Origin of the sequence: Micromonospora terminaliae, assembly GCF_009671205.1 — a bacterium.
Taxonomy (GTDB): Bacteria; Actinomycetota; Actinomycetes; order Mycobacteriales; family Micromonosporaceae; genus Micromonospora; species Micromonospora terminaliae.
Map to the genome: position 1 here is coordinate 568067 of NZ_CP045309.1, position 55636 is coordinate 623702.

At 74.0% G+C, this 55636-nt stretch carries 53 protein-coding genes, 5 tRNA genes and 1 pseudogene (1 of these 59 only partly in view); 30 read left to right on the top strand and 29 right to left on the bottom strand.

Going from position 1 to position 55636, the window contains the following annotated elements:
- Positions 1-18, top strand: the final stretch of a protein-coding gene (locus GCE86_RS02595) for a GNAT family N-acetyltransferase (RefSeq protein WP_154225416.1). Its footprint begins 507 nt before the window's first position; only the last 18 of its 525 coding nucleotides appear in the window; its start codon lies off the left edge, out of view; it ends in the stop codon at positions 16-18.
- Positions 19-37: 19 nt separating this feature from the next.
- Here the strand turns inward: GCE86_RS02595 and GCE86_RS02600 are convergent, their stop codons facing one another.
- The 3 genes from GCE86_RS02600 to bioB are packed head-to-tail and all read right to left on the bottom strand — an operon-like array spanning position 38 to position 1793.
- Positions 38-544: a GNAT family N-acetyltransferase gene (locus tag GCE86_RS02600; protein ID WP_154225417.1), complete on the bottom strand. Its 507-nt coding sequence runs from the start codon at positions 542-544 to the stop codon at positions 38-40.
- Positions 545-547: 3 nt separating this feature from the next.
- Entirely contained in the window at positions 548-790 is a 243-nt protein-coding gene (gene bsaP / locus GCE86_RS02605; protein WP_420846465.1) for a biotin synthase auxiliary protein BsaP, read from the bottom strand.
- Between the two features lie 7 nt (positions 791-797).
- Complete coding sequence (bioB, locus tag GCE86_RS02610) at positions 798-1793, bottom strand: biotin synthase BioB (protein ID WP_091269293.1); 996 nt, start codon at positions 1791-1793, stop codon at positions 798-800.
- A gap of 167 nt (positions 1794-1960) precedes the next feature.
- On the opposite strand from bioB, the gene GCE86_RS02615 reads away from it, so the two are divergent.
- From GCE86_RS02615 to GCE86_RS02630, 4 genes are read left to right on the top strand one after another with little or no spacing between them, the layout of a single operon-like run.
- Positions 1961-3157 (top strand): 8-amino-7-oxononanoate synthase, encoded by a 1197-nt coding sequence (locus GCE86_RS02615; RefSeq protein WP_244317153.1) that lies wholly within the window; start codon positions 1961-1963, stop codon positions 3155-3157.
- On the top strand, positions 3154-3882 hold the full coding sequence (bioD, locus tag GCE86_RS02620) for a dethiobiotin synthase (protein WP_154225418.1): 729 nt from the start codon (positions 3154-3156) through the stop codon (positions 3880-3882). The genes GCE86_RS02615 and bioD overlap by 4 nt, the downstream gene beginning before the upstream one ends.
- 54 nt (positions 3883-3936) lie before the next feature.
- Entirely contained in the window at positions 3937-5532 is a 1596-nt protein-coding gene (locus tag GCE86_RS02625) for a sensor histidine kinase (RefSeq protein ID WP_244317155.1), read from the top strand.
- Between the two features lie 50 nt (positions 5533-5582).
- The gene (locus GCE86_RS02630; RefSeq protein WP_204342291.1) at positions 5583-6206 is read left to right on the top strand and encodes a response regulator; all 624 of its coding nucleotides are present in this window, start codon (positions 5583-5585) and stop codon (positions 6204-6206) included.
- Positions 6207-6226: 20 nt separating this feature from the next.
- On the opposite strand, the gene GCE86_RS02635 is transcribed toward GCE86_RS02630, so the two are convergent.
- From GCE86_RS02635 to GCE86_RS02650, 4 genes are all read right to left on the bottom strand, one after another.
- Positions 6227-7048 carry an ABC transporter permease subunit gene (locus GCE86_RS02635; protein ID WP_154225420.1) on the bottom strand — a complete coding sequence of 274 codons (822 nt, stop codon included), beginning with the start codon at positions 7046-7048 and terminating at the stop codon, positions 6227-6229.
- Positions 7045-7977, bottom strand: coding sequence for an ABC transporter ATP-binding protein (locus GCE86_RS02640; protein WP_154225421.1), 933 nt, complete (start codon positions 7975-7977; stop codon positions 7045-7047). Before GCE86_RS02640 ends, GCE86_RS02635 begins: the two co-directional genes overlap by 4 nt.
- A gap of 69 nt (positions 7978-8046) precedes the next feature.
- Entirely contained in the window at positions 8047-9210 is a 1164-nt protein-coding gene (locus GCE86_RS02645; protein WP_154225422.1) for a cytochrome P450, read from the bottom strand.
- A 9-nt stretch (positions 9211-9219) separates the two neighbouring features.
- The gene (locus GCE86_RS02650; protein WP_154225423.1) at positions 9220-9888 is read right to left on the bottom strand and encodes a class I SAM-dependent methyltransferase; all 669 of its coding nucleotides are present in this window, start codon (positions 9886-9888) and stop codon (positions 9220-9222) included.
- 196 nt (positions 9889-10084) lie between these two features.
- Between GCE86_RS02650 and GCE86_RS02655 the strand changes: the two genes are divergently transcribed.
- On the top strand, positions 10085-10900 hold the full coding sequence (locus GCE86_RS02655; RefSeq protein ID WP_154225424.1) for a hypothetical protein: 816 nt from the start codon (positions 10085-10087) through the stop codon (positions 10898-10900).
- 85 nt (positions 10901-10985) lie between these two features.
- Positions 10986-12227 carry an alkane 1-monooxygenase gene (locus tag GCE86_RS02660; protein ID WP_154225425.1) on the top strand — a complete coding sequence of 414 codons (1242 nt, stop codon included), beginning with the start codon at positions 10986-10988 and terminating at the stop codon, positions 12225-12227.
- On the opposite strand, the gene GCE86_RS02665 is transcribed toward GCE86_RS02660, so the two are convergent.
- Positions 12148-12750 carry a TetR/AcrR family transcriptional regulator gene (locus tag GCE86_RS02665; protein WP_154225426.1) on the bottom strand — a complete coding sequence of 201 codons (603 nt, stop codon included), beginning with the start codon at positions 12748-12750 and terminating at the stop codon, positions 12148-12150. The two genes, GCE86_RS02660 and GCE86_RS02665, sit on opposite strands and share 80 nt — an antisense overlap.
- 274 nt (positions 12751-13024) lie before the next feature.
- Here GCE86_RS02665 and GCE86_RS02670 point away from each other — a divergent pair.
- The 3 genes from GCE86_RS02670 to GCE86_RS02680 all read left to right on the top strand — a co-directional run bounded on the left by GCE86_RS02670 (position 13025) and on the right by GCE86_RS02680 (position 13290).
- Positions 13025-13097: transfer RNA gene (locus GCE86_RS02670), tRNA-Gly, on the top strand.
- A 34-nt stretch (positions 13098-13131) separates the two neighbouring features.
- Positions 13132-13202 (top strand) — tRNA-Cys (locus GCE86_RS02675).
- A gap of 13 nt (positions 13203-13215) precedes the next feature.
- Positions 13216-13290, top strand: a tRNA-Val gene (locus tag GCE86_RS02680).
- A 74-nt stretch (positions 13291-13364) separates the two neighbouring features.
- Here the strand turns inward: GCE86_RS02680 and GCE86_RS02685 are convergent.
- On the bottom strand, positions 13365-14336 hold the full coding sequence (locus GCE86_RS02685; RefSeq protein ID WP_154225427.1) for an ArsR/SmtB family transcription factor: 972 nt from the start codon (positions 14334-14336) through the stop codon (positions 13365-13367).
- Positions 14337-14406: 70 nt separating this feature from the next.
- Between GCE86_RS02685 and GCE86_RS02690 the strand changes: the two genes are divergently transcribed.
- Positions 14407-15225: an isocitrate lyase/PEP mutase family protein gene (locus GCE86_RS02690; protein WP_154225428.1), complete on the top strand. Its 819-nt coding sequence runs from the start codon at positions 14407-14409 to the stop codon at positions 15223-15225.
- Positions 15226-15312: 87 nt separating this feature from the next.
- Here GCE86_RS02690 and GCE86_RS02695 read toward each other — a convergent pair whose 3' ends face one another.
- Positions 15313-15552 (bottom strand): DUF6458 family protein, encoded by a 240-nt coding sequence (locus GCE86_RS02695; RefSeq protein WP_154225429.1) that lies wholly within the window; start codon positions 15550-15552, stop codon positions 15313-15315.
- Positions 15553-15735: 183 nt separating this feature from the next.
- On the opposite strand from GCE86_RS02695, the gene GCE86_RS02700 reads away from it, so the two are divergent.
- The 3 genes from GCE86_RS02700 to GCE86_RS02710 all read left to right on the top strand — a co-directional run bounded on the left by GCE86_RS02700 (position 15736) and on the right by GCE86_RS02710 (position 17806).
- Positions 15736-15808: transfer RNA gene (locus GCE86_RS02700), tRNA-Gly, on the top strand.
- 53 nt (positions 15809-15861) lie between these two features.
- A tRNA-Val gene (locus GCE86_RS02705) sits at positions 15862-15936 on the top strand.
- A gap of 223 nt (positions 15937-16159) precedes the next feature.
- Positions 16160-17806, top strand: coding sequence for a PKD domain-containing protein (locus GCE86_RS02710; RefSeq protein WP_154225430.1), 1647 nt, complete (start codon positions 16160-16162; stop codon positions 17804-17806).
- A gap of 108 nt (positions 17807-17914) precedes the next feature.
- Here the strand turns inward: GCE86_RS02710 and GCE86_RS02715 are convergent, their stop codons facing one another.
- A complete protein-coding gene (locus tag GCE86_RS02715) occupies positions 17915-18493 on the bottom strand; it encodes a hypothetical protein (protein WP_154225431.1) in 579 nt (192 codons plus the stop codon).
- Positions 18494-19707: 1214 nt separating this feature from the next.
- Between GCE86_RS02715 and GCE86_RS02720 the strand changes: the two genes are divergently transcribed.
- Entirely contained in the window at positions 19708-20709 is a 1002-nt protein-coding gene (locus GCE86_RS02720) for an NAD-dependent epimerase/dehydratase family protein (RefSeq protein ID WP_154225432.1), read from the top strand.
- A gap of 241 nt (positions 20710-20950) precedes the next feature.
- Here the strand turns inward: GCE86_RS02720 and GCE86_RS02725 are convergent, their stop codons facing one another.
- Positions 20951-21922, bottom strand: a complete 972-nt coding sequence (locus GCE86_RS02725; RefSeq protein ID WP_154225433.1) for an Acg family FMN-binding oxidoreductase — start codon at positions 21920-21922, stop codon at positions 20951-20953.
- A 184-nt stretch (positions 21923-22106) separates the two neighbouring features.
- On the opposite strand from GCE86_RS02725, the gene GCE86_RS02730 reads away from it, so the two are divergent.
- Positions 22107-22745 (top strand): response regulator, encoded by a 639-nt coding sequence (locus tag GCE86_RS02730; protein WP_154225434.1) that lies wholly within the window; start codon positions 22107-22109, stop codon positions 22743-22745.
- A gap of 19 nt (positions 22746-22764) precedes the next feature.
- Here GCE86_RS02730 and GCE86_RS02735 read toward each other — a convergent pair whose 3' ends face one another.
- Complete coding sequence (locus tag GCE86_RS02735; protein ID WP_204343304.1) at positions 22765-24438, bottom strand: GAF domain-containing sensor histidine kinase; 1674 nt, start codon at positions 24436-24438, stop codon at positions 22765-22767.
- A 92-nt stretch (positions 24439-24530) separates the two neighbouring features.
- Positions 24531-25538, bottom strand: coding sequence for an Acg family FMN-binding oxidoreductase (locus GCE86_RS02740; RefSeq protein WP_154225436.1), 1008 nt, complete (start codon positions 25536-25538; stop codon positions 24531-24533).
- A gap of 191 nt (positions 25539-25729) precedes the next feature.
- On the opposite strand from GCE86_RS02740, the gene GCE86_RS02745 reads away from it, so the two are divergent.
- Positions 25730-28075: a heavy metal translocating P-type ATPase gene (locus GCE86_RS02745; protein WP_154225437.1), complete on the top strand. Its 2346-nt coding sequence runs from the start codon at positions 25730-25732 to the stop codon at positions 28073-28075.
- Positions 28076-28093: 18 nt separating this feature from the next.
- Here the strand turns inward: GCE86_RS02745 and GCE86_RS02750 are convergent, their stop codons facing one another.
- The 4 genes from GCE86_RS02750 to GCE86_RS02765 all read right to left on the bottom strand — a co-directional run bounded on the left by GCE86_RS02750 (position 28094) and on the right by GCE86_RS02765 (position 33220).
- Entirely contained in the window at positions 28094-28960 is an 867-nt protein-coding gene (locus GCE86_RS02750; RefSeq protein ID WP_154225438.1) for a universal stress protein, read from the bottom strand.
- Positions 28957-31359, bottom strand: a complete 2403-nt coding sequence (locus GCE86_RS02755) for a phosphoketolase family protein (RefSeq protein WP_154225439.1) — start codon at positions 31357-31359, stop codon at positions 28957-28959. The genes GCE86_RS02750 and GCE86_RS02755 overlap by 4 nt, the downstream gene beginning before the upstream one ends.
- A gap of 128 nt (positions 31360-31487) precedes the next feature.
- Positions 31488-32324, bottom strand: coding sequence for a universal stress protein (locus tag GCE86_RS02760; RefSeq protein ID WP_154225440.1), 837 nt, complete (start codon positions 32322-32324; stop codon positions 31488-31490).
- A gap of 95 nt (positions 32325-32419) precedes the next feature.
- Entirely contained in the window at positions 32420-33220 is an 801-nt protein-coding gene (locus GCE86_RS02765; RefSeq protein WP_154225441.1) for a PP2C family protein-serine/threonine phosphatase, read from the bottom strand.
- A gap of 106 nt (positions 33221-33326) precedes the next feature.
- On the opposite strand from GCE86_RS02765, the gene GCE86_RS02770 reads away from it, so the two are divergent.
- The 6 genes from GCE86_RS02770 to GCE86_RS02795 all read left to right on the top strand — a co-directional run bounded on the left by GCE86_RS02770 (position 33327) and on the right by GCE86_RS02795 (position 38614).
- A complete protein-coding gene (locus GCE86_RS02770) occupies positions 33327-33563 on the top strand; it encodes an HTH domain-containing protein (protein ID WP_089010418.1) in 237 nt (78 codons plus the stop codon).
- Positions 33563-34138, top strand: coding sequence for a Clp protease N-terminal domain-containing protein (locus tag GCE86_RS02775; RefSeq protein WP_154225442.1), 576 nt, complete (start codon positions 33563-33565; stop codon positions 34136-34138). The genes GCE86_RS02770 and GCE86_RS02775 overlap by 1 nt, the downstream gene beginning before the upstream one ends.
- A gap of 94 nt (positions 34139-34232) precedes the next feature.
- Positions 34233-35237, top strand: coding sequence for a diacylglycerol/lipid kinase family protein (locus tag GCE86_RS02780; RefSeq protein ID WP_154225443.1), 1005 nt, complete (start codon positions 34233-34235; stop codon positions 35235-35237).
- Entirely contained in the window at positions 35230-36231 is a 1002-nt protein-coding gene (locus GCE86_RS02785; RefSeq protein WP_154225444.1) for a YihY/virulence factor BrkB family protein, read from the top strand. The genes GCE86_RS02780 and GCE86_RS02785 overlap by 8 nt, the downstream gene beginning before the upstream one ends.
- Positions 36232-36309: 78 nt before the next feature.
- Positions 36310-37800, top strand: a complete 1491-nt coding sequence (locus tag GCE86_RS02790; protein ID WP_154225445.1) for a phosphatase PAP2 family protein — start codon at positions 36310-36312, stop codon at positions 37798-37800.
- Positions 37801-37810: 10 nt separating this feature from the next.
- Positions 37811-38614, top strand: a complete 804-nt coding sequence (locus tag GCE86_RS02795) for an endonuclease/exonuclease/phosphatase family protein (RefSeq protein WP_154225446.1) — start codon at positions 37811-37813, stop codon at positions 38612-38614.
- Between the two features lie 149 nt (positions 38615-38763).
- Here the strand turns inward: GCE86_RS02795 and GCE86_RS02800 are convergent, their stop codons facing one another.
- The gene (locus tag GCE86_RS02800) at positions 38764-39609 is read right to left on the bottom strand and encodes an alpha/beta fold hydrolase (RefSeq protein ID WP_154225447.1); all 846 of its coding nucleotides are present in this window, start codon (positions 39607-39609) and stop codon (positions 38764-38766) included.
- Positions 39606-40568 (bottom strand): TIGR03557 family F420-dependent LLM class oxidoreductase, encoded by a 963-nt coding sequence (locus tag GCE86_RS02805; protein WP_154225448.1) that lies wholly within the window; start codon positions 40566-40568, stop codon positions 39606-39608. Before GCE86_RS02805 ends, GCE86_RS02800 begins: the two co-directional genes overlap by 4 nt.
- Before the next feature lie 114 nt (positions 40569-40682).
- Here GCE86_RS02805 and GCE86_RS02810 point away from each other — a divergent pair.
- Positions 40683-40808 (top strand): annotated as a pseudogene (locus GCE86_RS02810) (cellulose binding domain-containing protein); the annotation flags it as partial.
- 87 nt (positions 40809-40895) lie between these two features.
- On the top strand, positions 40896-41501 hold the full coding sequence (locus GCE86_RS02815; RefSeq protein ID WP_154225449.1) for a hypothetical protein: 606 nt from the start codon (positions 40896-40898) through the stop codon (positions 41499-41501).
- 126 nt (positions 41502-41627) lie between these two features.
- Here the strand turns inward: GCE86_RS02815 and GCE86_RS02820 are convergent, their stop codons facing one another.
- The 3 genes from GCE86_RS02820 to GCE86_RS02830 form a co-directional block, all read right to left on the bottom strand.
- Positions 41628-42818 carry an RNA polymerase sigma factor gene (locus GCE86_RS02820; protein ID WP_244317157.1) on the bottom strand — a complete coding sequence of 397 codons (1191 nt, stop codon included), beginning with the start codon at positions 42816-42818 and terminating at the stop codon, positions 41628-41630.
- Positions 42819-42884: 66 nt separating this feature from the next.
- Positions 42885-43277: a YciI family protein gene (locus tag GCE86_RS02825; RefSeq protein ID WP_204343299.1), complete on the bottom strand. Its 393-nt coding sequence runs from the start codon at positions 43275-43277 to the stop codon at positions 42885-42887.
- Positions 43278-43417: 140 nt separating this feature from the next.
- Positions 43418-43930 (bottom strand): hypothetical protein, encoded by a 513-nt coding sequence (locus GCE86_RS02830; RefSeq protein ID WP_154225452.1) that lies wholly within the window; start codon positions 43928-43930, stop codon positions 43418-43420.
- 439 nt (positions 43931-44369) lie between these two features.
- Between GCE86_RS02830 and GCE86_RS02835 the strand changes: the two genes are divergently transcribed.
- Complete coding sequence (locus GCE86_RS02835; RefSeq protein WP_154225453.1) at positions 44370-44567, top strand: hypothetical protein; 198 nt, start codon at positions 44370-44372, stop codon at positions 44565-44567.
- A gap of 56 nt (positions 44568-44623) precedes the next feature.
- Here the strand turns inward: GCE86_RS02835 and GCE86_RS02840 are convergent, their stop codons facing one another.
- On the bottom strand, positions 44624-44815 hold the full coding sequence (locus GCE86_RS02840; protein WP_154225454.1) for a hypothetical protein: 192 nt from the start codon (positions 44813-44815) through the stop codon (positions 44624-44626).
- Positions 44816-45131: 316 nt separating this feature from the next.
- Between GCE86_RS02840 and GCE86_RS31535 the strand changes: the two genes are divergently transcribed.
- Positions 45132-45305 (top strand): hypothetical protein, encoded by a 174-nt coding sequence (locus GCE86_RS31535; RefSeq protein WP_167537020.1) that lies wholly within the window; start codon positions 45132-45134, stop codon positions 45303-45305.
- Positions 45306-45340: 35 nt separating this feature from the next.
- Here GCE86_RS31535 and GCE86_RS02845 read toward each other — a convergent pair whose 3' ends face one another.
- From GCE86_RS02845 to GCE86_RS02860, 4 genes are read right to left on the bottom strand one after another with little or no spacing between them, the layout of a single operon-like run.
- Positions 45341-47551 carry an alpha-galactosidase gene (locus tag GCE86_RS02845; RefSeq protein ID WP_154225455.1) on the bottom strand — a complete coding sequence of 737 codons (2211 nt, stop codon included), beginning with the start codon at positions 47549-47551 and terminating at the stop codon, positions 45341-45343.
- Positions 47548-48459, bottom strand: coding sequence for a carbohydrate ABC transporter permease (locus GCE86_RS02850; protein ID WP_154225456.1), 912 nt, complete (start codon positions 48457-48459; stop codon positions 47548-47550). Before GCE86_RS02850 ends, GCE86_RS02845 begins: the two co-directional genes overlap by 4 nt.
- Positions 48456-49412, bottom strand: coding sequence for a carbohydrate ABC transporter permease (locus GCE86_RS02855; protein ID WP_154225457.1), 957 nt, complete (start codon positions 49410-49412; stop codon positions 48456-48458). Before GCE86_RS02855 ends, GCE86_RS02850 begins: the two co-directional genes overlap by 4 nt.
- A 22-nt stretch (positions 49413-49434) precedes the next feature.
- Positions 49435-50763: an ABC transporter substrate-binding protein gene (locus GCE86_RS02860; RefSeq protein WP_154225458.1), complete on the bottom strand. Its 1329-nt coding sequence runs from the start codon at positions 50761-50763 to the stop codon at positions 49435-49437.
- Between the two features lie 279 nt (positions 50764-51042).
- Between GCE86_RS02860 and GCE86_RS02865 the strand changes: the two genes are divergently transcribed.
- The 3 genes from GCE86_RS02865 to GCE86_RS02875 all read left to right on the top strand — a co-directional run bounded on the left by GCE86_RS02865 (position 51043) and on the right by GCE86_RS02875 (position 54976).
- On the top strand, positions 51043-53112 hold the full coding sequence (locus GCE86_RS02865) for a beta-galactosidase (protein ID WP_154225459.1): 2070 nt from the start codon (positions 51043-51045) through the stop codon (positions 53110-53112).
- 27 nt (positions 53113-53139) lie between these two features.
- Entirely contained in the window at positions 53140-53916 is a 777-nt protein-coding gene (locus tag GCE86_RS02870) for a DeoR/GlpR family DNA-binding transcription regulator (RefSeq protein ID WP_154225460.1), read from the top strand.
- A gap of 106 nt (positions 53917-54022) precedes the next feature.
- Positions 54023-54976, top strand: coding sequence for a sporulation protein (locus tag GCE86_RS02875; protein WP_154230304.1), 954 nt, complete (start codon positions 54023-54025; stop codon positions 54974-54976).
- Between the two features lie 62 nt (positions 54977-55038).
- On the opposite strand, the gene GCE86_RS02880 is transcribed toward GCE86_RS02875, so the two are convergent.
- On the bottom strand, positions 55039-55416 hold the full coding sequence (locus GCE86_RS02880) for a hypothetical protein (RefSeq protein WP_154225461.1): 378 nt from the start codon (positions 55414-55416) through the stop codon (positions 55039-55041).
- Between the last annotated feature and the right edge of the window lie 220 nt (positions 55417-55636).

The following is a 55636-nucleotide window of genomic DNA, read 5'->3' on the forward strand; positions in this document are numbered from 1 at the left end:
TGGATCCGGACCCGCTGACGACCGAGGCCCGGCCGAGTCAGTCGGGGAGTTCGTCGGCGAGGAGGTCCATGAGCAGGCCGTCGTGCCAGCGGCCGTCCGCGCCCCGCTCGTAGCGGCGCAGGATGCCGACCGGCCGGAACCCCACCTTCGCGTACGCCCGGATGGCCGCGGTGTTCGCCGCCGCCGGGTCGATGGTGAACCGGTGGTGGCCGTACTCGTCGATGAGGTGCCGGACCAGGGTGCGGATGGCGTCCCCGCCGAGGCCGGCGCCGCGGGCCGCCGGGTCGAGGAAGATGTCCAGGCTGGCGTGGCGGTAGTCGGGGTCGGTCTCCGCGTACCACTGGATCGCCCCGACCAGCCGGCCGTCGTGCTCGATGACGTAGACGGTCAGGTCGCCGTCGGCCAGGTCGGCGCGGACCGCCTCGGCCAGGTCGTCCCCGCCCCGCCACCAGCGGCGTACCTCCGGGGTGGCCCGGATCGCGGCGAGGGCCGGCACGTCGGCGTCGGTCGCCGGTCGCAACGTCACGGCCCGTCCCCGCAGCACGTCTCAGCCCCGGATCTCGCCGTGCTCGACGCAGACCGCCGACCAGCCGGCCGGCACGACCTGCACCTTCATCCGCCGCCGGCAGTGCGCGCACCAGCGGGGCGGCTCCAGCGCCCGGGCCGCCGCGCACGCCTCGTGCGGGCCCGCCGCCACGGACTCGCCACAGCGGTCGCACCAGCCCGGGGCCGCGGCGGGACCGCCGGCCGGGCCCAGCGGGCCGGCGGCGGGCTCGACAAGCTCGGTCACGTCGTCCTCACAGGGTCGCGGAGAGCGCCTTCACCGGCATCTTCAGGTCGTCCAGCAGCTGCAGGTCGGCGGTCGCCGGCCGGCCCAGCGTGGTCAGGTAGTTGCCGACGATGACCGCATTGATGCCCCCGAGCAGGCCGTCCCGGGTGCCCAGGTCACCGAGGGTCAGCTCGCGGCCGCCCGCGTACCGGAGGATGGTGCGCGGCATGGCCAGCCGGAACGCGGCGATGGCGCGCAGCGCGTCCTTGCCCTCCACCACCGGGCGGTCGGCGAGCGGGGTGCCCGGGCGGGGGTTGAGGAAGTTCAGCGGCACCTCGTGCGGGTCCAGCTCGGCGAGCTGCGCGGCGAACTCGGCGCGCTGCTCCACCGTCTCGCCCAAGCCGAGGATGCCGCCGCAGCAGACCTCCATGCCGGACTCGCGGACCATCTTCAACGTCTCCCACCGCTCCTCGAAGGAGTGCGTGGTGACCACGTTCGGGAAGTAGGAGCGGCAGGTCTCCAGGTTGTGGTTGTAGCGGTGCACACCCATCTCGACCAGCTCGTCGACCTGCTCCTGGGTGAGCATGCCGAGCGACGCGGCGACCTGGATGTCGACCTCCGCCCTGATGGCGGCCACGCCCTCGCGCATCTGCTTCATGAGCCGCGCGTCCGGGCCGCGCACGGCGGCCACGATGCAGAACTCGGTGGCCCCGGTCGCCGCGGTCTGCTTCGCGGCCTCGACCAGCGCCGGGATGTCCAGCCAGACCGACCGGACCGGCGAGGTGAACAGGCCGGACTGCGAGCAGAAGTGGCAGTCCTCCGGGCAGCCGCCGGTCTTCAGCGACACGATGCCCTCGACCTCGACCTCCGGGCCGCACCAGCGCATCCGCACCTCGTGGGCGAGCTGGAGGGCGGCGGGCAGGTGCTCGTCGGGCAGGTTCAGCACGGCGAGGACACCGGCCTCGTCGAGGCCGACGCCGTTCTCCAGCACCTGGGTCCGGGCCTGGTCGAGGATCTCTGGCATGGCTCGTACCCTACAAGGCCCCTCCGAGCCCGGGAAACGGCCGCGTCCGGCCCTCGCGAGCAGGGCCGGCGAGCCGGACCGCGCCACGCCGGGGCCCTCCGGCCGGGTGGTAACTTCGCCCCGCGGAAGCGCCCGGAGGGCGACGGGTCAGGGGAAGGAACGGAACGGTGGCGGACTGGCTGGCGGCCCTGGACCGCCGCGCCGAGCTGCGGGCCAAGGCGGGGCTCACCCGCACGCTGCGCCCGCGCGCCGCCGGCGACGCCGTGGTCGACCTGGCCGGCAACGACTACCTCGGCCTGGCCACCCACCCGGAGGTCACGGCCGCCGCCGCCCGGGCGCTGTCGGCGTACGGGCTGGGCGCCACCGGGTCGCGGCTGGTGCGGGGCTCCACCGAGGCGCACCACGCCCTCGAGGACGACCTGGCCGGCTGGCTCGGCGCCGACCGGGCGCTGGTCTTCTCCTCCGGCTACCTGGCCAACCTCGCCGCGGTCCGGGGCCTGGTGCAGCCGCGTACCCTGCTCGTCTCCGACGCCCACAACCACGCCTCGCTGATCGACGGCTGCCGGATCTCCGGCGCCGAGACGATCGTCACGCCGCACGCCGACGTCGACGCGGTAGCCGCGGCGCTGGCCGCCGCCCCGGGACGCCCGGCCGTCGTGGTGACCGAGTCGGTCTTCTCCGTCGACGGCGACCTCGCCCCCCTCGCGGCGCTGCACGCCGTGGCCCGCCGGCACGGCGCGCTGCTGCTGGTCGACGACGCGCACGCGCTGGGCGTCACCGGGCCGGCCGGCGCCGGCGGGGTGGTCGCGGCCGGGCTGGCCGGCGAGCCCGACGTGGTGGTGACGGCCACCCTGTCCAAGGCGCTCGGCGGAGCCGGCGGGGTGGTGGCCGGGCCCGCGGAGTTCGTCCGGCACCTGGTGGAGACCGGCCGTACCTTCATCTTCGACACCGCCCCGCCGCCCGCCGTGGTGGCCGGGGTACGCGCCGCGCTGCGGCTGGCCCGCGCCGGCGACGACCTGCGTGCCGAGCTGGCCGAGCGGGCCGCCCTCGTGGTGCGCCGGCTGGGCGGGGCGGGCCTGGAGGTCTCCGCGCCCGATGCGGCGGTGGTCTCGGTGACCGCCCCCGGCCCGGAGGCGGCGACGGCCTGGGCGGCGGCCTGCCGGGACCGCGGTGTGGCGGTGGGCTGCTTCCGGCCGCCGTCCACCCCGGACAGCCGCTCCCGGCTCCGGCTGACCCTGAACGCCGGGGTGGCGCGGGCCGACTTCGAGCGGGCCCTGGACGTGATCGTGGACTGTGCCGCGGTGAGCGCGAGGAGTGAGCCGGGTTTGCGAGCCCCGCAGTCGCGAACGAAGGAGGGCTCATGACGAACGGCTGGACCGGGCCGGTGCTGGTGACGGGCACGGACACCGAGGTGGGCAAGACCGTGGTGACCGCGGCGATCGCCGCCGCCGCGCAGGCCGCCGGGCTGCGGGTCGCGGTGGTCAAGCCCGGCCAGACGGGTACGGCCACCGGCGAGCCCGGTGACGTCGACTCGGTGACCCGGCTGGCCGCCCCGCTGACCGGGCGGACCCTGGCCAGCTACCCGGATCCGCTCGCCCCGCTCGCCGCGGCCCGGGTCGCCGAGCTGGAGCCGCTGGAGCTCTACACCGCGGTCGACGCCATCCGCGAGGAGACCGACAAGCACGACCTGGTGCTCGTCGAGGGGGCCGGCGGGCTGCTCGTACCCATGGGGTTGCGCCCGTCGGGCGAGCCCTGGACGGTGGCCGACCTGGCGGTGTCGCTGGGCGCCCCGGCGGTGGTGGTGGCCCGCGCCGGGCTGGGCACGCTCAACCACACGGCGCTGACCCTGGAGGCGCTGGAACGCCGGGCCATCCCGGCCGGCGTGGTGATCGGCGCCTGGCCGGGTGAGCCGGAGCTGGTGCACTGGCTCAACCTGTCCGACCTGGTGCCCAACCTGCTGGGCGCGCTGCCCATGGGCGCCGGCGGCATGGACCCGGGGGTGTTCCGCCGGTCCGCGCCGGGCTGGCTCACCCCGGCCCTCTACGGCGTGCTCGACGACTGGCGCGCCTGGGCCGAGGAGATCAGCTGAGCACCTGACTTTCGTCGGTGCCCGGTCCGGCCGCCCGTCGGTAGCCTGGCCGCCGTGGAACCGCCGCGTATCCCGCCGTCCGTCCGGCGCCGGGCCGGTGACCTGCTGCTCTGGGCCGTGGTCGCCGCCCCGGTGGCGTACGCCGGGCTCACCCCGCCCTGGCCGCGGCACGCCGTGGCGCTGCTGGCCGGCTCGCTGGCGTTGCTCGGCCTCGCGGTGGCGCTCGGCCGCCGGTGGCCCCTCGCCGCGCTGCTGGCGGTGGTGTTCGGCTCGCTGGTCGACGGCAACTTCGTCTTCGCCATCCCGGTGTTCAGCTACCTGGCCGGCCGGCGCAGCGCGGGCGCCGGCCGGGTCGCGGCGGTGTTCGCCGCCATCGCGGTCGCCGGCACCGCGGTGAACCTCGGGCTGCTCGGCACCAACCCGGAAACCTGGTTCCTGCTCGCCTCGGTGCTGCTGTTCGCCGGGGTGTTCCCCTGGCTGCTCGGCCGGATGCGGAGGCAGCAGCGGGCGCTCGCCGAGGCCGGGGAGCGGCACGCCGAGGCCGAGGAGCGGGAGCGGCGGGCCGCCGTGGAGCGGGTACGGCTGCGCGAGCGGGCCCGGATCGCCCAGGACATGCACGACTCGCTGGGGCACGACCTCAGCCTCATCGCGCTGCGCGCGGCCGCCCTGGAGCTGGCCGCCGACCTGCCACCCGCCCACCGGAGCGCGGCCGGGGAGCTGCGGGCCAGCGTGGCCGCCGCCACCGAGCGGCTGCACGACATCATCGGCGTGCTCCGTGAGGAGCGGTCCGGGTCGCTGCGGCCGGCCGGCGAGACGGTGGCGGAGCTGGTCGACGGCGCCCGCGACGCCGGGCTGGCGGTCGACCTGCGCGCCGACCCGGACGGCGGGGACCTGCCGCCGCTCGTCGCGCACGCCGTGCACCGGGTGGTCCGGGAGGCGCTGACGAACGCCGCCCGCTACGCACCCGGCGCCCCGGTCACCGTCACGGTCGACCGGGCGGGCGGGGAGGTGGCCGTGTCGGTCGTCAACGGCCCGGCCCCGGACGGGCCGCTGCCGGGGCCGGCGTCGCACGGCTCGGGGTTGCTGGCGTTGCGCGAGCGGGTCCGCCTGGCCGGGGGCGTGCTGGACGCGGGCCCGCGCGGCGGAGGCTTCGCGGTGACCGCGCACCTGCCGCTGACGGCCGCCCCCGCCGTGGTCGACGCCGACCGGCCCGACGCCCCGGGCGCCGGCCGGTCCGGCGGCCTCGCCGGGTCGGCGGGCGACGGTCTCCGGGAGGACGGCGGGTCGGGCCGGGGGCCGCGCGACCGCGCCGGTGACGCGGCACGGCGGCTGCGGGAGGCGCGCCGGCGGGCCCGGCGCAGCCTGCTCGTGGCCTTCGGCGCCCCGGCCGGCCTCGCCCTGGTGCTCGCGCTGGTCTACTACCCCCTCGCCACGGCGGGCGCGGTCCTCGACCGGTCGGGCTACGAGCGGCTGCGCCTCGGTGCGGAGCGGGCCGACCTCGGGCTGCCCCGCCGGCAGGCCGACCCGCCGGCCGGGTCCGCACCGGGCTGCGAGTTCTACACCGACGGCAACTTCCCGTTCGCGGAGCCCACCTGGCGGCTCTGCTTCACCGACGGCCGGCTGGTCAGCAAGGAGCGGATCGCGCAGTGACCGACGACAACGGGCGCCCCCTGCGGGTGGTGCTCGCCGACGACGAGGCGATGGTCCGCGCCGGGGTGCGCGCCATCCTGGCCGCCGACCCGGGCATCGAGGTGGTCGGGGAGGCGGGCGACGGCCATGCGGCCGTCGAGCTGGTCCGGGCGCACCGGCCCCGGGTGGCGCTGCTGGACATCCGGATGCCCCGGCAGGACGGGCTGGCCGCGGCGGCGGAGATCCGGCGGCTGGTGCCGGAGACCGCCAGCGTCATGCTCACCACGTTCGGCGACGACGACCTGATCGCGCGGGCGCTCGGTCACGGCGCGAGCGGCTTCCTGCTCAAGTCCGGCGATCCCCGGGAGCTGCTCGCCGGCCTGCGGGCCGTGGCCGACGGCGGGGCGTACCTGTCGCCGCGGGTGGCCCGCCGCGTCATCGAGCTCAGCGGCGGCCGGCTGGCCCAGGGCCCGTACGCGCGGGACCGGCTGGCCGGGCTGACCGACCGGGAGCGCGAGGTGCTGGCCCTGGTCGGGGCCGGGCTGTCCAACGCCGAGATCGCCCGCCGGCTGCACCTCGTCGAGGGCACCGTGAAGAGCTACCTGACCAGCATCTTCACCCGGCTGGACGTGCGCAACCGGGTGCAGGCGGCGATACTCGCGTACGAGGCGGGGCTGGTCCCGCCCACCGGCTGACCAGCCCCGCCCCGCCCCGCTCAGGCGTCCCGGCGGCGCAGCGCCCAGCGGCCCAGCGCCAGCGCGGCGACGGCCCAGCCCGCGAGCACCAGCAGCCCGACGGCCGCCGGGTAGGGCTCGGTGTCCCCGGCCAGGAAGTGGTTGCCGGCGACCCCGGGGAACGCGTCGGCGATCCGGGTGAGGACGGTGATCCCCGGTTCCTGCAGCGACAGCGGCACGATCATCAGCAGCGCGAAGAGCACGGTCAGGGTGAGCACCGCGCCGCGCAGCGCCGCCGCCAGCCCGAGGGCCAGCACGCCCACCAGCGCGAGGTACGCGGCCGAGGCCACCACGTCACCCACGGTGCCGCCCAGCGGGGCCCGGCCCCACTCGCCGAGCACCGGCCGGGCGACCGCCGCGCCGACCGCGCCGACCAGCAGCCCGGTCAGGAATGTCACGGCGCCGACCACGACCGCCTTGGCCGCCAGCACCCGCCCCCGCGAGGGGGTGCAGCGCAGCGTCGTCCGGATCGTGCCGCTGGCGTACTCGCTGGTGATCGCGAAGAGGCCGATCGCGAGCACGACATACTGGGTGAGCTCCAGCGCGCCGGCGACCACCTCGCCGACCGGCAGGACGCCCGGGTTCACGGTCGGGTCGTCGTCGGTGTTGGCGTTCACCGCGTAGATGGCGAGCTGGCCGGCCGTGGCGGTCATGGTCAGCACGGCGGCCAGCAGCGTCCACCAGGTGGACCGGACGGACCAGAGCTTGGTCCACTCAGCGGCCACGGCACCGGTGAACGGGCCGCGGGCCGGGGCGGGCCGGGACGCCGGCCGGGTCGGGACGGCGGTGGGCAGGGCGGTCATCGGGTCTCGCCTCCGGTCGGGCCGGCCGCGTACTCCACGCTGCCGGCGGTCAGTTCCAGGAACGCCTCCTCCAGGGAGGCGGCCACCGGGGTCAGCTCGTGCAGCCGCACCCCCAGCTCGTACGCGAGGTCACCGACCCGGCCGGCCGGGACGCCGGTGACGGCCAGCCCGCCCTCGTCCGGGCTGACCGCCGCCCCCTCGGCGGCCAGCCGCGCGCCCAGGGCCGCCAGGCCGGCGGGCTCGGGCCCGCGTACCCGGACCGAGCTGGCCGGGCGGGCGGCGATGAGCTCGGCGAGCGGCGCGTCGGCGACCAGCCGGCCCCGGCCGAGCACCACCACCCGGTCGGCGGTCTGCTGCATCTCACTCATGAGGTGGCTGGAGATGAGCACGGTCCGTCCCTCGTCGGCGAGGCCGCGGGTGAACCGGCGGATCCACCGCACCCCGTCCGGGTCGAGCCCGTTGACCGGCTCGTCGAGCAGCAGCACCGGCGGGTCGCCGAGCAGCGCCCCGGCGATGCCGAGCCGCTGGCCCATGCCGAGCGACAGCGCGCGTCCCGGCTTGGCGGCGGCCCGCGCGTCCAGCCCCACCAGGTCGAGCACCTCGTCCACCCGGCGGGCCGGGATGCCGTTGCTGCGGGCCATCGCGCGCAGGTGCGCGTGCCCGGAACGGGCCGGGTGCACGCCGGTGGCGTCGAGCAGCGCGCCGACCTCGTGGAGCGGGTACCGCAGCTCCCGGTAGGGCCGGCCGTTGACCAGGGCCCGGCCGGCGGTCGGCCGGTCCAGCCCGAGCACCATCCGCATGGTGGTGGACTTGCCCGCGCCGTTCGGGCCGAGGAAGCCGGTCACCTGCCCCGGTCCGATCTCGACGGTCAGGTCGTCGACCGCGGTGGCCGCCCCGAACCGTTTCGTCAACCCACGAAGTGTGATCATGCGCCGACGGTAGGCAGCGGAGGCGGTGGCGCACCGCCACCGATCGGCACCGCCGCACCCTGACTTTCGTCAGGTCCGGCGGACCACGAACGCGTCGGGCATCCGGAAGGTGAGGTTGTCCGGGCACCACGGCGGCCGGACCACGGTCACGCCGTCGAGCAGCGGTGCCGCCTCGGCCACCACCACGGCCGCCTCCATCCGGGCCAGCTGCGCACCGACGCACCGGTGCGGGCCGGCACCGAACGCCAGGTGCCGGCGGGAGCCGCGCTGCCCGGGCCGGAACTCGCCGGGCGCGGCCACCACGGCCGGGTCCCGGCCGGCCCGGGCCAGCCAGGCGACGATGCTGGTGCCGGCCGGCACGGCGACCTCGCCCAGGGTGGTGTCCACGGCGGCCACCCGCCGCCAGGTGACGATCGGCGGCTCCAGCCGCAGCCCCTCCTCGACCACGTCGGCCACCGCGACCTCGCCCGCGCGCAGGCCGGCGCGTACCGCCGGCTCGCCGGCCAGCCGGTGCAGCAGCAGGGTGAGGAACTGCGACGTGGTCTCCTGGCCGGCGACCAGCAGGAAGAACAGCGCGCCGACCACCACGTCGGGGGAGTGCCCGGCGGCGCGCAGCCGGGCGGCCAACCCGCCACCGGTGGCGGCGAACGCGCGCAGCACGGTGTGGAACCGGCCCACCTCGGCGGCGAGGGCGAGCTGCCGGGACTCGTCGAGCGGCGCCCAGAACAGCTCCAGCGCGGCGCGGGCGAAGTCCTTGACCGCGCCCACCGGGGCGTCCGGCAGCTCGACCAGCCGGGCCAGCACCAGCAGCGGCAGGTCGGCGGCGAGGCCCGCGTACAGGTCGACCGGCTCGCCCGCGGCGAGGTCGGCGGCCAGCCGGGCCACCCGCTCGCGCACCAGGCCGGTGAGCCAGGGCTGCTGGGCGGCCACCCGGTCGGGGTGCAGCGCGTCGGCGACGATTCCGCGGATCTCCGGGTGGCTCGCCGCCGCGTTGTTGGCCAGCGTCGGTGGCAGCCGGAACCGGTGCCCGGCGAGCACCCGCAGCGCGGCCACCGGGATCGGGGTCACGGCGTCGAGGGCGTTGTCCGGGCGGAATGTCGCCGGGTCGGTGAGCAGCCGCCGGACCAGCGCGTGCCGGGTCACCACGAGGTGCGGCACGCCCACGTGGTCGACCACGGTGGCCACGTCGGGCCACGGTCCGTCGACGGACTCCCCCCAGCCCCGGAACAGCACGGCGTCACGCTAGCGGGCGGCTCCCGGCGGAGCCGGGTCCAGCTCCCACACGGTGGTGTGCTTCACCCGTACGCTCTCCAGCGCCTCCGGCACCGGCACCTCGTACGCGGCCAGCTCGTGGAAGCGCTCGCGGGGCAGGAAGGCCCGGCCGGGGTCGCCGACCAGCACCCGGGCGCCGGACCGGGCGGCCCGGAGCAGGAAGCGCAGCATCCGGCGGGCCATGGCCTCGCTGTAGAAGACGTCGCCGGCCAGCACCACCTCGGCGTCCCCGGCGTCGCCGTCCAGGATGTCGCCGAGCTCGGCGTCAACGCGTACCCCGTTGGCCTCGGCGTTGAGCGCGACGGCCGCGACGGCCCGCTCGTCCACCTCGACGGCCCGGACGGTGGCCGCGCCGCCCCGGGCGGCGGCGATGGCGACCAGGCCGGAGCCGGAGGCGAGGTCGAGCACCCGGCGGCCGGCGACCAGCTCGGGGTGGTCGGTGACGTAGCGGGCGAGGGCCTGGCCACCGGCCCACGCGAACGCCCAGAACGGCGGCGGCTGGGCGCTGTGGAACTCGCCCTCGGTCAGCTCCCAGAGGCCGATCGGCTCGTCGGCCTGGTGCAGCCGCACCTCGGGGACGAAGGCGACCGGGGCGAGCCGGGCGTGCAGCCGGACGAAGGCCGCGGACAGGTCGGGCACCGGGTGATTCTGTCGTACGCCCCGAGCCCGCCGGCGAGGGATCCCGGGCGTGTCGTGAAGCAGCCGTAACCGGTTCACCACCCTGCGTGAGAACGGCCCCCGGTGTTGGCGGTTCGTGCGAACACGCCCGTCTACCGGGGCGCCGCCGGCGCTCCTAGCGTTTCCGGGTGGACGCGGCCGACGGGAGGAGACGGTGGTGAGCGGGTGGCGGTACGCGCTGCGGATCGGGGTCGTGCTGACCTGCCTGGCGGGCGCCGGGCTCGGCGCGGCCGTGCCGGCCGGAGCGGCGGCCGCCTTCTCGACCGAGCTGAGCGGGCTGCCGGACGAGTTCACCGCCGGGGACCGGGCGGAGACGCTGTCCGCCGTGGTGTCCCGCACCGACGGGGGCGGCTGCGTCAAGGTGCGCTGGTCGATGCTGCTGCGGGTGCAGGGCCTGCGGCTGGACCAGGTCACGGTGGACCGGGTGGAGGACAGTGGCTCCTTCCCGCTGGAGATCCGGACCGAGGGGGACACCGCCCGGCTGACCGACCGTGACCTGGATCCGGGTGTGCTCTGCCCGGGCCGCACCGTCACGGCCCGCTACCGGGTGGCGTTCGCCGGGGACGTGGGCCGGGGGCGGGTGAGCTTCGCCGCCGAGGCGTACGACCCGCAGTTGCGCCTGTTGGCCCGGCAGACCGCCGACCGCCAGGTGGTGGGGGAGGAGGCGTCGGCCGCCCCGACGGAGGCGACGCCCGAGCCCACCGAGCGCAGCGCCGAGCCGACCGAGCCGGCCACGGAGGAGCCGGTGGCCGACGAGCCGTCGAGCGAGGCGGCGGTGGTCGAGCCCCCGCCGCCCGGCGCGGCGGGCCGCCCGGCGTCCACCTCGGGTGGCTTCGGCGTGGTCCAGGTCGCCTTCCTCCTCGGCGGGCTGCTGGTCTTCCTCGGGGCGGGGTTGCTGCTGCGGATGCGGCGGCTGCTGCGCCCGGACCGCGAGGCGCCGGAGTTCGCCCGGCCCGCACGTGCGCGCTGGTGAGTTCACTTTACAAAACTCTGCCTCTTGTAAAACGCCGTGACCGCTGCCACAGTCTGGGCAGGAGTTCACGGATCGGAGGCTGACGATGGGCACCGACACCGTCCCCTGGCGGGACACCCGCAAGCCGCTCTGGCCGCTCGCCCTGCTCGTCCCCGTGCTGCCCTTCGTGGCCTGGTCGCTCTGGCACGCGACCGGCGGCGGCTGGGCCTGGTGGCTCACCCCGGCGATCGTCTTCGGCGTCATCCCCGTGGTCGACCTGCTCATCGGCGACGACCGGGAGAACCCGCCGGAGGAGGCGGTGCCGGCGCTGCAGGCCGACGGCTACTACCGCTGGCTCACCTACCTCTACCTGCCGGCCCAGTACGCCGCCCTCGTGCTCTGCTGTGCCGTGTGGACGCACGGCGGGCTCTCCTGGGCGGCCGCCGCCGGCCTGGTCGCCACCGTCGGGGTGGTCGACGGCATCGCCATCAACACGGCCCACGAGCTGGGTCACAAGCGCGAGAAGGCGGAACGCTGGCTTTCCAAGATCGCGCTGGCGCCCACCGGCTACGGGCACTTCTACGTCGAGCACAACCGGGGTCACCACACCCGGGTCGCCACGCCGGAGGACCCGGCCAGCGCCCGCCTGGGGGAGAGCTTCTGGGCGTTCTGGCCGCGTACCGTCGTCGGCAGCCTTCGTTCGGCCTGGCGCCTGGAGACCAGCCGGTTCCGGCTGCGGGGCCGCAGCCCCTGGACGCACCGCAACGACATCCTCAACGCCTGGGTGATGACGCTGGTCCTCTACGCCGTGCTGGCGATCGCCTTCGGCCCCGGCGTGCTGGTCTTCCTCGCGCTCCAGGCGGTGGTCGGCTTCTCCCTGCTCGAGGTGGTCAACTACCTGGAGCACTACGGGCTGGCCCGCCAGCGCACCGCCGCCGGCCGGTACGAGAAGGTCGATCCCCGGCACAGCTGGAACAGCGACCGCACGGTCACCAACGTCTTCCTCTTCCAGCTCCAGCGGCACAGCGACCACCACGCCAACCCGCTGCGCCGCTACCAGACGCTGCGCAGCTTCGACGCCTCCCCGCAACTGCCCGCCGGCTACGCCACGATGGTGGTCGCCGCGCTGCTGCCGCCGGTCTGGCGCCGGGTCATGGATCACCGGGTACTCGCCCACTACGGCGGTGAGCTGGAGCTGGCCAACGTCCACCCGCCGGCCCGGGAGCGGCTGCGCAGGCGCGGGCGGGGGTCCGTCGCGCCCGGCCCGCTCAGTCCAGCTGTGCCGGCTCCAGACCCAGCTCGCGCGCCGCGACGAGACGCACCCATTCGGCGATCTGCCGGCGGGTGATGACCCGCTCGTGCACCGCGAGCTGCACGGCCAGGCCGTCCATCACGGCGCTGATCCGCCAGGCCGCACCGGCCGGGTCGGGGCAGTCGAAGGTGCCGTCGGCCACCCCGTCGGCGATGACCGCGGCCAGGTCCCGCCGCCACCGCAGGTCGAGCCGGCGGGACAGCTTCTCCAGCTCCGGGGTGCGCAGCGACTCGGCCCAGCCGTCGATCCACATGGACCAGGAGGTCGACCGGCCGGCCGGGGCGTAGAGGCGGAGCATCCGCCGCAGCTTGGCCAGCGGCGGGGCGGTGGAGCGCACCACCGTGTCGAGCCGGTTCAGATCCTGCTCGACGGCGTAGGCGAACGCCTGCGCGAGCAGCCGGTCCTTGGTGGCGAAGTGGTAGAAGACCAGGGCCTGGCTGACCCCGGCGGCCTCGGCCACGTCGGCCGTGCGGGTGTTGGCGAGTCCCCGTTCCGCGATCACCTCACAGGCCGTGCGCAGCAGCGCGTCCAGGCGGATCTCGGCGGCACGTCTCGTCACGCCGTTACCGTAGCCCATCCGAGTGACCACGAGGAGTTACCGAAGCGGCCGGTCGAGCGCACGACAGTCGGATGCCGGACAGTGCATCCGGGGCGACAATCCGCAGGTCTCCGGCCTGCGAGGGATCTTCATCAGCTCCCGCCCAGGCTCCTAGGAAGCTTCGGAGGCCCGAACCTCCATCACCCGGACGCGCCCGGAAACGGGACCCGATTTGGCAACCGTTCCCGGGCTCGGCTAAAGTTCTCATCCGTCACCGGGTAACAACCGGGGGCACGCGGACGTAGCGCAGCTGGTAGCGCATCACCTTGCCAAGGTGAGGGTCGCGGGTTCGAATCCCGTCGTCCGCTCGGAGATGCCGCCACGCATGTCGGGGGCAACCTCGGTGGAGTGGCCGAGAGGCGAGGCAACGGCCTGCAAAGCCGTGTACACGGGTTCAAATCCCGTCTCCACCTCGGCAGTTGACGAGGGCGATTGGCGCAGTGGGAGCGCGCTTCCTTGACACGGAAGAGGTCACTGGTTCAAACCCAGTATCGCCCACCAGCACAGAGGCCGTGTCGATCACTCGACACGGCCTCTCGCTTTGCGCGCCCGCACACGGGCTTCTCCCCGCCCGCTCACGCCGACGCGCCCAGCAGCGCCTCGGCCACGGCCGTCCGGCTGCTCAGCAACGACCGGCCCTGCCGGTGCGTCACCACCAGCCCGGCGGCCCGCAGCGCGGTGAGGTGCTGCGACACCCCGGCCGGCGACAGCCCGGTGCGCCGGGCCAGCTCGGTGGTCGACCGCGGCGCGTCCAGGGCGGCCAGCAGCCGCGCCCGTCCCCGCCCGAGCACCGCACCCAGCGCGTCCGGGGCGTCCGCCGGGCACTCCCACAGCCCGCCGATCCCCCGGGCCGGGTAGGCCAGCTGCGGAACGTCACCGGCCGCGATGCTGAGCACCGACGGCCAGACGAAGACCGAGGGCACCAGCACCAGCCCCCGGCCGTCCGGCACGTCCGGAGCGGCGCAGTGGCGCTGGCTGATCAGCAGGGCGTCGCCCTCCCAGCGGACCCGCTCGTGCAGATCGTTGAGGAGCCCCGCCGCGCCGCCCTCGGCCAGCCGGCGCGCCCGGTGGAACACCTCGGCGTCGAGCACCGCCCGGATCCGCGGCCAGTCGCGGGCCACGGCCAGCCGCCAGTACGCCGCGATCTCGTCGGCGAGCCGGCGCAGCCCGGCCTCCGGATCGTCGTACAGGGCGGCCACCGCCGCCGGCCGCGGGCCGGGGCAGAGGTCGAGCTGCGCGCGGACCGTCTCGGGCGGGGTGTCGCGGAGCACCGTCAGCTCCTGGTCGAGGTCGGGACTCAGACCGGCCGGCGGCGGGGTGAGGAAGTCGGGCAGGTAGCCCGGCGCGGGCGGGACGAGGTGCCCGAGCAGGCCGTCGAGCAGCCCCGCCTCGGCCAGCCGCGGCCGGACCCGGTTGGCCCACGGCAGGTGCAGAGCGTGGCGGCCCGGGTCGCGTAGCACCCGGACCCCGGCCATCACCTCCCAGAGGCAGGAGAGCGCGAAGCGGACCCGCGCCACACCACCCGCCGACAGCCCGATCGCGACCACGCCGCCCCCCGTCGTTTCAGCCAGGACTGAAACATTACGGCGGCCCGCGCCGCCGCCACAGACTGGCGGGGTGAACGAACACCACACCCGAGCCCTGCACTTCCGTTCCCTGCACGTCCCCGGCGAGCCGCTGGTCCTGGTCAACGCCTGGGACGCGGCCAGCGCCCGGATCGTCGCCGCGGCCGGCGCCCGCGCGATCGCCACCACGAGCGCGGGCGTCGCCTGGAGCCGCGGCGCCCCGGACGGCGACGCCCTCGGGCGCGACACCGCCGTCGACGTCGTCCGCCGCGTCGCCGCCGCGGTGCCGCTGCCGGTCACCGCCGACATCGAGTCCGGGTACGGCGACACCGCCGACGAGGTCGCCGAGACCGTGGCCGCGGTGCTGGCCGCCGGTGCCGTCGGGGTGAACGTCGAGGACGCGCGGCACGGCGGCGGTGCGCCGCTGCGCCCGGTCGAGGAGCAGTCCGCCCGGCTGGCCGCCGTCCGGTCCGCCGCCGACCGGGCCGGCATCCCGCTCTACGTCAACGCGCGAATCGACACCTTCCTGCGCGGCGTCGGCGGGATCGAGGAGACGGTGGCGCGGGCCGGGGCCTACCTGGCCGCCGGGGCGGACGGCATCTTCGTGCCCGGGGTGGTCGACCCCGAGACCGTGGCCGCCCTGGCCGACGCCATTCCGGCGCCGCTGAACGTGCTGGCCGGGCCCGGCGCGCCGCCCGTGCCGGCGCTGGCGAAGCTCGGGGTGGCCCGGGTCAGCCTGGGTTCCGCCGTCGCCGAGGCCGCGTACGCGGTGGCCCGGCGGGCCGCCGAGGAGGCGCTCACCGCCGGGACGTACGGCGCACTGGCCGACGCGCTCGACTACGGCACGCTGAACGAGCTGATGCGCGGCTGACCGGGTACGCGAACGGGGGCGCCGGGCGGCGCCCCCGTCATACCCGACCGGGACCGATCAGCTCCGTCGACCGCGGCCGCGTCCGGGTCACAGCGGCGGGGCGATGTCCCGGCGCTCCTCGACCCGGCGGTACTCGACCGGCTCGGCCGGGGTGACCACCTCGCGGCGGCGGCCCCAGACCAGGGTCGTCATGATCAGGCCGAGAACGCCGGCCGCCATGAGGATCCAGCCGACGACGTCCAGGTCGACCCCGCCGACACTGGCGTCCAGCGCGAAGGTGAGGATCGCGCCGACCGCGATCAGGAAAATGCTCGTTCCGATACCCACGACAGCCTCCTTCGGGGGGACGGTTGTGCTGTCGCCGCAGTCAGTACCCCGGCGGCCACCAGCGCAATCACCGGTCTGTGACAGCGGTCACCCGAGCGTTGCCGGGAAGCGGCGGGGCCTGCCGCGGGGCGATCTTGTCATCGGGTACAGTTGCACCCGTCGCCGACGCGAGCCGGCGACGACGCGGACGTAGCGCAGCTGGTAGCGCATCACCTTGCCAAGGTGAGGGTCGCGGGTTCGAATCCCGTCGTCCGCTCGCGATCCGCCCCCTCGCGGGCCGACCGTCGCCGGTTGATCCGGCGGGTTCCCGGGCGATTGGCGCAGTGGGAGCGCGCTTCCTTGACACGGAAGAGGTCACTGGTTCAAACCCAGTATCGCCCACCAGATCCTCCGAAGGCTCGTCACCGCACGTGGTGACGGGCCTTCTCCCGTACGGATGGCCGTGGCGGACGGATCGGACGGTCCGGCCGCCGCCTCGCCGCCGGCCACTGGCCACATCGGTCGCCCGGTCGCACGGAGGACCTGGTACGAATCCGCCCAACGGGTTATGGAACCGCTGACCCGCAGCGTGACAGGGTGATGGCCCATGGAGCTGGGAGGCGATCGTATGCGGTCAGTCAGGCAGGGACGGTGGGGGCGCACAGCCGCCCGGCTGGGCGTGGCCGCCCTCCTCGTGGCCACGGGGGTGACGCTCGGCGCCGCACCCGCGGAGGCGACCGCCACCCGTACCGTCGCGTTCTGGAGCATGGACGAACCTGCCGGCGCGACCGTGCTCAAGGACAGCAGCGGCAACGGCCGCAACGGCACCATCGGGGACGAGGTCGTCACGGGCGCCCTCTACGCGGGCGCCACCGGGCACCGGTTCGCCGTCCACGTGCCCACCGATCAGGAGTACGTCCCGGGCCACGTCAACGTGGTGCCGCACAGCACCGACCTCAACCCCGACGCCGGGGACTTCTCGTTCACCATCCGCTACCGGACGACGCGCTCCTTCGGCAACATCCTCCAGAAGGGACAGGGCTCGACCGCCGGCGGCTACTGGAAGTTCGAGGCCCCGGGCGGCACGCCGAAGTGCCTGTTCCGCGGCGGCGACGGCGCCTCGCGGACCGGCTACACCAACGTGTCCATCGCCGACGGCCAGTGGCACACCGTCACCTGCAACCGCACCTCCACCTACGTCGAGATGTACGTCGACGGGGTGCGGACCAGCCGGCTGACCGGGCCGACCGGCACCATCGCGAACAACTGGCAGCTCTCCATCGGCGGCAAGAGCGTGTGCGACGGTGTGAAGGTCACCTGCGACTACTTCGGCGGCGACATCGACTACGTGAAGATCCTCAAGGGATCGGGCGGTCCCGCCAACCAGCCGCCGGTGGCGCAGCTCGTCCCGAACTGCTCCGGGCTGGTCTGCACCTTCTCCGGCGCCGGCTCCACCGACGCCGACGGCGCGATCCAGGATTACCGCTGGACCTTCGGCGACGGCGCCACCGCCGACACCGTCTCCGTGCCGACCACCTCCCACACGTACGCGGCAGCCGGCACCTACCCGGTGACCCTCACGGTCACCGACGACCGGGGCGCCACCGGCACGGCCACCGTCGACGTCACGGTCGCCCCGGTGCCCGAGCGGATCTCCTTCGTCGGCCAGGCCACCGGGAACACCAACTGGACCAGCCACACGGTGACCGTGCCGCCGACCGTCCAGCCGGGTGACACGCTGCTGCTCCTGCTCAGCCAGAACACCCACACCGGCACCGGCGAGCCCACCGGGGTCACCGGCTGGACCCGCCTCGACCGGCTCGGCGGCGGCTTCGCCACCACCACCGCCTGGTGGAAGGTCGCCGCCGCCGGGGACGCCGGAACCGCGGTGCGCGTCGCCCTCGACAGCCAGGCCAAGGGCAACCTCGTGGTGGCCGCGTACCGGGGGGTCGCGGCGAGCGCGCCGGTCTTCGCCCGGACCACCGACCCGGCCAGCTCCGCCACCCGCATCACCCCGTACGCCCCGGTGACCGCCGACCAGAGCTGGGCGGTGTCGTACTGGCTGCACGGGGACGGGGTGTCCACCTCGCTGACTCCGCCGGCCGGTGTCGAGGTGCGCAGCAACAGCTCCCAGAGCGGCGGCGGGCGGGTCACCACCCTCCTCGCCGACTCCGGCAGCAGCGTGCCGGTCGGGAACTACGGCGGCCTGGCCGCGGTGGGCGCGGCGGCCAGCACGACCACGACCACCTGGACGTTCGTCCTGCGTCCGGCCTGAGCCGGATACGCCGCCGGCCGGCGCCGTTGTTCCGCGGTGCCGGGCCTGCTGACGCCGCTGGCCGGCACCCCGTGTGTTGGGGTGCCGGCCAGCGGTGCGTTGTGTGTGTCAGCTGTTCCAGTTGTGGGCGACGATGTCGGCGGCCTGCTGCTCCCACTGCGCGTACGCGTCGGGGTAGGCCGAGACCTGCACGGTCTGGGCGGCCTCGGTCAGCGGCATGTCCTGCCAGCCGTCGACCTGCTTCAGGCCCTTCTCGAACGCCAGGGTGGCGTACTCGGGGTCGGTGATCTGCTCCGGCGAACCCCAACCACTGGACGGGCGCTGCTGGAACAGGCCCAGCGAGTCATGGTCGTTGGCGTCGCCGAGGTGGCCCAGGTTCTCCAGCTTCGACTCCTGCAGGCTGGTCGCGATCGAGATGACCGCCGCCCGCTCCGGCAGACCGGCCTTCTTCGTCGCGGCGATGATCGCCTTGGCGTTGGCCAGCTGCTCGTCATTCAGGTCGATCTTCGACTGCGCGCCCTGCACGCCGTGCGGGATCAGCTTGTCACCCTGCACCGCGACCGCAGCCGGCTTGGTGCCCTGCACCGGGGCAGCGTCGGCGTGGGCGGCGACCGGACCGGCGAAGATCCCACCGGTGAAGGCCAGACCAGCAATACCCAGCACGCTCTTCCGCAGCATCGTGTTCATGAGAAAGCTCCTCGGGGGTTGGCGCACACACCGATGGGGGTCGGCCGTGCGCAAGCACCACGTCAGGCGCTCAAAGAAAGTCTTGGGGGGATCCACCAGCGCGCGGGGCTGAGCCTCTTCGTCGCGCCGGGACCATGTACAACGACCGGCGGGCCACCATCATTCCGCGATCGCCGCGCCCATCTCGGGGGCGGTCCGGGGGCCCGGCCCACCCCGGCTCGCGGGGCGCCCTCCTCGGTCGTTCACCCGGATACAACGACCCCCGCCCGCCGGCCATTCCGGCGCCGGGATGCCGCCGATCACAACCCCGATCCGGACATTCACCCCAAGCCGCGCAACGATCGTCGCGCCGGCCGCAGATCTTGGACAGTTACCGTTCGCTGCGAACAGCAACTGTCCAAGATCGCGCCAGAACCGCATGCACATGACGCCCGGCCCCGGGGTGAGTGGAACCCCATGGGTGCATCCAGGCCGCGGAGACACCCATGCTGTTCCACTCACCCGCCGAGACAGCGCGAAACACACCCTCCCCGCCCGGAACCCGTCAGTGGAACACCACGGCGGTATCCCGGCCCGGGGAGACACCCATGACGTCCCACTCAACCCCAGGCGGGGCGCGCCGGTAGCCGACAGGCACCCGTTCACGGCGATCGGTGGAACGGCATGGATGTATCCGGACTCGGGAAACCTCCATACCGTTCCAACCCAGCGCCGTCATCGGGCGCGAAGCGGACACGCGCCAGATTGCCCGAACCGCTCAGGCGCCACCCACCCACACATCCCCGCGACGTCGACCCGGCCGCCGAGATCGCCACGCTCACCGCCTTGCTCGGCAGCCATGGAAGCAACACCCCGGAACCTCCGGTGCTGCGTATGAGGCTGCAGAGCGAAGGGCGACGACGGCACACCCCGGCGACGGCGCCGCGGCGGGACGGGACGCGACGGGACAGGGCATGCGCTCCTCGCGCCCAGCCACCTGCGATCTTGGTGAGTTGTCGTTCGCAGCGAACGGTAGGTCGCCAAGATCCGCGCGAGTTGCGGCGGCAGGGCAGGCGGCGCCCGGGCACGGCAAGGCCAATGGCGCGAGGGCAGCAGGTCGCCGGGACGGGCGGCGAGGTGGAGCGGAGCAACGGGCGGCGGCTTCTGCCCTCGGCAGATCCGCTCACCGTGAACACCACTCACGGAAGCGGCAACGGCGGGGCAGGGTGGGACATATGAGAGTGCTGATGCTGGGCGGTACGGGATTCGTCGGTGGGGCCGTGGTGACCGAGGCGGTACGCCGCGGCTGGTCCGTGACCGTGTTCAACCGGGGGCTGCACGGCAGCGTGCCCCAGGGCGTACACCGGTTGCGGGGTGACCGCACCGCGCCGGACGGGCTGGCGGCCCTCGCGGGCGGCGAGTGGGACCTCGTGGTGGACACCTGGGACGGCGCGCCCCGGGCGGTCCGGGACGCGGCGCGTGCCCTGGCCGGCGCCGTCCCGCACTACGTCTACGTCTCCAGCGGCTCGGTCTACGCGCCGCCCGTCGGGCTGGGCACGGGCGAGGACGCGCCGGTCGTCGAGGCCGGGGCGGACGCGGGCGACGGGGACTACCCGCAGAACAAGGCGGGCGGGGAGCGGGCCGCCGTGGAGGTGTTCGGCGAGCGGGCGCTGCTGGTGCGGGCCGGGCTGATCCTCGGGCCGGGTGAGGACATCGGGCGGCTGCCCTGGTGGCTGCACCGCATCGCCCGGGGCGGCGAGGTGCTGGCGCCCGGCCCGCGTGACCTGCCGGTGCAGTACGTCGACGCGCGGGACCTGGCGATCTGGTTGCTGGACCGGGGGAGCGAGGGCGCCGGCGGGGCGTACAACGTGGTCAGTCGGACCGGGCACACGACGATGGGTGAGCTGCTCGACGCGGCCGTGGCGGTGACCGGCGCGGACGCGACGCTGCGGTGGACGGACCCGGACGCGCTCCTGGCGGCGGGCGTCGAGCCGTGGAACGACCTGCCGATCTGGATCCCGCTCGGGCACGAGTACCGCTGGTTGCAGGAGCGGGACGTCGAGCGGGCCTACGCGGCGGGCCTGGCCTGCCGGCCGGCCGCCGAGACGGTCGCGGACACCTGGCGCTGGCTGGGCGAGGTGGGCCAGGTGCCGGCCCGGGCGGGACGCCCGGCACGGGCGCCGGTCGGCCTGGCCCCGGAACGCGAGGCCGCCCTCCTGACCGCCCTGCCGGCCTGACCGCCGGCGACAACGCCCGGCGGCAACGACCTGCGACGACGCCCGGCGGCAACGACTGGCGACGACCGGCGGGGACGACGTGCGGCGACGACCTGCGACGCCCGGCGGCAACGACTGGCGACGACCGGCGGGGACGACGTGCGGCGACGACCGGCGGCGACGACCTGCGACGCCCGGCGGCAACGACTGGTGACGACCGGCGGGGACGACGTGCCACGACGACCGGCGCGACCGCCGGCTGTCAGTGCACCACCGGCAGGTCGAGCACGTCGTCGACCGGGCGGCGCGGGGTGGTGCGGCCGGGCTGGCCGTACCCGATCCGCATCACCATCTGCGGCGTGCCGAACCGGCCCAGCGACAGCCGCAGCGCCTCCCGGGCCCCGGGCACCTCGATCGGCTGGGAGAGCATCGACACGGCCAGGCCGGCGTCGGTGGCGGTGAGCAGCACCCGTTGCAGGGCCTGCCCGGCGACGATCTGGTCGGTGGCGGTGTTGCCGGTCGAGCCGAGGACGGCGACCAGCGGTTCGGGTTCGAAGTCGCGGCCGGGGGCGCGGTTGCGGCCGCCGAAGCCGCGCTGTGGCAGCAGGTCCTGCGGTTCGCTCTGCGGGCCGCCCGCGGCGGTCGGCACGCCGTCGGGGGAGGGCTCGGAGCGGATCCACCGCTTCCGTTCGGTGACGTAGGCGGGGTCGCGCTCCAGTACCCGGTGTGCGCTGCGGGCGATCTCGGCGAAGGCGTTGACCGCCGTGGTGCCGATGACGAGTTCCAGCCAGCACTGCTCGGCCCGGGCGGCCTCGCCGAGGCGCCAGCGCGCGTCGGCGGGGACCGGGTCGGGCCAGAACGGCGCCCGGTTGCTGAACCGGCGGGAGATTGCGCCGTGCAGGCTCTGCTCGGCGGGGGTGGGCCGGCGCGGCACGTCGGGGACGAGCCGGGCCACCACGTCCGGGTCGCCGGGGTACGGGCGGAGCCGGACCGTGGCCGGCGTGCCCGCCACGGCGAGGGCCAGCCGCAGGTTGCACAGGGCCGCCCCGCAGGCGATCCGGGCGCCCCAGCCGCTCGGGTCGGTGGCCGGCAGCCGGCGCCGCGGGTCGACGGCGATTTCGATCCCGCCGTCGACGAGGCGGAACCGCCAGGGCTGGGTGTTGTGCAGCGACGGCGCGCGCACCGCGTCCGCGGCGGCTTCCCGCAGCTGGTCGGCCGTGTAGCCCGTGGTCATGGCGTTGCTCCCTCCGTGCGGGCCGACCTGCCGGCCGGCCCGTTTCCACCGTCCGTCACGGGGTGGGGCGGCGAGCAGGGCCGGAGGTCCCCACCTGGGCGGGTCCGTCTGCCCGCCGCGGCCGCGTGCCGGTCGGGACCTTCGGCCCGTGCGGGACCCGCGGGCGGGAGGGTAGAAAGGACGGATGATCCGCGTGTTCCTGCTCGACGACCACGAGGTCGTCCGTCGTGGCCTTGCCGACCTGCTCCAGAGCAGCGGCGACATCGAGGTGGTCGGCGAGTCCGGCTCCGCGCAGGAGGCGGCCCGCCGTATCCCGGCCCTCCGCCCCGACGTGGCGATCCTCGACGCCCGGCTGCCCGACGGCAACGGCATCGACGTGTGCCGGGACGTCCGCGCCGTGGACTCGTCGATCAAGGGACTGATCCTCACCTCGTACGAGGACGACGAGGCGCTCTTCGCGGCGATCATGGCGGGCGCCGCCGGTTACGTGCTCAAGCAGATCCGCGGCACCGACCTCGTGGACGCGGTCCGGCGGGTGGCGGCCGGGCAGTCCCTGCTCGACCCGGCGATCACCACCCGGGTGCTGGAGCGGATCCGCAGCGGCGTCGAGCAGCCGCGCGAGCTGAAGTCGCTCACCGAGCAGGAGCGGCGGATCCTGGAATACGTGGCCGAGGGGCTCACCAACCGGGAGATCGCGGGCAGGATGTTCCTCGCCGAGAAGACGGTGAAGAACTACGTGTCCAGCGTGCTGGCCAAGCTCGGCCTCGAGCGTCGTACGCAGGCCGCCGTGCTGGCCACCCGGCTGCTCGGCAAGAGCCACTGAGCCGGGGCGCCCCGCCCGCTCAGTCGCGCAGCGGCACGCTCCAGCGCAGCTCGGTGCCGTGCGGGGCCACCCGGCCGAGCTGGAAGTCGCCGCCCAGCCGTTCGGCCCGCTCGCGCAGATTCACGAGGCCGCTGCGGGCCGCCTCCGGGTCGCAGCCCACGCCGTCGTCGGTGACCGTGACGCTCACCCGGCCCGCGTCGACCTGCACCCGCACCGACACCCGGTCGGCTTGGGCGTGGCGTACCGCGTTGGAGAGCGCCTCGCGGAGCACGGCGGTGAGTTCGGGGCGGAGCTGGTCGGGGACAGCGCTGTCGATGGGCCCGACGAGGTCGAGGTCGGGCCGGTAGCCCAGGGACTCGGCGGCCGCCTCGATGGCCTCGCGGATCTCGGTGCGCAGCGCCGCGCTCATGGGGGTGCGCAGCTCGAAGATCGTGCGGCGGATGTCGCGGATGGTGGCGTCCAGGTCGTCGACCGCCTGGTTGATCCGCTTGGCCACCTCGGGGCGGGCGTTCATGGCGCCGCTCTGCAACTGCAGGCCGGTGGCGAACAGCCGCTGGATCACCACGTCGTGCAGGTCGCGGGCGATGCGCTCGCGGTCCTCCAGGACCACCAGCAGCTCCCGTTCCTCCTGGCCCCGCGCCCGTTCCATGGCCAGCGCCGCCTGACCGGCGAAGCTGCCGAGCAGGGCCACGTCGTCCTCGGCCGCGGGACCGCGGTCGGGCCGGTGCGCGACGACCAGCACGCCGTGCAGGGTGTCCGCCGCGGCGAGGGGTGACACCACGGCCGGCCCGCTGACGACGGGGTGCGGCCAGGGGGCCGCCTGGGCGAGGTTCTCCAGCAGCTCGTGGCGGCGGTCGGTGACCGAGCCGACGAAGGTGGTCTCGCCGGCGGGCAGCACCGCACCGACCAGTTTCCGGGCGGCGTCGCCGTCGGCGCCGTCGACCACCTCGACGGTGAACTGGCGCTCGTCCTCGTCGTAGAGCAGGACGAGGGCCAGTTCCGCTTCGGCGACCTCGCGGGCCCGCCGGGCGACCAGGGTCAGCGCGTCGGTGCGGCGGACCTCACCGAGCAGTACCGAGGTGATCTCGGCGGTCGCGGCCAGCCAGCGTTCCCGCCGGTGCGCCAGGGCGTAGAGGCGGGCGTTCTCGATGGCCACGCCGGCCGCCGCGGCGAGCGCGACCACGATCTCCTCGTCGTCCTCGGTGAACTCGGCGGCGCCCTGCTTCTCGGCCAGGTAGAGGTTGCCGAACACGTGGTCCCGGATGCGCACCGGGACGCCGAGGAAGCTGTGCATCGGCGGGTGGTTCGGCGGAAAGCCGTAGGACCGGGGGTGCCGGGTGATGTCCGGCATGCGCAGCGGGCGGGGGTCGTCGATGAGCAGGCCGAGCACGCCCCGCCCGTGCGGCAGCTCACCGATCTGCGCGTGCAGTTCGTCGCTGATGCCGTGGACGATGAAGTCGTGCAGCAGCCGGTCAGCGCCGATCACGCCGAGCGCGCCGTAGCGGGCGCCGACCAGCTCGCAGGCCGACGCCACGATTCGCTGCAGCGTGCTGCGCAGGTCGAGGTCGGAGCCGATGCCGACCACCGCGTCGAGCAGGGCGCGTAGCCGCTCCCGGTTGGTGACCACCTCGCCGACCCGGTCCAGCATCTCCTGGAGCAGTTCGTCGAGCCGAACCCGGGACAGCGGGGTCAGCCCCAGCGAGGGGGTGACGTTCTCGTTGCGTGGATTCGGTGCGCTGGCCACCGGGCGATGCTATCGCCTGGTGGCCGCCGGCCGGAGATCCGTCAGGAGAGCTGGCCGCGTACCGCCGACGTGTCGACGGTCTGCGCGACGTCCAGCCGCGGGGTGTGCGGGGGGCCGGCGTGCGTCGGGTCGGCCAGGCCGAGGCGCATCGAGATGTACGGGAAGCCGAGGCCGGACAGCATCTGCCGGAGCGTCTGTCGGGTGCTGTCGACCTCCACCACGCCGGAGAGCGGCACCAGGGACACGCCGTGCCGGGTGGCGGTGAGCCAGGCGGCGGAGAGCGCCTCGCCGGCGCGCAGCCAGCTGTCCGGCTCGTCCTCGGTGCCCCAGAGGATCCCGTAGACGGCGGCCCGGTCGTGCCCCTCACCGACAGGCAGTGTGCCGGGGCCGAAGTCGCGGGCCGGGACGGTGGTCTCGGGGGCCCGCTCCGGCACCACCTCCGGGGGCAGCCCGGTGCCGGCCCGGGCCCGGGTGGTCCAGTACGCCAGCTCCTCCTGCAGGTCCGGGCTGCCCTTCTCGACGGCCGCCGCCTGCTGGGCCGCGGCGGCCAGCTCGATCTTCTGGTCGTCGTTCAGCACCTGCAGGTTGACGCCCTCCCGGGTGGCCGCCCGGTCGATCTCGCCCAGCACGGCGGTCGGGATCGGCTCCTCGCTGACCGGCCGGCGGTCGGTGTGTCGGACCTGCATGCACTGGACCGTGCGCATGGCGTCCGGGTCTGCCCCGGTGGGCTTGAATCCGGTCAGCCGGGCGAGGAGGTCGGGCTGGCCGGGGTCGGGCACCCGCTCCACCACCGGCGTCCAGCCCTCGGCGGCCAGCGCCATCCGGGCGTGGTGCAGCGCGACGCCGCAGCTCAGCACCAGCAGCCGGCCCTCCGGGTCCAGGACGCTGAGGTGCCGCTCCCGGACCACGCGCAGCTCCAGCGCGTCGGGCAGCACGGTCCAGTGCCACGGCTGGGTGTTGTGCACCGAGGGGGCGTGGCCGGCCATTCCGGCGGCCTCCGCGAGCGCGGTGGTCAGCGGGCGGTCCGTAGCCGGCGTCTCGTGGCTCATCGTCACGACCTTCCTGTCTCTCCCCATCGTGCCCCACGCCCGGGGCGTCCGGGTGGGCTTGCCCGCTCCATCCTCGGCCATGTCCGCGATGGCCGCACGCGTCCGACGTCCCGCACGCACGGGCCCTTCGACCCGTCGGATTACCCACGTTTGCCCTACCCGGGCCGCCGGGGCGCTGAGACGATCCGCATGTGGGGGCGGAACCGCGGGAGTGCGTACCGGAGCGGCCGGTGCGGCGACGCCCGCTGGAGCGGCGGGAGTGGGCGCCGCTGATCCTGCTCACCCTGGCCGTGCTGGCCGGCGCCGGGCTGTGGATCGCCGGGCGGCGTGGCACCGCCGACCTGGTCTGGGCGGCGGTGACCGTGGTGGCGCTCGGGCCGGCGGTCTGGACGACCCTGCGGCAGCTCTGGCGGCGGCAGTTCGGGGTGGACGTGATCGCGGTGCTGGCCCTGGCCGGCGCGCTGCTGGTCGGCGAGTACCTGGCCGGCGCGGTGATCGCCGTGATGGTCGCCACGGGCCGGGCCCTGGAGGAGTACGCCCAGCGCCGGGCCAGCCGCGACCTGCGCGCGCTGCTGGAACGGGCGCCCCGGCAGGCCCGGCGGCGCGCCCCGGGCGGCCGGATCGAGGTGGTGCCGCTGGACCGCGTGGCGGCCGGCGACCGGCTCGTGGTCGGCCCCGGCGACGTCGTGCCGGTGGACGGGACCGTCGAGGAGCCCGCCACGCTGGACGAGTCGGTGGTCACCGGCGAGTCGCAGCTGGTCACCCGCGCCGCCGGCGAGCAGGTGGCCAGCGGCGTGGTCAACGCCGGCGCCGGCTTCGGGCTGCGGGCCGGGAAGAGCGCCGCGGAGAGCACGTACGCGGGGATCGTCCGGCTGGCCGAGGAGGCCACCGCGCGCAAGGCCCCGATGGTCCGGCTCGCCGACCGGTACGCGGCGGCGTTCGTGCCGTTCACCCTCGTGCTGGCCGGGCTGGCCTGGCTGCTCTCCGGCGAGTTCCTGCGGGCCGTGGCGGTGCTCGTGGTGGCCACCCCGTGCCCGCTGCTGCTGGCCACCCCGATCGCCATCGTGTCCGGGCTGTCCCGGGTGGCCCGCCGGGGCGTGCTGGTCCGCGACGGCGGGTCCCTGGAGCTGCTCGGCCGGGCACGTACCCTCCTGCTGGACAAGACCGGCACGCTCACGGCGGGCCGCCCGCGCGCCGCCGAGACGGTGGTCGCCCCCGGCGGCGACCGGGACGAGCTGCTGCGGCTGGCCGCTTCCGTCGAACAGCTCTCCCCGCACGTGCTGGCGGCCGCCCTGGTCCGGCAGGCCCGCGAGCAGGGGCTGCCGCTGACCGAGCCGACCGGGGTCACCGAGGAGCCGGGACGCGGGGTGACCGGCCGGGTCGACGGCCGCTTGGTCCGGGTGGGCCAGCTCGCCGGCGAACCGCCCGAGTGGGCGCACCGGGTCCGCGAGCGGGCCGAGCTGGCCGGACGCTCCACCGTCTGGGTCAGCGACGAGCACGGCCCGCTCGGCGCGATCCTCCTCGAGGACCCGGTCCGGCCCGACGCCCGGCGTACCGTCCGGCGGCTGCGGGAGGCCGGGCTGGACCGGCTCGTCATGGTGACCGGCGACCGGCCGCGCACCGCCCAGCAGGTCGCGCGGACCGTCGAGGTGGACGACGTGATCGCGCAGTGCTCGCCCGCGGAGAAGGTCGCCCGGGTGAAGGCGGAGTCCGGCCGGGCGGTGACCGTCATGGTCGGCGACGGGGTGAACGACGCCCCGGCGCTGGCCGCGGCGCACGTCGGGGTGGCCATGGGCGCCACCGGGGCGACCGCCTCCGCCGACGTGGCCGACGCGGTGCTCACCGTGGACCGGCTGGACCGGCTCGCCGACGCCGTCGAGATCGCCCGGTACGCCCGCCGCATCGCGGTGCAGAGCGCCTCCGTCGGGATGGGACTGGCCGTGGTGGCCATGGTGGTGGCCGCCGCCGGTGGGCTGCCCCCGGTCGCCGGCGCCTTCCTCCAGGAGGGCATCGACGTGCTGGTGATCGTCAACGCGCTGCGCGCCCTCCGCGGCGGCCTGCGCCGCCGGGACGTCCCCCCGCACACGCGTGAACTCCTCGACCGGTACGCGGGCGAGCACGGCGGTGTCCGCGACGTCCTGGCCCGGCTACGGGACACCGCCGACCTGGTGGCCACCCGCCCCGACGCGCCGGAGTGCGTGCCGGCGCTGCGGGCGGTGCACCGCCGGCTGGTCGACGACGTGCTGCCGCACGAGGCGGCCGAGGAACGGCAGCTCTACCCGGCCCTGGCCGCCCCGCTGGGCGGCGAGGAGGCCACCTCCACGATGAGCCGTGCGCACGTGGAGATCAGCCGGCTGGTGGACCGGATCGGCGGTCACCTGGCGGCCCAGCCCGACGGCCGGCTGCGCCCCGACGAGGTGCCGGACCTGCTGGCCGCGCTCTACGGCCTGGACGCCGTCCTCCGGCTGCACCTGGCGCAGGAGGAGGAGGACTACTTCTCGCTCAGCCCCGCCGACGACCACCCCGACACCCGCTGACCCGTCGCCACCTGGGGGTCAGCGTTCGCGGACCACGGCGACCGGGCACTGGGCGTGCTGGATGAGCTGCTGGCTGACCGAGCCGAGCAGCATCCCGCGCAGTCCGCCCCGGCCCCGGCTGCCCACGACCACGAGCTGGGCCGACCGGCTCTCCTCGACCAGCAGCGCGGAGGGGCTGCCCGGGTTCGCCACCACCTCGACCGGCACGTCCGGGAAGGTCTCCCGCCAGGGGGCCAGGTCCGCCTCGGCCGCGGCCCGCTCGGTGGCGCCGGCCTCCTCCGGGTCGAAGCCCGGCGGCACCCGCCCCTCGCGAGGCGGCTCCCAGACCCGCAGCGCCCGTACCGGCACGTCCCGCTGCGCCGCCCGCTCGATGGCGAAGCCCAGCGCCTCCACCGAGGACGGGGAGCCGTCCGCGCCGACGACCACCGGCCCGGACGTGGCGGGCCGGCCGTCCCGGACCACGATCACCGGGCAGTGCGCGTGGGCCGTGACGCTGACGGCGGTGGAGCCGGTGAGCAGCCCGGCGAAGCCGCCGTGGCCGCGGCTGCCCAGCACCAGCATGCCCGCGTCGGCGGAGCGCTCCTGGAGGACCAGCGCGGGCGGGCCGTCGAAGACCTCGCCGTGCACGGTCAGCCCCGGCCGGTCCGCGGCGGCGTCCGCGGCCGTGCGGCGGACCAGCTCCTCGACCTGCCGCCGGGCGGTCTCGTCGGGCCAGACGCCGGGGGCCACGCCGGGACCGATCCAGCCGGCCACCGTCAGCCACTCGAAGACGTACGCCAGGCGGACCGGCCGGCCCGAGCGGCCCGCCTCGTCCAGCGCCCAGTTCAGGGCCACCGTCGCGTCGGCGGAGCCGTCGTAGCCGACCAGGATCTCCTCGCCGTTCATGCCCCGCTCCGCACGCTCGGGTCGGTCTCGCGGATCCAGCGCCACTCGGCGACCCGGGGGTCGTCCTCGCCGTGCTGCCGGGTGTAGTCGCGGCAGGCCTGCCGGAGGTCCACCATCTCCTGGCGCAGGTGGGCGGCGCGTGAGCGCAGCCCGGGCAGCCGGTCGATGACGTCGATGACCAGGTGGAAGCGGTCGAGGTCGTTGAGCATCACCATGTCGAACGGCGTGGTGGTGGTGCCCTCCTCCTTGTAGCCGCGCACGTGGAGGTTGTCGTGGTTGGTCCGGCGGTAGGTGAGCCGGTGGATCAGCCACGGGTAGCCGTGGTAGGCGAAGATGACCGGCTTGTCGCGGGTGAAGATGGTGTCGAACTCGCTGTCCGGCAGGCCGTGCGGGTGCTCCGACGGCGGTTGCAGGCGCATGAGGTCGACCACGTTGACCAGCCGTACCTTCAGGTCGGGCAGGTGCTGGCGGAGCAGGCCGGCCGCCGCGAGTGTCTCCAGGGTCGGCACGTCGCCGGCGCAGGCGAGCACGACGTCCGGCTCGCTGCCGTCGTCGGTGCTGGCCCAGTCCCAGATGCCCAGGCCGCGGCGGGTGTGCTGGATGGCCTCCTCCATGGTCAGCCAGTTGGGCGCCGGCTGCTTCCCGGCCACCACCACGTTGATGTAGTGCCGGCTGCGCAGGCAGTGGTCCATGGTGGAGAGCAGGGTGTTGCCGTCCGGCGGCAGGTAGACCCGCACGACCTCGGCCTTCTTGTTCACCACGTGGTCGATGAAGCCCGGGTCCTGATGCGAGAAGCCGTTGTGGTCCTGCCGCCAGACGTGGCTGGAGAGCAGGTAGTTCAGCGACGCCACCGGCGCCCGCCACGGGATCTGCCGGGTCACCTTGAGCCACTTGGCGTGCTGGTTGACCATCGAGTCGACGATGTGGATGAACGCCTCGTAGCTGGTGAAGAGGCCGTGCCGGCCGGTCAGCAGGTAGCCCTCCAGCCAGCCCTGACACAGGTGCTCGGAGAGCACCTCCATGACCCGGCCGTCGGGGGAGAGGTGGTCGTCGCCCGGCAACCGGCTGCCGACGAACGCCCGGTCGGTGACCTCGAAGACGGCGCCGAGCCGGTTCGAGGCGACCTCGTCCGGGCCGAACAGGCGGAAGGTCTCCGGGTTACGGGTGATCACGTCCCGGACCCACGGGCCCAGCGCGCCGGTGGCGCCGGCCATCGGGGTGCCCGGCTCCTTGACGTCGACCGCGTAGTCGCGGAAGTCCGGCAGCTCCAGGTCGCGCAGCAGCCGCCCGCCGTTGGCCACCGGGTTGGCGCTCATCCGCCGGTCGCCCGTGGGGGGCAGGTCGGCCAGGTCGGGGACCGGCGCGCCGGTGGCGTCGAACAGCTCCTCCGGCCGGTAGCTGCGCAGCCAGCGCTCCAGCTCGGCCAGGTGCGCGGGGTTGTCGCGGACCTCGTCGATGGGCACCTGGTGGGCGCGGAACGTGCCCTCGACCTGCTTGCCGTCGACGTCCGCCGGCCCGGTCCAGCCCTTCGGCGTACGGAGGACGATCATCGGCCAGCGGGGGCGCTCGACCTCGCCACCGGTGCGGGCCCGGCGCTGGATCTCGGCGATCTCGTCGACCACCCGGTCCAGGGTGGCGGCGAGGAGCTGGTGCACCCGGGCCGGGTCGTCGCCCTCGACGACGTACGGCTGGTAGCCGAAGCCGCGCATCTGGTCGAGCAGGTCCTCGGCGGGGATCCGGTCGAGCACCGTCGGATTGGCGATCTTGTAACCGTTGAGGTGCAGGATCGGCAGCACCGCACCGTCCCGGGCCGGGTTGAGGAAGACGTTGGACAGCCAGCTCCCGGCCAGCGGCCCGGTCTCCGCCTCACCGTCACCGATCACACAGGCGACCAGGAGGTCCGGGTTGTCGAACGCGGCGCCGTACGCGTGGCTCAGCGCGTACCCCAGCTCGCCGCCCTCGTGGATCGAGCCCGGCACCTCCGGCGCCACGTGGCTGGGGATGCCGCCGGGGAAGGAGAACTGGCGGAACAGCCGCTGCATGCCGGTCTCGTCGCGGGCGATGTGGTGGTAGAGCTCGCTGTACGTGCCCTCCAGCCACGTGTTGGCCACCAGGGCGGGGCCGCCGTGGCCCGGGCCGGTGACGAAGATGGCGGACAGGTCCCGGTCGACGATGACCCGGTTGAGGTGCGTGTAGAGGAGGTTGAGGCCGGGGCTGGTGCCCCAGTGCCCGAGCAGCCGGGGCTTGATGTGCTCGGGCTTCAGCGGCTCACGCAGCAGCGGGTTGTCGAGCAGGTAGATCTGCCCGACGGTGAGGTAGTTCGCCGCCCGCCAGTAGGCGTCGAGCCGGCGCAGCTCGTCCTCGGTCAGTGGGCTGTGCAGGTCCAGCGCGGTGTCCATGCTGCGTTAGCCTCTCGCGGCTCGGGGTCTTCTGCCACCCGGGAGCGGATCGGCCGCCCCCGGCACGGTAAGCCTCGTCCCTCGGCCGGCGGGTCGATCAGGGCCGTAGGTCCCGGGCTGGGCGGGCGTCATGACCCGTCCTCGTCGTCGGGGTCGAGTCCACGGACGACGATCACCGGGGCCGGCGAGTGGTAGAGCAGCGTCTGGCTGACCGCGCCCAGCATGCCCCGCAGCGGCTCGTCACCGCGCGCCCCGACCAGCGTCACCTGTGCCGAGCGGGACTGTTCCAGCAGGACGGCGCCGGGGTCGCCGCGGATCGTGTGGCACTCGACGGCCACCGCGGGATGCCGGGCGCCGTACCGGGAGACGGCCTCGTCGAGCAGTCCGTCGTCGCCGCCGTCGGAGTGGTGGCTGGGCTCCGTCACCCGGACGGCGAGCAGCCGGGTGCCGCGGCTCTCGGCGCAGTCGAAGGCGTACGCCAGGGTGGCGCGCGAACTCTCCGACCCGTCGAAGCCGACCAGCAGTGGTCCCTGCGGCGGCGGCTCGATCCGGGCGACCAGCACCGGGCAGCCGGCCCGGGCGGCGAGCTGCACGGCCGGAACGTCGGCCGGTACGCAGGACGCGCAGCCGGCCATGCCGCCGTCACCCACCGCCAGCAGGAACGCCGAGTCGGAGGCCCGGATCAGCCCCTCGATCGGGTCGCCCTCGACGATCTCGTCGGTGACCGGCAGTCCCGGCGCGGCCTCGGCGGCCACCCGCCCGGCCTTCTCCAGCAGCTCCTCGGCGGTCGCGCGCGGGCCGCTCACCGAGAACGACTCCAGCGCCGCCGCCCAGTTGAAGGCGTGCAGCAGGTGCAGCGGCCGGTCGTGCGCGGCGGCCTCCCCGGCGGCCGTCCGGACCACCTCGAGGTCCTCCGCCGAGCCGCCCACGCCGACCACCACCGCGCCGTGGGTGGGTGCGGGCATCCCGGCTCACCTCCCGACCGCGCTGTCCTCACCCACGGTAGTCGTGCGGGTGCCCGCCGGGACCCGGTCGGCGGAACTGGCGCCGACGGGAGGGATCAGCGGGGGTTGGGCAGGGCCGGGTGGACGCGGACGACCACGGCGGTGGCGTTGTCCTCGCCGCCCTCGGCCAGGCTCGCGGCGAGCAGGGCCTGCGCGGTCCGGGCCGGGTCGCGGCGCGCCGCCAGCAGGTCGCGCAGCCGGTGGTAGCCGAGCTGGTCGCTCACCCCGTCGGTGCAGAGCAGCCAGGTGTCCCCGCTGCGCAGCGGCACGGCCAGCAGGTCCGGCTCGGGCTTGTCCGGGTGGCCGACGTAGCGCAGCAGCTGGTAGCGGGCCCGGGCGGCCTCCGGCGAGTCGGGCGGCCACCAGCCGTGCAGCAGGCCGAGCCAGGCCATCGTGTGGTCGACGGTCACCAGTTCGAGCAGCCCCTCGCGCAGCCGGTACGCCCGGGAGTCGCCGAGCTGGACGAGCCAGCCCTGCCCGCCGTCGGGCTCGGCGACCAGGGCGGTGAGGGTGCAGCCGGTCAGCCCGGCCAGTCCCGCACCGGCCCGGCGTACCCGCAGCTGGGTCTCGGCCGTGGCGGCGCGCAGCCGGGCGGCGTCGACGGCCGGCCAGCCGGCGCGGACCTGCGCCACGAAGGTGGTCAGGGCGGCGGTGCCGGCGACCCGGCTGCCCTCGCCGTCGCCCATGCCGTCGGCGACCGCGGCCAGCGGCAGGTCCGGGTCGACGTGCAGGACGTCGAAGTTCTCCGCGTACCGGTGCCCGACCACGCTGCCCCCGGCGATCTCCAGGGTGAGCCGGCCGACGGTCAGCCGGCGGGTGGCCTGGACCGGCTGGTCCAGCGGGCGGCGGCGGAACACCAGCGGACCGTAACACCGCTCGGGGTCGCGGATCGGCAGGTCGCGGCGAGTGTCGGCCTGTCAACTGGGGTTGACAAACGCGGCTCCGTCAACCAAAGTTGACAGCATGAGTCAGGCGACGGAACTCGCGGCGGCGGCCGGCAGCACCGACCCGAAGGTCGGGCTGCGGGCCGTGCTCGCCCTGCGCCGGCTGCTCGAACGGCTGGAGGTGGTCCAGGTGGACAACGCCCGACGGCAGGGCTGGTCCTGGCAGGAGATCGCCGACGCCCTCGAGGTCAGCCGGCAGGCGGTCCACAAGAAGCACGCCGGGCGACCGGCGGTCCGCGGAAGCTGGGAGGCGTGATGTTCGAACGGTTCACCGACCGGGCCCGCGCGGTGGTGCACCACGCGCTCGACGAGGCGCGCACCGAGGGCCGGCGCCCGGTCGGCACCGAGCACCTGCTGCTCGGCGTGCTCGCCGACGGCGACAATCTGGCCGTCCGGGTGCTGTCGGCCGGCGGCATCCGGGCCGAGGACCTGCGCGCCGCCGTGGCCCGGCACACCGCGCACGGTGTCGACGGCCTCGGCGCGGCCGACGCGGCGGCGCTGCGCGAGATCGGCATCGACCTCGCCGCGATCGTCGCGCGGATCGAGGAGTCCTTCGGCCCGGACGCGCTGCGCGAGGCGGCGCCGGCGCCCCGCAGGTGGTGGGGCCGCCGCCCCGGCGACGGCCGGTTCTCACCCCGCGCCAAGAAGGTGCTGGAGCTGTCCCTGCGGGAGGCGCTGCGGCTGCGCCACCGCCACATCGGCACCGAGCACATCCTGCTCGGGCTGCTGCGGGAGGGCAACGGGCTGGCCGCGCTGGTGCTCACCGAGGCCGGTGCGGACCTCGACGACCTGCGCCACCGGGTCGAGGCGGCGCTGCGCACGGCGGCGTGAGCGGCCCCGGCCGGGGTTGAAACCTGTTTGCGGTTCTCGCAACGTCGGCCGGTGTCGGCTCGCTGAGCCGCCCCGCTTGCTGCACACTTGCGCCGTGGACGGAGACGAGAAGAGCCCGTTGACCGCGGACAACCCCGCACCACGCTCGGCCGTGGTGGTCAACCCGACCAAGGTGACCGATCTCGACGGGTTCCGCCGCACGGTGGACGGAGCCCTCACGGCCGCCGGCTGGCCCGCGCCGGCCTGGTACGAGACCACGGCGGAGGACCCGGGCCGGGGCCAGACCGAGGCGGCCGTCGAGGCCGGCGCCGAGGTGGTCTTCGCCTGCGGCGGGGACGGCACCGTGATGGCCTGCGTGACCGCGCTGGCCGGCACCGACGTGGCGCTCGCCGTGCTGCCCCAGGGCACCGGCAACCTGCTCGCCGCCAACCTCGGCCTCTCCGGCGACCTCGCCGCCGGGCTGGAGGTCGCCGTCGAGCGGGGCGTGCGCCGGCTCGACGTGGGCGCGGTCGGCGACCAGTGCTTCGCCGTGATGGCCGGGATGGGCTTCGACGCGCAGATGCTCGACTCCACCTCCGAGACGACCAAGAAGCGGTTCGGCTGGCCGGCCTACGTGGTGGGGGCGGCCAAGCACCTGCGGGACCGGCCCATGCGGGTCTCCATCCGGATCGACGGCGGGCCGCCGCTGCGCCGGCGGGCCCGCTCGGTCCTGGTCGGCAACGTCGGCCGGCTCCAGGGCGGGGTACGCCTGCTCACCGACGCCGAGCCGGACGACGGCTGGCTCGACGTGGCGGTGCTGACCCCGCGGACACTCGGCCACTGGCTCGCCCTCGGCTGGGCGGTGCTGCGGCGCCGGGGCAGCGTGCCCCGGATGGAGGTGTTCCGGGCCCGCAAGGTCGAGATCACCAGCAACCGCGCCCAACCGCGGCAGCTCGACGGCGACCTCATCGAGCCGGGCCGGTCCCTGAAGATCGAGATCCGGCCCGAGTCGCTCTGGCTCTGCGTGCCGCGGCCGGCGCGCCACCCCGACCTGTCCGTGGACGCCGACGCGGCCGCCGAGCGCGGCGAGCGGCTGGTCGAGGAGGCCCGGCATGAGTAGCACCAAACTCGTCCCCGAGACCCGGCTCATGGCGAAGGAGGAGCTGTCCGCCGACGACGCCTGGCACACCCTGCGCCGCCACGGCGGCTGGTGCCTGCTCCGGGACGCCTTCATCCGGTTTCGCTACGGCGACGGCTTCAGCCACTCCCGGGCCTTCGCGTTGCAGCTCTGCCTCGCCGTGGTGCCGTTCCTCATCGCGCTCACCGGCCTCATCACCGACCTCGGCGCCGACGAGGGCGGCAAGGTGGTCGCCGACACCGTGCTGGCGATCACCCCGGGCCAGAGCGAGTCGATGGTGCAGGAGCTGCTGGCCGACACCGAGCGCACCGAGCACGCCGGTGAACTGGCGCTGACCCTCGGCCTGCTGACCGGCCTTCTGGCGCTCACCACCACCATGGCGCAGATCGAGCGGGGCGCGAACCGCATCTACGGCGTGGAGCGGGACCGCCCGGCCCTGTTCAAGTACCTGCGCGCCGCAGTCCTCGCGCTGGTCGCCGGCGTTCCCGCGCTGGCCGGGTTCCTGATCCTCGTCGGCGGCCGGGCCATGGGCGACTCGGTCCGGCGGCACTACGAGTGGGGCGACGTCGCCCACGGCGCCTGGGACGTGGTCCGCTGGCCGCTCAGCCTCGGCCTGACCGTGCTCGCCGTGGCGGTGCTGTTCCGGCACGCCCCGCGGCGCAACCAGCCCGGCCTGTCCTGGCTCCTCTTCGGCGCCGGCATCGCCACCGCGCTCTGGTGGCTGGCCAGCCTGCTGCTCGCCGCCTACGTGAAGTACAGCGGCGGGTTCGGGCAGACGTACGGCGCGCTGACCGGCATGATGGCCCTGCTGCTCTGGGCCAACCTGACCGGGATGGCGCTCTTCGGCGGGCTGGCGTTCGCCGCCCAGTTGGAGGCGATGCGCATCGGGGTGGAGGAGCCCGCCCAGCCGGACCTCTGGGAGCCGGAGGCCGAGCGCGAGGAGCTCCTCGACACCGGCGACATGACCGCTCTCTGAGGCCGCGGCGGCTTCCGGCGTGTACGCGGAGTCCGAATCGGGTACTGCGCGCCTCGCAGCAGACGAGGGAGGTGCGGGGTGACCGCGGTCAAGGAGGCGACGCGCCGTCCGCTCGGCCATTTCGCCGAGCGGAGCCTGGCGGGGCTGCTCGTGGTGGCCGGCGCGGGAGTCGGGTTCGGCGTGCTGCTCATGCTCGTCCGGTTCCACTGGGGGCCGCTCTACCACGCCGACCACGAGGCGGCCGAATGGTTCAACCACCTCGTGGCGCCGCACCATCCGGTGGTCACCGTGCTCCAGGCGGTCACCGACCTGGGCGGCCGGCCGGTGCTCATCTGGCTGATCACCATCGCGGTGGTCGGCCTGCTGATCCGCCGCCAGTCCCGGCTCGCCGTCTACCTGATCATCACGGGCGTGGGCGGGCTGATCCTCGACCCGTCGCTCAAGGCCCTGGTGGGCCGGCTGCGCCCGGTCGTGGACGTGCCGGTGGCCCACGCACCCGGCAACAGCTTCCCCAGCGGCCACGCGCTCGGCTCGTTCGTCGCGTACGGGGCGCTGCTGCTGGTGTTCCTGCCGGCCGTGGCGCCGCGCTGGCGCAAGCCGGCCATCGCCGTCGCCGGCCTGCTGGTCGTGCTCATCGGGCTGACCCGGATCGCGCTGGGCGTGCACTTCGTCTCGGACGTGCTGGGCGGCTGGCTGCTCGGCGCGGCCTGGCTGGGCGTCACCGCGTACGCCTTCCGGCTGTGGCGGCGCGAGCGCGGCCGGCCGGTGCCCCCGATCAGCGAGGGCCTGGAGCCCGAGGCGGGGCAGGAGATCAAGCCGGCGCCGGCCGAGGAGCACGTGCTGGAGCACCCCCGCTCGTCGGTGGCCGAGCTGCTGGTGGGCTGGGTGCTCGTGTTCGGCGTCCTCTACGCCTTCGGCATGTACGTCAGCTACCACGCCAAGGGCACGGTCTTCGACACCCTGGACACGGAGGTGCCGCGCTGGTTCGCCGCCCGGCACACCGACGGGCTCACCGACCTGAGCTGGTGGTGGAGCAAGTTCGGCGACACCCACGCCATCCTGCTGGTCTCGCTGGTGTTCTGCCCGATCGTGCTGGCGATCTGGAAGCGCTGGCGGCCGGTGCTGTTCGTGGTCCTGGCCATGTTCGGCGAGCTGAGCCTCTTCCTGGCCAGCGCCCGGGTGGTGGAGCGGCCCCGCCCGTCGGTGGAGAACCTGGACGGGCAGATGCCCACCTCGTCCTTCCCGTCCGGGCACATCGCGGCGACCATCTGCCTGTGGACCGCCATGGCGATCATCGTGCTGCCGCGCACCGACCGCTGGTGGCGCTGGCTCTTCGTGGCGATGGCCGTGATCATGCCGGTCGGGGTGGCCACCTCCCGGATGTACCGGGGCATGCACCACCCGACGGACTTCATGGGAGCGATCCTGCTCGGCGCGCTCTGGCTCACCCTGCTCTGGTGGGTGGTCCGGCCGAACGCCGACGTGCGCCGGGGCAACCGGCCGGCCATCGAGTCGGAGCAGGTGCACGAGCTCGACGACGAGCTGGCCAAGGCCGGCCGGGAGGACTGATCGGGCGCCGATGCTGCGGGTGATGACCTGGAACATCCGGACCGGCGGGCGGGACCGCGACGGCACCGACCGCCGGGACCGGATCGCCGCCGTGGTCGCCGACCAGCGTCCCGACCTGCTGGCCCTCCAGGAACTGCGCGGCCTGGACTCCGGCGGCGGGCTCGCCGGGCTGGCGGAGCGGGTGGGCATGGCGCCGCACCTGGCCCGGTCCTGTTTCGGGCAGCCGGTGGCGGTGCTGGTCCGCCCGCCGCTGCGGGTGCTGCGGGCGAGCCGGGTGCGCCGCCCGTTCCACCACGCCGCCGCGCGCGTCCAGGTGGGCACCGCGGCCGGCCCGCTGACCGTGATCAGCACCCATCTGAACCCGTACTCGGGCGGGCGGCGGCGGATGGAGGCCGACTGGCTGGCGGCGGCCGTGCGGCGGACCGGGGGCGACCTCACCCTCCTCGCCGGTGACCTGAACACCCTGGAGCCGGCCGTCGACCACACCGCCCGGCTGGCCGGCCTGGCCCCCCTCTACCGACGGCGGCACCTGCGCCGCGACGGCCGTACCGTCGACACCCGCGCAGTGGCCCGGCTGCTCGACGCGGGCCTGGTCGACCTCTGGCCGCGCACCGGCGGCGGCGAGCCGGCCGGGCTGACCGTGCCGACCCGGCACGGCGGGGCGGAGTTCGCCGGGATGCGGCTGGACTACCTGCTCGCCACCCCGGCGCTGGCCGCGACGGCCCGTGCGGTCCGCGTGGTCCGCGGCGGCGACGCGGACAGCGCCTCCGACCACTATCCGGTCGTCGCCGACCTGGCGCTGGCGCCCGCCTGAGGGACCCGCCGGGTCCCGGGACGGTTCAGACGAGCAGGTTCAGCAGCACGGTCAGGACGACCGAGGCGACGATCGAGAAGAGGATCATCAGCAGGCAGCCGAGGCCGCCGCCGACGGGCCGGATCTCCGTGTTTCCGATGCGCATGGACTCACCTTTGCAGGACGGGCGCCAGCAGGTCGCGGATCGCGTCGGCGACCTGGCCGGGCGCGGTGGTGGCGACGTTGTGCGCGGCGCCCGGCACGGCGGCCGTCCGGGCGTCCGGCACCAGGCGGGCCGCCTCCGCGCGCCAGCCGGCCGGGACGACGGTGTCGCGGGCGCCGGTCAGCACCAGCGTCGGCGCGGTGACCCGCACCAGGTCCGCCTCGATCGTGTTGCGCACCGAGTGGGACAGGGTGGCGAACACCCGCCACGGGCGGGCGTCGAGGACGTCGCGCAGCAGGATGGGCGCCTGCCACTTCGCCTCCCACAGGGTGTCCAGCAGCCACCGGCCGATCTGGCCGCGCCGGGAGCGGGCGGCCGGGTCGCTGGTCGGGCCGGCCAGCACCAGCGCGCGGACCAGGTCCGGGCGGCGGGCGGCGAGCGCCGCGGCCACCTCCGCACCGAACGAGTGGCCGAGCAGGCAGACCGGCCCCGACGTGTACGCGGCCAGCCACTCCGCCAGGAACGCGGCGTGCCGGGTCACGTCGTACGCCGTGCCGGGCCGCTCGGTCAGCCCGAAGCCGGGCAGGTCCGGCACGTACACCGGATGGGTGGCGGACAGGGCCACGGCCAGCGGGGTGAGGTAGCGGTGCGAGACGGCGAGGCCGTGCACCAGCACCACGGGCGGCACGTCGCCGCCCGGGTCCGCCGAGCGGCGGGTGTGCGTGCGCAGGCCGTCGATCAGCCGGAACTCGCTGGTCAGGCCGGCGGCCGGGCGGGGCGCGGCCAGGGCCAGCCGCAGCTCGGCCGGCCCGAAGCGCCCCGGTGGGGAGGGCCGGACTACCCGGCCGGTCACAGCTCGCGGAGCCGGGGCAGCAGTTCCTCCTGCGCCCAGTCCAGGAACATCGGCTGGCTGTCCCCGCCGACCTGGACCAGCGCCACGTGGGTGAACCCGGCGTCGACGAACTTCTTGAACGCCTCGACGTGCCGGTCGGTGTCCGGTCCGCAGGAGATGCCCTCGGCCACGTCCTCCTCGCGGACGAACTGGGTGGCCGCGGCGAACGCGTCCGGGCCGGGCAGGTCGGCATTGACCTTCCACCCCAGGCCGAACCAGCGGAACTGGTCGTGCACGATCTTGCGGCACTCGGCCTCGTCCGGGCCGTAGCAGATGGCCACCTGCCCGTACCGCGGCCGGCCCGCGCCGCCGGCCTCCTCGTACATCTCGACCAGCTGCGGCAGCGGGTCGGTGGCGATCATGGCGTCGGCGTAGTCGGCGGCGAGGGTGGCGGACTGCCGGCCCGAGGCGGCCACGGCCATGGGCACCGGGCGTTCCGGGCGGTCCCAGACGTAGGCGTCGGGCACCTCGAAGTGGTTTCCGGAGAAGGTCAGCGTCTCGCCGTTGAGCAGCGGCCGGATGATCTGGAGCGCCTCCTCGAACATCTCGTGCCGCTGCTGCACGTGCGGCCACCCGCCCACGACGTGCTCGTTGAGGTTCTCCCCGGCGCCCAGGCCGAGGGTGAACCGCCCGTCCGAGAGCACACCGATGGTGCTGGCCTTCTGGGCGACCACCGCCGGGTGGTAGCGCCGGATCGGGCAGGTCACGAAGGACATCAGCTCGGCCCGGCTGGTGGCGTGCGCGACCGCGCCGAGCACCGACCACGCGTACGGGGAGTGGCCCTGTTCGTCCAGCCAGGGGTAGTAGTGGTCGGACATCACGAGGTGGTCGAAGCCGGCGGCCTCGGCGCGGACGGCGTGGTCGACCAGCTGCTTGGGTCCGGCCTGTTCGCACATGAGGGTGTAGCCGACGTTGACCATGGCACAGCTCCTTCCCGGGCGGATCGTCCTCGGATACCCCGCGCAGCGGCGGTCAACCCTGGTGTCCGCTTCGGTGGCCGGCCTTCTCGACGGCGGCGGGGACGCTGGCGACAGTCGTACACGGCACGCAACGTGGACTGGAACGGCCGGCTCGGCGCCGGCGCCAGCACCTCGTTCGGCTTCCTCGGCAGCTGGACCGGCAGCACCGCGATCCCCGCGGTGACCTGCACCGCGAGCTGAGCAACCGGTGACCGGGTCCCCCACGGGACCCGGCCACCACCCCTTGCGGGTACGCGCCGGTGTGATCGTTTCCTCTACCCTGGCCCGGTGCTGGCCGAGGAAGCGCCGAAGGTCACCGACTGGATGCAGGCGTGGGGGAGTCTCGCCGGCCTGCTGATGTCCACGGTCGCCGTGCTTTTCACCGGGCTGCTGTTCCGCCACGAGGTGCGGGTACGCCGCGAGGAGCGCCGCGACGCGGAGGCCGCCCAGGCCCGGCTGGTCCTCGCCGTCCGCACCGGACCGGAGCCGGCCGGGAGCCGCGCGACCGTGCCGCCGTCCCGGGTGGGCTACCGGGTGTTGAACTTCAGCGGCGCACCCGTGCTCGACGTGCTGATCCGCTACGTCTGGGCCGGCGGCTCGGTGGGCCCGACCCATCACCTCCCCGTCCTGGTCGGCGAGGAGCAGGGCGAGCTGCGGGTCCCGGCCGACCTCGATCCGCACGTGACCGAGGCGCTGGCCGACTTCTCCGCCATCGAGATCATCTTCACCGACGCGAGCGGGCAGAAGTGGCAGCGGGTCGACCGCAGTGCGCCGGTGCGGCTCGTTGAACGCCAGTACCGGAACCCGGGAGCGCTCAGCGTGGTCGCCGTCGCGGCCGGCATCATGTTGGCGGCACTCCTCGCCGGCGTCGGCCTCAGCCGGGTCGTGCACTGAGCGCTCACCGCAGGGTGTATCGGCGGTCCACCCTCGATCCACTCCGGCTCGCCGACCTGGCGGTGTCGGCGCGGGCCGGACCCCGCCACCCCGCCGATCTGGAGTGGATCATGCTGGTGCCGCGGGTCAGTGCGGGTTCGCCAGCCGGGCCGCGCGCATCAGCAGGTATTCGTGCTCGGGGCGGCTGGTGGTGCGCCCGGCCGCGGCCCGGTAGTGCCGCGCCGCCGCGTCCCGGTCGCCGGCCATCTCGTGCAGGTGCGCCCGGGCCGCGTCGAGCCGGTGGTGGCCGGTCAGCCGGGGGTCGGCGGCCAGCGCCTCCAGGGTGGCCAGTCCGGCGGCGGGACCGTGCACCATGGCGGTCGCGACCGCGCGGTTGAGCGACACCACCGGGCTCTCCGTGAGCCGTTCCAGCACCTCGTAGAGGGCGAGGATCTGCGGCCAGTCGGTGCGCTCGGCGGTGGGCGCCTCGTCGTGCAGGGCGGCGATGGCGGCCTGGAGCTGGTAGGGCCCGACCGGCCCCCGGGCCATGGCACGCGTCACCAGTGCGGTGCCCTCGGCGATCGCGGCGGTATCCCACCGGGAACGGTCCTGCTCGGCGAGGGAGATCAGCTCGCCGGACGGGCCGGTGCGGGCGGCGGCCCGGGCCTCGGTGAGCAGCATGAGGGCGAGCAGGCCCGCCACCTCGCTGTCGTCGGGCAGCAGCCCGTGCATGGCGCGGGTCAGCCGGATCGCCTCCTCGGAGAGGTCGACCCGGCGCAGGTCGTCGCCGAGGCTCGCGGTGTGCCCCTCGGTGAAGATCAGGTAGAGCACGTGGAGGACGGCGGCCAGCCGCGCCTGCCGGTCCTCCTCGGCGGGCATCCGGAACGGCAGGCCGGAGGATCTGATGCGCTGCTTGGCCCGGCTGATCCGCTGCGCCATGGTGGCCTCGGGGACGAGGAAGGCGCGGGCGATCTCGGCGGTGCTGAGCCCGCCGACCGCGCGCAGGGTCAGCGCGATCGCCGACGGTGTGGACAGCGTCGGGTGGCAGCAGAGGAAGAGCAGCACGAGGGTGTCGTCCCGGTCCGCGGTCAGCGGCTCGTCGGCGGCCGGCGCGGTCCGCCGGTCGTCCCCATCGCGCCGGGCGGCCCGGTCCTCCCGGTCCCGGCGGGCCGCCTCGCCGCGGACCAGCTCGATCATCCGGCGGTACGCGACCTGGATCAGCCAGCCCCGCGGATGGTCCGGCAGCCCCTCGGCGGGCCACTGGGTGGCCGCCGCCAGCAACGCCTCCTGCACCGCGTCCTCGGCCGTGGCGAAGTCACCGAACCGGCGGGCGAGCACGCCGAGGACCTGCGGCGCGAGTTCGCGCAGCAGGTCCTCGACGGTGTGGTCCGGTACGCCCAGGGGTCACAGCTCCTGCGACGGCGCCGACATGACGGGGTGCACCTCGATCGGCATGTTCAGCGGACGCCCACCCGGGCCGGGCGCGGTGGAGATGTGCGCCGCGATCTCCACGGCCCGCTGCGGGGTCTCACAGTCCACGATCCACCAGCCGGCCAGGAACTCCTTGGTCTCCGCGAACGGCCCCTCGGTGACCACCGGCGCGCCGTTCTCGCCGGCCCGGACGATCCGCGCCTGCTGCGGACCGCCCAGTCCCTCGCCCTGCACGAACTCCCCGTCGGCGACGAGCTTCGCGTTGACGTCCCCCATGAAACCGATGTGCGCCCGGATCTCCTCCGGCGTCCAGGTGTCGATCGAAGGGAAGTCGGTCCCGGCGGCGCTGAACTGCATCAGCAGCATGTACTTCACGATTCGCTCCTCACGCCCGAGCACCGATTCTCGGTGCTTCCACCCTCCGGTAGAAGCTGCCACCCCGCTTCTCGACATCCGTTGGGAAGAATCTCAGAAAATCCGCCGGCGGGAATGATCGGTTGCCGGGCTCAGTACGGCAGGTCGATGCCCCGGCGGCGGGCGAACTCGCGGTGGGCGGTGATGATCGCGTCGAGCCAGCGGGCGAGCATCTCGTCGGCCCGGTGCACCCGGGCCATGCGAACCTCGAAGTACTCGCGGTCGTAGTGATAGGCGAGGTCGACGTCGGGCTGCGCGGCGAGCGCTGCCTCGAGCGGGTCGCCGGGGTCGGACTCGGGGCTGGGCGGGACGTAGTTGGGCTGGACGAGCAACCCGACTTCGTCGTCGAAGCTCAACCCCCAGTTCAGGCCGTCGGAGGTGCCGACCGACAGTTGCGCGCAGAGGTCGGCGCGGGTGACGGTGAGGGGCCCCTGCCCACCGCAGTCCTCAATCATCGTCAGGACCGCCGGGAGACGGTCGAGGACCGCAGTGACGGCTGCACAGGTGGCGAGCTGGTCGCCGAAGTACGAGACCCTGGGCAGGCCAGCGGCGCCGCCCACGGGCTCGACATCGGGCACCGCGTAGGCGGGCAGGGAAGGGGCCACGTGTCCACTATTCCCTACAACCCGAGGGATGCGCCGGTGCCCGGTGTGGACGGTGAGGACCGATTGCCCTGGTTGGTGCGCGACGCTCAGGACGACGGTCGGCCTCAAAAGGCACGTGACGCGATTCGGGTCGGGTATCCTTTCCAAGTCCCGCCGCCGGTTGCAACCGGCCGTGGGGCACAGGGCCTGGCTTCCCTAAATGCGAGTGCAAGTTTTAGAAGCTGGAAACCCTGGGGTAGGAGTCGCCGACGGACGCCTGCCTATATAACCCTATACGGTTCTCAAGGTGGTCAAAGCGATACCCGGGGTGCTCTGAAGGCGCCCAGCAACACCTGAGATCTTGCTCAGTCGGTGCAGGAACTCAGCTTCACCAGTCGTTGCGTACTGGTTGAGCTGAGCCCTGCGCGCCTCGCTCGACCAGAGTGAGGGTTAGGGAATCGTGGGGCTCTCGATCCTTGAGCCTGTTCTAGCTGCGGGGCCTTGGGCGCTGATCGTGATCGCGCTGGTCTACGCCCTGCCGAGGCTGATCGTCGCCCTGGTGGCGTTGTTCAAGATCCCGCCGGACCGGCTGCCCGCTGTGCTGAAGGCGCTCGGGGAACTCTTCCGCATCGGGTCATGGTTCCGCCGTGCGCCCTGACCAGTGGACGGAGGTTTGCGGCAGCCGGGTGTGGTGACTCTGGTTGCTGCGCCCGGTCAGTCCTCGTCGGCTGGGCCGGGACGGTTCTTGGTGATCCAGGCGCGCACGGCTTTGCCGTCCCAGACGCGGCCCATCTTCAGGTTGGCGAGGGGATCAGGGAATCCCTTGCGGCCAACGATGATCGTGGCGCGCTGTTTGCTGATCCCGCCAAGCAGATCACGGATCTCATCCAGCCCAAGCAACTCCACAAGCCGAAGGTATGGCCCAAGGGTATTGCTTGATGCACTACAGGGTCAGGCAACCCCCTTAGGGGTTCCCCTCGTACAACCCTACGTGATCCGATGGGCTGATGACGGACCATGGACCTGTGCTGCCTGTCTGGACGTGTGCGGGGTGTGGGTCGCCTTGGCCCTGTCCCACGCGCCGCCGTGAGCTGCTCGCCGAGTACGACCGCGCTCCGGTGTCCCTGTCCATCTACATGGCTTCACACCTGGTGTCCGCGGCGCAGGACATGGGCTGGGCTCCCGCTGGCGCTCTGCATCGCAGGTTCCTCGGGTGGCTGCCATGAGCCGGATCAACCCCGGTGACGAGAAGTTCCACTACTCCGACAACTCGCACAGGTGGATACCGCCGGACCACGACTTCCCTCAGGAGGTGTGGGACGAGATGGTCCGGCAGCACAAGGACCAGCACCTCCGGCCACCGAAGCGACGCCGGGTCGCGCGCCGTTCGATCTGACCACGCGCCCGGCTCCCACCACGAGCACCAGACCGTCAGCCGACGGCCGTGACCTCCAGCAGCAACGCCTGCTCGGGGTGCAGGGCGGGCAGTTGCACGCCGACCGAGCCGAGCACCGACCCGCTCAGCGTCAACCCGCCGTCCGAGGCCAGCCAGGGCGGTGGCAGCAGCTCCAGCACGGCGGGCTCCGGCACCCCGGCCGGCGGCCGCACCCGGTAGCGCCGCGCCGGGTCCAACCCGGGCAGCCGCACCACGCCCGGCACCTGTGTCGCCGAGGTGGCCAGCCGGGAGACCGCGTACACGGCGTGGGAGCCGTCGTGGGCGACCACGCCGTGGGCCTGGACCGCCGGGTCCGGGTGGTCGACCCGGACCACCCGGCCGCTGTGCAGCAGCGGGCGGAGCCGCTTGTGCAGCGCCACCCAGGCGGCGAGTTCGGCCCGCTCGGCCGCGCCGATCCCGCTGATGTCCCACTCGATGCCGTGGTGGCCGAAGAGCGCCGTGACCGCCCGGAAGCCCAGGTCGTGGACCCGGTGGGTGGTGTGCGAGCGCTCCGGGCCGATGTGGGTGCCGATCAGCTCGGGCGGGAGCAGCAGGCCGGTCCAGCGCTGGATCGACAGCCGCTCCAGGGCGTCGTTGCAGTCGCTGGCCCAGACCCGGTCGGTGCGGCGCAGGATCTCCAGGTCGACGCGGGCGCCGCCCGAGGAGCAGCTCTCGATCTCGACCTGCGGATGGCGGGCGCGCAGGTCGTCGAGCAACCGGTAGACGGCGAGAGTCTGCGCGTGCACGCCCGGCCGGCCGCCGTGCCCGGCCTCGGTGAGGTCCCGGTTGTGGTCCCACTTCAGGTACGCGATGCCGTCGTGCTCGCTCAGCACCGCGTCCAGGCGGCCGAGCAGGTGGGCGTACGCGTCCGGGTGCGCCAGGTCGAGCACCTGCTGGTGCCGCCACTCCGGGGGCAGCCGGCCGGGCGCCTGGAGCACCCACTCCGGGTGGGCCCGGAACAGGTCCGAGTCCGGGTTGACCATCTCCGGCTCGACCCACAGCCCGAACTGCATGCCGTGCTTGCGCACGTGGTCGATGAGCGGTTGCAGCCCGCCCGGCCAGACCTCCTCGTCCACCCACCAGTCGCCGAGACCGGCGCGGTCGTGCCGCCGGCCGCGGAACCAGCCGTCGTCGAGCACGAAGCGTTCCACGCCCACCTCGGCGGCGCGGTCGGCGAGGCCCTTCAGCCGGTCGAGCTCGTGGTCGAAGTAGACCGCCTCCCACACGTTCAACGTCACCGGGCGCGGGCCGCGCGGGTGCTCCGGGCGGGCCCGCAGGTGGGTGTGCAGCACGTCGCTGAGCCCGTCCAGCCCGTCGGCCGAGTGCACCGCGTAAAGCAGGGGAGTGGCGTACTCCTCGCCGGGGCCGAGCAGCAGCTCGCCGGGGGCGAGCAGTTCACCGCCGCCCAGCGTGGCCTCGCCGGTCGGCCGGCGCTCGGCGACCGTCACGTGGTCGCCGCTCCACGCCGTGTGCACGGCCCACACCTCGCCGTGCCCGAAGCCGAACCCGGGTGTGCCGGCGACCAGCAGCAGGGTGGCGTCGTGGCCGGTCCGGCCGTGCCGTCCCTCGCGCACCCAGGCGCCCATCGGCCACGGGTGCCGCTGCGGCGCGCGTTCCCGGCACCAGCGGCCGGTCAGGTCGAGCAGTTCGGTGGCGACCGCCGGCACCGGCAGCACCGGCGTCAGCTCGCGTACCTCGTAGGGCCGGTCGCCGTCGTTGCGCAGCCGGTGCCGCACGGTGAGCAGCCCCGCGGCGGTCAGGGTGGTCTCGATGGTCAGCGACAGCCCGGCGCCGGGGTCCGCGGCCCGCACGGTCACCCGCGCGGCACCGGCCCCGTCGCGGTCCCGCTCCTCCCCGGGTACGCGGACAGCCTCCCCGCCCCCGGCCACGCGGCCCGGTGCCGGGGCGTCGTCGGCCACGTCCACCCCCGCGAGGCGGAACGCGGTCGACCAGTCCCGGCCGTCCCGGTGCCCGGCCAGGCCGGGGCGGCCGCTCCACCCGGCGCTCGGCTCGGGCAGCAGCGACAGCACGGTCGGGGCGTCGAAGCTGCTCGGCACCACCGGCGGGACGGTGGCGTCGACCAGCGCGGGCAGGTCGTCGGCGGGCAGCGGACCGAGGTCGGCGCCCCAGTGCACGATCCGGGGCAGGCCGGGACCGCGCGCGTCGAGCACCAGGCTGGTCCGCGCGCGGCGCAGGTGAACGATCATCCCTTGGAAGCTCCCAGGGTGAGGCCCCGGACGAACTGCTTCTGCAGGAGGAAGAAGATCACCAGGGTGGGGATGGCGACCAGCACGGAGCCGGCCGAGACCAGGTTGTTGTCGGTGAAGAACTCGCCGCGCAGGTTGTTCAGCGAGCTGGTCACCGGGAACTTGTCGCCGGTGCGCATGAGCACGGTGGCCCAGAAGAACTCGTTGTAGATCCAGGTCACCTCCAGCGTCGCCAGCGCCGCCAGGGCCGGCCGGCACAGCGGCATGGTCACCTGCCAGTACTGCCGCCAGACGCTGGCGCCGTCCACCATGGCCGCCTCGTACAGCTCGTGGGGCAGGGCCTTCATGTAGTTGCTCAGCACGAAGACGCAGAAGCCGCACTGGAAGGCGACGTTGACCAGGATCAGCCCCCAGTAGCTGTCGTAGAGCAGCTCCGAGTCGCTCAGGAAGGCCGGCAGCGGGATCTCGGTGAACATCCGGAACAGCGGGATGAGCAGGGCCTGCTGCGGCAGCAGGTTCGCCGCGGTGAAGAGGCCGAGCAGGGCGATGTTGAACTTCCAGCTGAACCGGGCGATCACGAACGCCACGCAGGAGGCGAGGAAGAGCGTCAGCAGCACGGCCGGGACCGTGATGTAGACCGAGTTGAGGAAGTGCTTGCCGAACTCGGCGGTCCGCCAGGCGGTGACGTAGTTGTCGAGGGTCCAGCCGCCGAGCGAGACGTAGCCGTGGGTGGCCGTGTACTCGTACGAGCGCAGCGAGGTCAGCAGCGCCCAGAGGATCGGGAAGAGCCAGCCGACCGCCACCGCGGCGAGGAAGACGTGCAGGACCACCCGGGCGGGCCGCAGCGGCCGGCGACGGGCGTGCGGCACCGCGGTGTCGGGGTCACGGGTCAGGGTCGCGCTGCTCATCGCCGGTCCTCCCGCATCACGGTGAACAGGTAGAGGGTGATGAAGACCAGGGAGACGACCAGCATGATCGTCGCCAGGGCCGAGCCGAAGCCGATCCGGCTGGCCTCGCCCACGACGTTGGCGGTGACCAGGGCCGAGATCAGTTCCAGCCCGTTGCGCCCCTTGTTGATGACCCAGACCAGGTCGAACGCGCGCAGCGACTCGATCACCGTCACCACCAGCACGATGATGTTGATGGGGCGCAGCACCGGAAAGACGACCCGGAAGAAGGTGCTGACCTCCGACGAGCCGTCGACGGCCGCGGCCTCGCGCAGGGACGGGTCGACGCCCTTCAGGCCGGCCAGGTAGAGCAGCATGATGTAGCCGACGTGCCGCCAGCCGGCCGCGAACAGCACGGCCCAGATGTTGACGTTCGGGTCGCCGTACCAGTCGGTCTGCGTGCCGAGCAGCGCGTTGAGCAGGCCCTGGTCGCGGCTGTAGATGAGCTGCCAGACAAAGCCGATCAGCGCCAGCGAGAGCACGACCGGCAGGTAGAGCGCGGTCTGGTAGAACCGGCCGCCGCGCAGTTCCTTGTCGAGCAGCACGGCGAGGAACATCCCGAACGGGGTGGCCACCACGAAGAGGGCGGCCAGCCAGAGCAGATTGTTCTGGATCGCCGGCCCGAACGGCGGGTAGATGTTCACCACGTCGTCGTAGTTCTTGAGGCCGACCCAGTCGATGTCGGCGAGCGGACCGATGCCGTCCCAGTTGGTGCCGGAGAGCGCCACGGTGGCCAGCGCCGGTAGCCAGACCAGGGCCACCACGAGCAGCAGCGGCACGAGCACCATCAGCGTGATCACCACGCGGTCGGTGCCGGACAGGAGCCGTAGCCGGCGGCCGCGACCACGCGTGGCGGTGGTCGCGGCCGGTGGCGGCACGGCGCGGTCCGCTTGGACCAGGGGCAGGTCGGACACGATGTCCTCCCCCTTTCCGCCGTCAGCTGGTGAAGATGGACTTCTTCTGGTTCTCGATGCTGGTGAGCAGGCCGCTGATGTCCTTCGGGTCCTTGATGAACTGCTGCAGCGCCGGGATCATCACGGTCGAGGCGAAGTCCGGCCGGGTGTCCCGGTCGAGGAACTGGGCGATCTCGGTGGCGGACCCGACCAGCTCGGCGGCCTTCTTCTTCAGCGCGGTGTAGCCACTGGTGTCGCCGCCGCTGTTGGCCACCAGGGTGCCGGGGTCGCCCTTCACCATGACGTTCGCGGCGTCGACGCCGCCGATGTACTCCAGCAGCTTCTTGGCGTTGGCCTCGGACTTCGGCTTCCGGGCCATCATGTAGCCGTCGATCGGCGCGTCCAGGGCCTTGGCCCCGATGGTCGAGTCGATCTCCGGGAAGGTGAAGAAGTCGATGTCGTCCTGCTCGTTCTCGTTGAACTGCTGGGCGACGAAGAGGCCGAGCAGGTACATGCCGCTCTTCTTCTGCTGCAGCGACTGGGCCGCCTCCTGCCAGGTCCGGCCCAGGGCGTCCGGCTGGTGCAGCGGCAGCAGCCCGGCCCAGGTGTCGAAGACCTTCTTCACCTTGTCGGAGGTCCACGCCTCCTTGCCGGCCATCAGGTCGACGTGGAACTGGTAGCCGTTGATCCGCAGGTTGAGGATGTCGAAGGTGCCCATCGCCGGCCAGCCGTCCTTGTCGGCGAAGGCGATCGGGTTGAGGCCGTCCTTCTTCATCTGCGCGCCGAGCCGGTTGAACTCGTCGAGCGTCTTCGGCACCTGGTAGCCACGCTGCTGCCACACCGACTTGCGGTAGAAGACGGCCCACGGGTAGTAGGAGGCCGGCACGAAGTACTGCTTGCCGTCGTCGCCGGTCGACGCCTTCTTGAACGCGTCGGAGAACCCGGAGAGCTTGCCCCAGACGTCGCTGACGTCGCCGGCCAGGCCCTTCGCGGCGAAGAACCGCATCCGGTAGCCGGCGAACCACGTGAAGACGTCGTCCGGCTTGCCCTGCAGGTAGTTGTTGATGTTCTCCTGGAACGTGTTGTGGTCGACCGTGTTGATGTTGACGGTGACCCCCGACTTGCTCTGGAAGCCGGACGCCAGCTTGGCGAGGACGTCCTTCGGCGTCGGGTCCGAGGCGTTCGAGCCGACGGACACGGTCTTCGAGCCGGCGCCCGAGTCGGAGTCGGATCCGCAGCCGGCGAGCAGTCCCGTGCCGAGCAGCGCGCCCGCGCCGGCCGCGCCGGCCAGCAGCGAGCGGCGGTTCAGGCCGGCGACGGACGGGGGTACGAGTCGGGCGAGGTACTCGGCTTGCGAGCGGGGACGGGACATTGTGCCTCCTGCGTTGAAGAGGTGCGCTGCGCCCAAGGGCCGTGATGACTGGCGGGGATAGGTGTTCGTGCCGGCCGGCGTAGATCCATCGCGAACCCACATGTCCGAACACAAACAGCCGGTGGCGGTTGAAGCTACCCCTTGGTTCGGTGCTGTCAAGAGGCCAGAAGGACAGCGATAACCCAGTTGTGACACGGGGAAGCGATGGTAAACGTTGGAATTTCTGTCGATGTTGGAAAGTGTTGACTTGGGTGCCGTTCGGGGGCACCCTCTGCTCTCATGCGGAACTGGCACGGCGAGCGGATCTGGTACGGCGCGGACTACAACCCGGAGCAGTGGCCCGAGGAGACCTGGGCCGAGGACGTCGAGCTGATGCGCCGCGCCGGGGTCAATCTGGTCTCGGTCGGGATCTTCTCCTGGGCCCTGCTGGAACCCGCTCCCGGCCGCTTCGAGTTCGGCTGGCTGGACCGGGCGCTGGAGCTGCTGCACGACGGCGGGATCAGCGTCGACCTGGCCACCGCCACCGCCAGCCCGCCGCCGTGGCTGGCCCACCGGCACCCGGAGACGCTGCCGCGCCGCGCCGACGGCACGATCCTCTGGCCGGGCGGGCGGCAGGCCTACTGCCCCAGCTCGCCGGTGTTCCGGGAGCGCTCGCTCGCCCTCGTCGAGGCCGTCGCCGGCCGGTACGCCGACCACCCGGCCGTCGTCATGTGGCACGTCTCCAACGAGCTGGGCTGCCACAACGTGCACTGCTACTGCGACGTCAGCGCCGAGGCGTTCCGCGGCTGGCTGCGCGAACGCTACGGCGACCTGGACGCGCTCAACGCCGCCTGGGGCACCGCGTTCTGGAGCCAGCGCTACCACGACTGGGCCGAGGTCAACCCGCCGCGCAGCGCACCCACCTTCGCCAACCCCACCCAGCAGCTGGACTTCCTGCGCTTCTCCTCCGACGAGCAGCGCGCCCAGCTGCGCGCCGAGCGCGAGGTGCTGACCCGGCTCACCACCCAGCCGGTCACCACGAACTTCATGATCGGCACCGGCATCAAGTACCTCGACTACCACTCCTGGGCCGCCGACGTGGACCTGGTCGCCAACGACCACTACCTCACGGCCGCCGACCCGCAACCGCACCTCGGCCTGGCGCTGGCCGCCGACCACACCCGCGGTGTCGCGGGCGGTGGCCCGTGGCTGCTCATGGAGCACTCCACCAGCGCGGTGAACTGGCAGCCGCGCAACGTCGCCAAGACCCCCGGCCAGTTGCGCCGCAACAGCCTCGCCCACGTGGCGCGCGGCGCCGACGGGGTGCTGTTCTTCCAGTGGCGGGCCTCGCGGGCGGGTGCGGAGAAGTTCCACTCCGCGCTGGTCCCGCACGCCGGCCCGGAGACCAAGGTGTTCCGCGAGGTCTGCCGGCTCGGCGCCGACCTTGAGGCCCTCGCCGAGGTGGGCGGCAGCCGGGTCGACGCCGACGTGGCGATCCTCTTCGACTACGAGGCCTGGTGGGGCGCCGAGCTCGACTCCCACCCCAGCGTCGACGTCACCTACACCGACCGGCTCACCGCGCTGCACGGCGCGCTCTGGCGTGCCGGCGTCACCGCCGACGTGGTGCACCCGTCCACCGACCTGTCCCGCTACCGGCTGGTCCTGGTGCCCACCCTCTACCTGGTCCGCGAGGCCGACGCCGACGCGCTGCGCCGCTACGTCGAGGCCGGCGGGACCGCACTGGTCACCTACTTCAGCGGCATCGTCGACGAGCACGACCACATCCGGCTCGGCGGCTACCCGGGCGCCTTCCGCGACCTGCTCGGCGTACGCACCGAGGAGTTCTTCCCGCTCCGGGCGGGCGAGTCGGTCCGCCTCGACGACGGCGCCACCGCCGCCGTGTGGACCGAGTGGCTGCACGCCGAGGACGCCGAGGTGCTCGCCGCGTACGCCGACGGGCCGCTGCCCGGGGTGCCGGCGCTGACCCGGCGGGCGGTGGGCGCGGGAGCGGCCTGGTACCTGGGCACGCGGCTCGACGAGGCCGCCACCGACGGGCTTGTCGCGCGGCTGCTCGCCGAGGCGGGCGTCCACCCGCCGGCGACCGCGCCCGCGGGGGTGGAGGTGGTCCGCCGGCGCACGGCCGACCGGAGCTGGCTTTTCGTCATCAACCACACCGACGCCGAGGTCCGGCTGGCGGTCACCGGCGCCGAACTGCTCGCCGGCGGCTGGTGCGACGGCGAGCTGGTCGTCCCGGCGGGGGAGGTGGCAGTCGTCCGCGAGACGTCCGGCGGCGCCGGCGACCGGGCCCTGCCGTCCGGGCCGCCGGACGCCGGTGCGCCCGCGGTGCACCGGACGACCGACGCGGTCTGACGTTTCCTGCCGCACGAAGGGAGTTCGATGCTCGCCCAGCAACGGCAGAGCGCCATCCTGGAGCTGATCCGCCAGAGCGGCGGCGTCCGGGTCAGCCACCTGGTCAGCCGCTTCGGGGTGTCGGACATGACCATCCGGCGGGACCTGGAGGTGCTCGCCGAGCGGGGCCTGGTCGACAAGGTCCACGGGGGAGCGACGCTGGCCGGTCCCGGCTCGGCCGAGGAGCCGGGCTTCGCGGCCAAGTCCATCCGGCAGCAGGCCGAGAAGCGGGCGATCGTCGAACGGGCCGCCGGCCTGGTCGAGCCCGGCATGGCCATCGCACTGTCCGCCGGCACCACCACCGCCGCCCTGGCCGCGCGGCTGGCCGACGTGCGGGGGCTGACCGTGGTCACCAACTCGATCCCGGTCGCCGACGCCCTCTACCAGAATCCGCGCGCCGACCAGACGGTCGTGCTCACCGGCGGCATCCGCACGCCCTCGGACGCGCTGACCGGGCCGGTGGCCGAGGCGGCCATCGCCGCGCTCAACGTCGACCTGCTCTTCCTGGGCGTGCACGGGATGAGCCCGCGCACCGGGTTCACCACCCCGAACCTGCTGGAGGCGGCCGTCAACCGGCGGCTGATCGGCGCGGCCCGGCGGCTCGTGGTGCTCGCCGACCACACCAAGTGGGAGACCATCGGCATCGCCACCATCGCCCCGCTGGAGGACGCCGACCTGCTCATCACCGACGGCGGGCTGCCGCCGGAGGGGCGCCGGCAGATCGGCGAGCAGGTCGGTGAGCTGATCGTGGTCGACGTCGACTGACACCCGGCCGGCTTTCAGGCACTTCACAGCGGCCCAGGTTAGGGTCCCCTCCGTGGCCCTGCGCGCCTCCACGATGGAGCGCGCCGACGGTGGAAGCGGAGTGGCGATGGTCTTCAAGAAGATGCTGAGCGCGTTCGGCGTGGGCGGCCCGAGCGTCGACACGGTGCTGACCAACCCCAACACCCGGCCGGGCCTGACCCTGGACGGGCACGTGAACCTGGTCGGCGGCGACGCGCCGGCGAGCATCGAGCAGATCACCGTCGGCCTGGTCACCCGGGTCGAGATCGAGAGCGGCGACACCGAGTACGCGGGCGTCATGGAGTTCCACCGGATGCCGGTGAGCGGCCCGCTGCAGCTGGCCCCGAAGCAGCAGCTGTCCATCCCGTTCCAGCTCCCGGTGCCGTGGGAGACCCCGGTCACCGACGTCTACGGCCAGCGGCTGCACGGCATGACCATGGGCCTGCGTACCGAGCTGGCGGTGGCGCGGGCCGTGGACAAGTCCGACCTGGACCAGGTGGCGGTGCACCCGCTGCCGATCCACGAGCGCATCCTCGACGCGTTCCAGGCGCTCGGCTTCCGCTTCAAGCACGCCGACCTGGAGCGCGGCCACATCCGCGGGGTGCAGCAGACGCTGCCCTTCTATCAGGAGATCGAGTTCTTCGCCGCGCCGCAGTACGCCCAGGTCACCACCGAGGTCGAGCTGACGTTCGTCACGAGCCAGCACGGCGTCGAGGTGATCCTGGAGTGCGACAAGCGCGGCGGTTTCCTCACCCCCGGGCACGACGCCTTCGGCCGCTACTCCGTCCCGCACAGCGACGCCGGCCGCACCGACTGGGTGCAGGTGGTCGACGGCTGGCTGCGGGAGACCACGTCGCGCTACGGCAACCTGCGCGCGCACGGCTTCGGCGCCCCGCACGGGCACCACGGTCACCGCGGCTCGGGCATGGGCGGCATGGTGGCGGGCGCCGCGCTCGGCGTGGCGGGCGGCCTGGTCGCCGGTGAACTGATCGAGGACGCCTTCGAGGGGGACTTCGGGGACTTCGGCGACTTCGGCGAGTGACGGCACACGACGATGCCCCCGGGTGAACCCCGGGGGCATCGTCGTCTCAGGTGTGGCTCCGGTCAGTGCCGTGCCTTGCGCTCCTCACCGCTGCGGAAGTTGCTTCCGGCCTTGGCCAGACCGCGGCTACCGAGGTAACCGATGGTCAGCAGCGTGATGAAGAACCAGGCCTGCGGCGCGCGGAAGATGTCCACGCCCACCGAGTTCTTACCGACCAGGAAGGACGCCACCAGCACGGCCGCCACGGACGCGACATAGACCCAGAATTCGGTCGTCGCGAACGACGGCTTGGTCTCCGTACCGGGCGACTGGATCGCCTGCCGCTGACCGTCGTGCATCATCGGCATCGGGCGCGTCGGCGTCTCCTGCATGCCGGCCCGGTTGGACATGTCCTGTGCCGGCCGGTTCATCGGCCGGGCGGATGCAGCCTGCGTGCTCATCTGTCCTCCTCAGGATGTGATGAGTCGTTCTCTGCATACCTCCCGCCCCGCTGCCGCAGGTCGGCCACGGCGCGGTTCGCGCACTGTGGCGGGGGCACCCTCCGTCTACCCCCCGCCCCGGAGCGGTAACGCCGTATCCCGGCCGAACAGGAGCACCCGCCGGAGGCCACGCTCGTCCGCGCCGGCAACCGGACATCCGGGCACGGACCGGGGCACCGGC

Excerpts from the sequence above, each read along its gene's own strand:
- GCE86_RS02630 (WP_204342291.1), top strand. The coding sequence starts at position 5,583 with ATGGTCCGCGCCGGGGTGCGCGCCATCCTGGCCGCCGACCCGGGCATC.
- GCE86_RS02775 (WP_154225442.1), top strand. The coding sequence starts at position 33,563 with ATGTTCGAACGGTTCACCGACCGGGCCCGCGCGGTGGTGCACCACGCG.
- GCE86_RS02660 (WP_154225425.1), top strand. The coding sequence starts at position 10,986 with ATGGGCACCGACACCGTCCCCTGGCGGGACACCCGCAAGCCGCTCTGG.
- GCE86_RS02805 (WP_154225448.1), bottom strand. The coding sequence starts at position 40,568 with ATGGTCAACGTCGGCTACACCCTCATGTGCGAACAGGCCGGACCCAAG.
- bioB (WP_091269293.1), bottom strand. The coding sequence starts at position 1,793 with ATGCCAGAGATCCTCGACCAGGCCCGGACCCAGGTGCTGGAGAACGGC.
- GCE86_RS02850 (WP_154225456.1), bottom strand. The coding sequence starts at position 48,459 with ATGAGCAGCGCGACCCTGACCCGTGACCCCGACACCGCGGTGCCGCAC.
- GCE86_RS02640 (WP_154225421.1), bottom strand. The coding sequence starts at position 7,977 with ATGATCACACTTCGTGGGTTGACGAAACGGTTCGGGGCGGCCACCGCG.
- GCE86_RS02770 (WP_089010418.1), top strand. The coding sequence starts at position 33,327 with ATGAGTCAGGCGACGGAACTCGCGGCGGCGGCCGGCAGCACCGACCCG.
- GCE86_RS02725 (WP_154225433.1), bottom strand. The coding sequence starts at position 21,922 with ATGACCACGGGCTACACGGCCGACCAGCTGCGGGAAGCCGCCGCGGAC.
- GCE86_RS02710 (WP_154225430.1), top strand. The coding sequence starts at position 16,160 with ATGCGGTCAGTCAGGCAGGGACGGTGGGGGCGCACAGCCGCCCGGCTG.
- GCE86_RS02715 (WP_154225431.1), bottom strand. The coding sequence starts at position 18,493 with ATGAACACGATGCTGCGGAAGAGCGTGCTGGGTATTGCTGGTCTGGCC.
- GCE86_RS02730 (WP_154225434.1), top strand. The coding sequence starts at position 22,107 with ATGATCCGCGTGTTCCTGCTCGACGACCACGAGGTCGTCCGTCGTGGC.
- GCE86_RS02880 (WP_154225461.1), bottom strand. The coding sequence starts at position 55,416 with ATGAGCACGCAGGCTGCATCCGCCCGGCCGATGAACCGGCCGGCACAG.
- GCE86_RS02635 (WP_154225420.1), bottom strand. The coding sequence starts at position 7,048 with ATGACCGCCCTGCCCACCGCCGTCCCGACCCGGCCGGCGTCCCGGCCC.
- GCE86_RS02795 (WP_154225446.1), top strand. The coding sequence starts at position 37,811 with ATGCTGCGGGTGATGACCTGGAACATCCGGACCGGCGGGCGGGACCGC.
- GCE86_RS02875 (WP_154230304.1), top strand. The coding sequence starts at position 54,023 with ATGGTCTTCAAGAAGATGCTGAGCGCGTTCGGCGTGGGCGGCCCGAGC.
- GCE86_RS02750 (WP_154225438.1), bottom strand. The coding sequence starts at position 28,960 with ATGAACGGCGAGGAGATCCTGGTCGGCTACGACGGCTCCGCCGACGCG.
- GCE86_RS02785 (WP_154225444.1), top strand. The coding sequence starts at position 35,230 with ATGAGTAGCACCAAACTCGTCCCCGAGACCCGGCTCATGGCGAAGGAG.
- GCE86_RS02860 (WP_154225458.1), bottom strand. The coding sequence starts at position 50,763 with ATGTCCCGTCCCCGCTCGCAAGCCGAGTACCTCGCCCGACTCGTACCC.
- GCE86_RS02845 (WP_154225455.1), bottom strand. The coding sequence starts at position 47,551 with ATGATCGTTCACCTGCGCCGCGCGCGGACCAGCCTGGTGCTCGACGCG.
- bioD (WP_154225418.1), top strand. The coding sequence starts at position 3,154 with ATGACGAACGGCTGGACCGGGCCGGTGCTGGTGACGGGCACGGACACC.
- GCE86_RS02720 (WP_154225432.1), top strand. The coding sequence starts at position 19,708 with ATGAGAGTGCTGATGCTGGGCGGTACGGGATTCGTCGGTGGGGCCGTG.
- GCE86_RS31535 (WP_167537020.1), top strand. The coding sequence starts at position 45,132 with ATGAGCCGGATCAACCCCGGTGACGAGAAGTTCCACTACTCCGACAAC.
- GCE86_RS02865 (WP_154225459.1), top strand. The coding sequence starts at position 51,043 with ATGCGGAACTGGCACGGCGAGCGGATCTGGTACGGCGCGGACTACAAC.
- GCE86_RS02740 (WP_154225436.1), bottom strand. The coding sequence starts at position 25,538 with ATGAGCCACGAGACGCCGGCTACGGACCGCCCGCTGACCACCGCGCTC.
- GCE86_RS02760 (WP_154225440.1), bottom strand. The coding sequence starts at position 32,324 with ATGCCCGCACCCACCCACGGCGCGGTGGTGGTCGGCGTGGGCGGCTCG.
- GCE86_RS02825 (WP_204343299.1), bottom strand. The coding sequence starts at position 43,277 with ATGCTGCTGATGCAGTTCAGCGCCGCCGGGACCGACTTCCCTTCGATC.
- GCE86_RS02755 (WP_154225439.1), bottom strand. The coding sequence starts at position 31,359 with ATGGACACCGCGCTGGACCTGCACAGCCCACTGACCGAGGACGAGCTG.
- GCE86_RS02870 (WP_154225460.1), top strand. The coding sequence starts at position 53,140 with ATGCTCGCCCAGCAACGGCAGAGCGCCATCCTGGAGCTGATCCGCCAG.